The organism is Methylophaga sp. F-2 (genome assembly GCF_056859315.1).
Window position 1 is genome coordinate 1 of the sequence record NZ_JBSXOF010000013.1, and the last position, 57,671, is coordinate 57,671.

Sequence of the window (57,671 nt, forward strand, 5' to 3'; positions counted from 1 at the left end):
TGTAGTGGTTAACTGATCCCGGACACCATTTTAGGAGGTAATATGACCTCCAAAGAGGTGTTCAATGACAAAACAAAGAAGAAGTTTTACCCCTGAGTTCAAGCTGGAAGCAGCCAGTCTAGTTGTCGACCAGAACTACAGCGTTTCAGAAGCTTGCAAGGCGCTGGATGTTGGCGAGTCAGCCCTGCGGCGGTGGGTTAAACAATTAGAAGCAGAGCGTGGTGGAAGTACCCCAGTATCAAAGGCTCTGACACCAGAGCAGCAGCGTATTCAGGAGCTGGAAGCCCGAGTTAAGCGACTGGAGCAGGAAAAAACCATATTAAAAAAGGCTACAGCTCTCTTGATGTCGGACGAACTCGGCTCTACACGCTGATTGAGCAATTGAGAGAGCACGGTAAGCTGAGCCTGATTTGCTCATTGTTTGGTGTTGGCCTGAGTAGCTTTTATGACAGGCAAAAACGTAGGACACAGCTTGATGTGAAGCACCTGCAACTGCGTTCCAAGGTGAATGAGCTATTTACAAAAAGCCGGGGCAGCGCCGGTAGCCGAACTATTGTTGGCATGATGCGAGATGAGGCGATAGAGATTGGCCGCTACAAGGTCAGACGGCTGATGTCTGAGCTGGGGCTGATTTGCAAACAGCCTGGCCCCCATGCCTATAAGCAGGCGACGGTTGAACGGCCGGATATACCCAATGTGCTTAATCGGGAATTTGAGCCTGACCGGGCGAATCAAGTCTGGTGTGGAGATATTACCTATATCTGGACAGGCCACCGCTGGCATTATCTGGCCGCCGTACTGGATTTATATACTCGTCGTGTAGTGGGTTGGGCTATGTCGTCCAGGCCAGATGCAGGCCTGGCGGTTAAAGCACTGGACATGGCGTATGAGTCGCGTAGTAGGCCACAGAGTGTGTTATTCCACAGTGATCAGGGTAGCCAATACAGCTCACGAAAATACCGACAACGATTATGGCGCTATCGCATGACACAGAGCATGAGTCGTCGAGGTAATTGCTGGGATAACGCGCCAATGGAGCGGTTGTTTCGGAGTTTTAAGGCTGAATGGCTGCCGAGAATGGGCTATAGAAACTTAAGTGAAGCGATGCGTGATGTGAGCTATTACCTGATGGATTATTACAACTGGAAAAGGCCACATCAATTCAACGATGGACTTTCTCCTGCAAAGGCGGAAGATCTGTCTAAATCCGTGTCCGGAATTAGTTGACCACTACATCCGCATCCTCTGCTTGAACCGTGTAAGCCAAAATGAAAAAAACTAAGGCAAGGTATTTCAATTTTAGAACCTATTCATGCGATGAGGTTCAATCATGACACTAAGAGGGATTTTTTGATTTTGGAGGGCTTCTAGGTTTAGGTAACTAAGATAATCCTCTTCAACTCCCATGCTCAGCATTTTTTTTCTAGTCATGTCATATTTGTGGCAGACGATCATTTCTATTTGAGCTGTAGTGTATAGTTTCTCATTGTCTGATTGAGCTGCACGTTCTCGCAAAAGAGCTTCATTATGCATAGCTATATCACAATCAATGGACAAGCTCTTGAACTCATTCGAATACCTTATTTTGGCGTACTGAGGTATCAATATAGAATGGAAAACAATAATGATAAGGCAAACAGCTATTATAGTAAGTAATACAACTATTATTTTTGTCATTTGACTGATATGCCAAGAGCGTTGAGAGTTTCTGTAGACATAGTCCCTGAAGGCCTCAAGTTGTTAGCTTGCTGATATTTCATTAGAGAGGCTCTGCTTATCGGCCCCATAATGCCGTCAATTGAGCCTGAATAATATCCTCTGGTCATTAGTGCAATCTGTACTCGCATAATCTGTAATTTAAGTGGATCTTGAGGCTGAGAGTTCCTTGGTTGGCTAGGTGTTACCGCTGACGGTCGACCTAGATCAGTGGGCTGACTGTATCTTTGAGGTGGAGTTGGGCTACGAGGGGCTGAACTTGGGCTTGAATATGAGCCCCCACTACTTGACCTATGAGATCTATGTGATCTATGTGATGAGTGTGACCTATGCGCCGCATATTGATTCAATGAGTCAATATTTAGGGGCTTTAGACTGATTGGAGCGTTTACCCCCTTGATTTGCTCAACCTCCAGCCCTTTATTCAAATCACCTGCTCTAGTTGATAAAGCCGAAATGCTTCCAATGAAAAGTGAGAGGCTTTTTATGAATTTACTCATACGATTTCCTTCTGAATTATTTTGGTAAGTTTAGGCTTTTTCCATTTACTACTATTCCATTTAAAAACACCACAACATCGATCTATTAATTCACATTCTTCACATTCTTTTTCATATACTTGCTTCCAGTCAGAAATGCTTTGTACAGCATATTTATGGATTTCTCTTGGTAATTGACAGTGCGGGATATTCATTAATATGGGGTTTAATTCAGCATGTGCCAGTCTGGATAGAGTGTTCGATAGGCTAGTATTGAATTCAGAAATATCTACATTGCATTCCTGAGTATTTGATAAAGCAAAGCCGATGGGTTCACAGCCCATAATTGCAACCTCTTTTACGAAAGGCAGGTTTCTTATTATGAAATCACCCAATTGCTCTAAATTCTCCAATACGGTCTTTGTAAGAACTAAACGAAGCTGAATTGATTGACGATATTTTTTAAGATTCAAAAGTCCGTTAATGGTCTGATGGAAAGCTCCTTTTGATTGCACAATATAATCGTGTATCAAGTCGGCATGACCGTATAATGGAACCATCCAACTAACTGGTGCTTTTAACTCACTAAGTAATGATTGTGCATATGAACTATCTCCGATGCGTCTTGCGTTAGTAAGAATGTCAAATTGTGTGTTTGGCAATCGTTGATGGTATGACTCTATGAGAATTCTTAAATCATCTCCAAGCAGGGTAGGTTCGCCACCAGTGAAACCCAAAATATCTGGCTCGAATAACAAATGTTTGGCTATCTCAATTGCTTCTGATATTAGCCATGAATCGTCATTCTTCGTGGGTGGTTGCGAACACATCAAACAATAGCTGTTACAACGATTAGTGAGAAACACTGTGTGATGAATATCTTGTTTTCTTAAAAGGATTTGAGCTCTTTGACTGTATGGTCTTAAAGAAATGACATCAAATTCTTCAAGTCCATCCACTGAGCAGAAATATTCAGTTGCAAAATCTGGAAAATTGTCTATGCCTTGCAAATTAAAAAGAATGTTATTGATCTCGCTTTTACTAACGAGCATTTGACCTTGCTTGATGTTTTTAACATCAATATTAACCAAGAAATTTAGTCCAGGTTCCCAGTATTCCGGCAATGAGTCAAAATTCAGCACGGTAAAAGTTTTCCGGACAGGTAATTCTAAATAGTTAACATTGGTCTCTCTCATGCTTTAACCTCATTCAACTTTTCATACGAGGCTAAGCCATTTTCTAATTTTCTGGAGAAATAGTCGCTCAGCATTGTTTTTGAGATAACACAGTGAGTTGTATGTTCTGTTTTTCCTTTGAAATTTCCTGTTTCATTGTAAGTTGAGATTGGTTCTGGGCCGCAATAGAATTTGAACTCACACTTACGGCAAAACTTACTTCTGAATGGATTGCTTGATTCACGTATTTCTCGAACTACACTAGTGCTTCTGAGTTGGACTAGAGGTAAACCAATTGGCCCTAAGCGGTGTGATATATCGCCCGTTTCAGCCAGCATTCGTGATTCATCACTCGGATAAACATATCCGTCATAGTTATAAACGAACACAGCTGAACCAGCACCTGAAGGTGTTTGATTGTCAACATAGCCAGAGTCAAATGGTGATTCAACTTTATCCTGGATAAGGCTCTCGGTGAATTCACATATTTCTACACCTTTTTCTCTCCATTCTCTAATTCTATTTAGTGCAGTCCTATAAAACTCAATAAATTGCTGGCTTGAATGTTTTATGTGCTTAGAGTTTCTTTTAGCAAAACCATACGGGCTTAGAGGTCTCATGAAAATATCTTTGAAACCAAGTTTTACATATTCATCCACGATCTCTTTCGGATATGAAAGGGACCTCTGAGTGGTTGTCATCAGAGCTGAAATGTGATCCTCACCAAAGTACTCTCTGACTAGCTCTATACCTTTCAGAGTCCGTTGATAAGCGTCTTTTGTATTTAGGGGTCTATTTGCGTTATGGAGATGTTTTGGGCCATCAATACTGGTTGAGAAGTAAACATTGTAATTAGAAAGTTGCTTACAAAGGTCTGGGGTGAGTTGGTGAAGGCTTGAGGATATAATGAATCTGATGTTCCTTCCTTCTTCAGAATTTATTTGAAGTACCCTATTCATAGCACTAAAAATCAAATCTATACGAAGTAGAGGGTCACCACCTTGAAATTCAATAGTCAGGGTTTGGGACTTACTTTGAAAAATAGTCTCACATACAAGCATGAGGTTATCGTGAGACATAACGTACCGATCATCCTTGAGTTGCCTGCTGACCTGACAATACTGGCAGGTATGCTCACATTCAATCGTCGGAACTATAATGTGTAATGAAGGATCGTCGAGAACAGTTTCTTTTTTGGTTTTTATTCTAGATAAGAGTAGCCGAATTTGAGAATCATCTTGAAATGAGCCAAGAATGTGCTTGGATTTTAGTAACGCTATATCTTCTAGGCTAATTTTGGAGAAGTTGTTAGTAGTAAGTTTTTCTAAAAGCTTATTGTCACTATATAAATAATCTCCGGTGATACTCATCAAAACGACTAGTTTTGAGTTCACTCGATGAAACTCCACCGGAAGTAAACCCAGCTGATAGTCAAAATGATCAGTCATTATTTATCACACTAGTATAGATTTTGCTTGGTTCTAAAGAGCTAAGAGCTCTTAGTGAGTTAGATAAATATAGATCACTTATATTAAGATTGATTTTGCTTTTAATATTATTGACATCATAACCCTTCTCTAGAGTGATATGTAAGATTGTGCTCTGTATTGTATTTTCAGAAGTGATACTGAGTATTTCAGGTATTCGGAACTTGATATGAATAAAATCAAGTGCACTAACGTTCAGAATTGAGTGAAGCTCCATTTCAAAAGTAATAAATTTTTTTTCCATATTCTGCTCAGAATTTATTCATCAGGTCATTTAGCCATATTAGATGTTTGCAGAAAATGATTAAAGTTAATTATACAAAAGTCTTAATTATGTCAACGAGCAGGTTGGAGATGGAATTAATATTCATTCATTCATGAGGGTGGCAACTTTGCGGCGAATTCAGAGTGCTACTTGGTTATTTTGAAACAAGACACCGAACTTTCTAACATTTCAAGAAAAATAATTTGATGGTAACTCTGGTGGTATCAAATTTTTAAATTATTTTTAAGTTTAATTAAAACAATTTGTTACTGTAGTTATTCGATAGTGACCCCACTATCCGGTCACGATTAAGTCAGCCGACAGCATCCACCGACATCATTAGACTTTGCACCATAACGATAAGGATGGAGACAAAAAAAACTTTTTTAGCCCAGGCCGTATCTTCTTTTGTCTTCAATCCTGCCCAAGCTATATATAACCAATACAAGCCAAAGGTTGAGGTAATAATCAGGTACCAAACACCGGTATAGCCTGTCAGGTAAAGCAGGGGCGTTGCGAGGTTAAATGCAATCAGGTAGAGCAAAATCTGGTGTTTAGCACTCTGAATTGTTTTAGCTACCGGCAGTACTGGAATGGATGCGGCACGGTAATCGTTAAACCTGAAAATGGCGATCGCATAGGAGTGGGGCATTTGCCAAATGCTGAAAATCAGCAGCAAGATAGCCGCACCGAGGTCAAACTGGTTACTGACAGCACAATAACCCACCACGGGAGGCATGGCACCAGCAAGACTGCCAATCAAGGTGCCGTGAACGGAGTGACGTTTCATCGATAGGCTATACACGCCGACATAGATAATAAAACCCACCAGAACAACGGTTACGTCGATGATATTGGTACCGAACAACAGCACAAACGTCCCTAACAGGCCAAGTACTGAAGCATAGATCAACGCCACACGTGGTGAGATGAGTCCCTTTACCAATACCCGATCGCGGGTGCGTTCCATCAGGGTGTCGATATCCCGATCAATGAAGTTGTTAAACACACAGCCGGAAGCGACGATCAGTGACACACCAAAAGCGGTATAAAAAAACAGCATCAAATCGATGCTGCCTTTCGATGCGAGGAAAAAACCGCCCGCTAATGAAATGAGGTTGCCAATCACAATACCTGGCTTGGCAACCTGCCAATATTTTTTTAGCACTTATTACCTGTCTTAGTCGAGCATCATGTTGTAACCAAGATTATGCATAATCCAGAGAGAACCTACTACGATAAACAATATCAAGATGAAGGTATAAGCAAAGGCGACTAAATTCCAGCGTTGTTCTGACGAGGTATTCAGGTGCAAGAAAAAATACAGATGGACCAGCACCTGCACAACAGCAAAGCCGAGAATGCTGATGGCGATAGTGGACGGAGCCATCGTAGGATGCATCACCATCCAGAATGGAATGACAGTCAGTACGACTGACAGAATAAAACCAATCAGATAAGACTTATAGGTGCCGTGCGCAGCACCGGCGATATGGCTGTTATCCATTCAGAACCCCCAACAGATAAACAAAGGTAAATACGAAGATCCAGATGATATCGAGGAAATGCCAGAACAGGCTCAGACACATCAAACGTGATTTGTTCAGTTCAGTTAAGCCATAACGATAGACATGAATCATCATGAATATCATCCAAATCAAACCACAGCTTACGTGCAGACCGTGTGTGCTGACCAGGGCAAAAAATGAGGACAGAAATGCACTTTGCTGCCAGCTATGACCTTCAGCAATCAGATGACTGAACTCGTTTAATTCAAGGCCGACAAAACCGGCACCCAGTAAAAAGGTGATGGCCAGCCAAAGTATGACCAGTTGACGCTGACCGTTATTCATCACCACCATGGCAAAACCATAGGTGATGCTGCTAAATAACAGGCAGAAGGTTTCGATCAGTACACCATCTAACTCAAAAATCTCTTTACCAGTGGGCCCACCTGCATAATTGTGTCCGAGTACTGCAAATGTTGCGAACAACGCCGCAAACAAAATGCAGTCACTCATTATGTAGATCCAGAAGCCGAACACTCGCGTTGAGGAGGCATCGTGATGTGCATGCTCGTGAGTATTTGCGTTATCTAAAACATCAGTAGTCATAATTAATGCCTGATTACCTTATTAACAATGTATTAATTGACCTACGCCGTTTGCGTAGATGTTGAGTTAGCACTTGTCTTGCCATTTGATTCATGGTGATTTCGTACTTTCTCAAGCCATTCGCCTTCAATGCGCTCGATTTCTTCGACCGGCACGTAGTAATCGACGTCATTATCAAAGCTGCGCCAGATCATGCAGCCCAAAATGCCGACAACACCTGCAATCGCCATCCACCAGATGTACCAGATCATGGCAAAGCCGAAAATCAAACTGAACAGACCGATAAAGACACCCACACCAGTATTCCTTGGCATGTGAATTTCTTTGTATTGCTTAGGTTGTGGCGGGTAATCACCGCTTTCTTTCATCGCATGGAAAGCATCGAGTTCTGAGGCGACAGGTATCTCCGCGAAGTTATAGAAAGGCGGTGGTGATGAGGTTGACCATTCCAGTGTACGACCACCCCATGGATCACCAGTAACATCCATATTCGCGTGACGTTCACGAATACTGACGACCAGTTGCACGATGGTGAAGATGATGCCCAGCATGATAATTCCAGCCCCCACTGCAGCCAGGATTAACCAGGGTTGGAAGGCTGGGTTGTCATAATGATTGAGGCGACGAGTCATTCCGAGGAAACCCAGATAGTAGAGCGGCATAAAGGCCAGATAGAAGCCTACAAACCATGCCCAGAATGAATATTTGCCCCAGCGTTCATTGAGTCTGAAACCAAATGCTTTCGGGAACCAGTAGGCATAGCCAGCCATTGAGCCGAATACCACACCACCAATGATGACGTTATGGAAGTGAGCAATCAGAAACAGACTGTTATGCAATACAAAGTCGGCACCTGGCACAGATAGAAGCACACCGGTCATGCCACCAATACTGAAGGTAATCATGAAGCCAAGCGTCCATAGTAAAGGTGAGCTGAATTCGACACGACCACCGTACATCGTGAACAACCAGTTAAAGATTTTCACACCGGTCGGAATGGCAATAATCATCGTCATGATGCCAAAGAAGGCGTTAACGTTGGCCCCCGAGCCCATGGTGAAGAAGTGATGCAGCCATACTATAAACGAAAGTATGGTAATCGCAATCGTCGCATACACCATTGATGTATAGCCAAACAAAGGTTTTTTAGAATAGGTAGCAACGACTTCTGAGAAGACACCAAATACCGGTAGCACTAAGATATACACTTCCGGATGACCCCAAATCCAGATCAGGTTGATGTACATCATCATATCGCCGCCCATGGCATTGGTGAAAAAATGCATGCCGAGGTAGCGATCCAGAGTCAATAATGCCAGTGTGACTGTTAATACCGGGAAGGCACCGACGATCAGGGCATTAGTACATAGTGCCGTCCAGCTGAATATCGGCATTTTCATTAATGTCATACCCGGCGCACGCATCTTGATGATGGTGACAAAAAAGTTGATACCGGTCAGCAATGTCCCGAGCCCGGATATCTGTAAACTCCATATGTAATAGTCAACACCGACATCCGGACTGTATTGCATTTCAGACAACGGGGGATAGGCCAGCCAGCCTGTCTTGGCAAAATCACCGACGGCAAGTGACAGGTTAACCAATATGACACCGACCACGAACAACCAAAAGCTGACCGAGTTGAGGTATGGGAAAGCCACATCACGAGCACCAATTTGTAAGGGAACCACAATATTAATGAGACCAATGACAAATGGCATGGCCACAAAGAAAATCATAATCACGCCGTGTGCCGTGAATATTTGATCATAATGTTCAGGTGGCAGATAGCCATGATTGGCGCCCAGAGCCACGGCCTGTTGTGAGCGCATCATGATGGCATCGGAAAAACCGCGAAGCAGCATCACCAATGCCACTAAGAAATACATCACACCAATTTTCTTGTGATCAACCGATGTCAGCCATTCTTTCCATAGATAAGTCCACTTACCATAGCGCGTAATCAGGGCAAAAATAATCAGCCCAAAAAGGACCATAAAGCCGACCGCACTCATTACGATAGGGTTATCGTAGGGAATGTCTGCAAGCGTTAATTTACCTAACATCAGTTACTCCTGAGTCTGATTGCATTTCTTCTGAGGCCATATCCGAGTTCGTATTCATGTAATTCATAACAATTGATTTGAACAAGTCAGGCTTCACTGACGAATAGTAAGCAACGGGATTTTGCTCACTGGGTTTGGCTAAGGCATCGTAACTGTCTTGATCCAGCTCACGATGGGCCTGTTTTACTTTATTAATCCACTCATTAAATTGGGATGGTGTTTGGGAGAGGGCTTTAAAGTTCATGTGCGAGAAGCCATCACCGCTAAAGTGGGCTGACATGCCATCAAAAGTACCGGTTTCGTGGGCGAGCAAATTGACTTCCGTCTGCATACCCGCCATCGCATATATTTGACTACCCAGTTGAGGGATAAAGAACGAATTCATCACCGTATCTGAGGTGACCTTGAAACGAACGGGCACATTTTCAGGGAAGGCAACTTGGTTAACCGTGGCTATATGCTGTTCTGGATAGATAAATAGCCATTTCCAGTCGAGTGCAACGACTTCAATCGTGATTGGCTTCTGACTATCGGCTGTTTCAAGTGGTTTGAATGGATCGAGCGAATGCGTGGTTATCCAGGTCAGCGTGCCTAAAATGAGAATGATGATACAAGGCACCGTCCAGACAATGACTTCGATTTTGGTTGAATGAGCCCAGTTGGGTTTGTATTCGGCTTTTTTGTTGGAAGCACGGTATTTCCATGCAAAAACCAGCGTCATCACAATGACAGGAATGACCACGACCAGCATGAGTAATACGGCAGTAATGATAAGCGTTCGCTCATCATGACCTACCGGTCCTTTTGGATCTAAAACACCTGCTTTACAACCGCTCAGCAGAATTGCTGAAGCCATTGATAACCCTCTGACAAAAGCAGAACATTTAGTTTTTTTCATTCAGAATCCTCGGTTTAAGCGCCTTTTTTAAACAGTTTTCCTGCCACTTCTTCCCTGACTCTGAGCGCAAAAATGTTATACAGATATCGAGTAACGATACGAGATAATGCCTGTGTCAACCTGTATTGTTTGAATGTGACTTGAAGCGATGTCATACGTCTTAAAACATACGTTTCGCCAACCATCTCTTCTGTTAAAGACTATTTGTTTAGTCACTCAGACTATCTCGTCGTGTCATAAATACTGCTGGTAAGCAGTACGGTTACATCTAAAAACTCACCGCTTTAACCTCATGCAAAGAATGCCTTAATTAAAGAGCAGTCCAAGCGAAGGTAACTGCATAGGTATTAAGCTTGAGGACAATGATCTGTATGGAAAGACACGGGACAATCAAGTGTCGATAAGTAAAATTTATCTGCTAATCACAGACGAAATTTAAACCGCTTCCAGACCATTGAAATCACAGTTTGGTAGTGTACAACGTTTAATTAACGACGCTTTGGGAGATACTCACTGAGAGTTTGGGAGTTATTCCCTAATGTTGAAAATGGCAGATAGCGAAGATGTACTATTTGGAATGTGCTTTTAGCAAACTGAACTGAAACGACATCGCTAAAACATTAACTCCTGATTAAGTTATTGTATGTTAAGGACTTTTAAAGCCTATTGTTTTACATCCGCGTAGCCAGGGTTAGCCTGTCTCTGCCATTAGCTTTTGATTCATAGAGTGCTTTATCAGTGACGAAGAATAAGTCTCGGAGATTCGCTACCGGGAAAAGGTCAGTATGGTACAGCCCCATGCTAATGGTCACAGTGAATTGTTGACCTTCAAAATTAAACTGGTGAGACCGAGTTTTGTCGATCAATTCCAGCATCATTTCTTCAGTTCTCTCACAGGGAACACGGTTCAGTAATAAGACAAACTCTTCTCCGCCGACACGGTACACTTTATCGGTATTACGTCCTTGTGATTGTAATATTTCAGCAAATTCTTTCAGTACATGATCGCCGGCTAAGTGGCCGTATTCATCATTGATTCTTTTGAAAAAATCAATATCAATCAGGGCGATAGCAAATGGACACTGATGAGAATAGAAGCCTTTGATAAGGGTTTCTATATCGACTTCAAGTGTCAGTCGGTTATTAAGATTAGTGAGAGGATCTTTACTAGCCAGCTCTTGTAGTTTTTTGTTGGCGGCTTCAAGTTTATAGGTACGAAGTTCAACTTGATCTTCAAGGCTGTTAAGCAGCCGTTGTTCTGCATCGCGTGATTTGATGACTTCTTTTGCCATGGGTCTGAAGATAAAAATCACTTCCAGCATGAGTGTGAGCAGTGTGACTAACCAAACACCGACTTCGAGTCGTTGAATGATCTCCAGTCGCTCATCGCCTTCACGTTGATATTGATTAACGGCCTTATCTAAATCGATTAATAAGTTTTCAGAGGAGCTATCAATCTCGCTCATCAGTTGTAAAAATGGTTCCTCAGACGTTGTATCTAGGATTTGGGTAGCGATTTTTAAGTAAAAATTGACGCGATCATATAAGTCTATGTCACCAAAATAGATATCTCTGATAGTTGGGGAGAGTTCAATCTGATGTCCATTATTGAGTTGGCCAGAAGCGAGCTGATGATTAGCGGATTTCATCGTGTCTATGTGCTGAGTCAGCAGATTTTCAGTTTCTGTTTGTTCTGTATTCATCACGAAGCGTTGTTGATACAAACGATGAATATCCAGGGCAATATGTTGACTCAACATGCGTTGACTACCAGAAATATTGACAATATAGGCCGTATTATCAACATCAGAAAGAGCAGACTTTAGCGTATATGCAGCAAAGCTGGATAACAAAGCAATAAGTGTTACAGCCAGCATATAACGCTTGGTAATCAGCGTGTGTAAGGACGATCGTGTCTTATCTGCCATCATATCTATCCTTTAATAATGTCTAACAGCTAAAACTCATCCATCTGACTTTCATTAGTCTTTTGAAGAGTTATTGAGGTTTACCGGGATAATAACTCATAACCATAGATTTTCTAAGGATTTAAAATCCCAATCGGCGGGTTCTTCTGGTCCTTCAATGCTTTCTTTACAGTTTTTTGCAGAAAGATCGATGATTTGTATAGGAATGGGGGCATTTGAGCGTATTGAGAAGAACACTTTGACTTTAGGTTTTAGTAAGGAGTCTATAGCAGGCTCAATCACCACAGCTAAGCGTTGAGATGTTAAGCGAACCAGAGAGCCAATCGGGTAGATACCTACAGATTTAACAAAACTATTAAAAATTTGTTTATCAAAATGTCCATCCCATTTCGACATTTCACGAATGGTATTGGCGGGTTCCCAAGGTTTTTTGTAGGCACGTTCAGAGGTCACTGCATCATAGACATCGCAAATAGCAGCCATACGAGCCAGCTGAGAAATTTTTTCTGCAGGCAGTTGGTTGGGATAACCGGTGCCATTAATCTTCTCGTGATGATTTAATGCAATATCAATCACTTCTGCTTCTGCACCACTGTCCTGCAGAATTGTGGCGCCCACGATAGTGTGTTTTTTCATAATCAGATATTCAGCATCTGTGAGCTTGCCGGGTTTGTTTAAGATGTCGAGAGGCATAGCGGCTTTACCCAAGTCATGCATCAGACCGCCGATACCAGCCAGGCGAGTTTGTTCTTTATCTAACCCCATCTGATTGGCAAGTGACAACATAAGCGCACATACAGCAACAGAGTGCATGTATGTGTAATCATCATGCGTTTTTAATCGGGCGACACTGAGTATGGCAGCTGAGTTACGTTGAACCAGCGAGTCAATTTCACCAACAAGTGGTAGGGTGGTTTTTGGATCGATGGCTTTACCCAGACGAATATCGTTGAACATCGACATGATCTGAGGTTTGGCATCCTGGCATAGTTTTCTGGCTCGTTCGATTTCATTCTCAATCGAACTTGAAGCGTCTGAAGCTTTTATCTCAGAGTGAGTTTTATCTGTGGTCGTTTGTTGTGCGGTGGGCGAATCAGTCTTCTGCGATGAGTCGGAAGATTTGGCTGCTTCGGTTATTTCGCCTTTCTCGTCATCAATCCACAACTCTTTTATACCTGCTTCTTTGATGCGCTTAATGTCATTGGGTTCGGTGAGCAAGAAACTACTGCGGACAAACGGGTGCTGTATCCAGGACCCTCCTAGTTTCTGAATATACATACCGATTTGTAACTCACTTGTAGCAATGCGTTTTATCGCCATTCTCTCTCTCTATCAATTGAAGATATTTTTTATTATTTATAACAAACATATCGTGCTTACACGGTGCCATCAATAGCTATTTCAATTATTCGTCTGAGCCTTATATTATTATTTGTATAGCCTTGAAATTATTGTGAAAATTCAGAACTGAATTAACTGAAAATAGAGATATATTGTATCGATACAAAGAATACGAAAAAGGGCTGTTTTCAGCAGAGGATGGCGGTGTGTGGTCACGCATTCTTGTGTTATGCTCAGTGGCAAAATCCCTCCCTGACTATCATTTAGGAATCAAGTGTGACAAAAACACCCATACTGAAAGAAGGTAACAATTGCTGGCAAAAAACACATGCAGATCAAGTTGCTTTACTTATCGATGGGGAAAATTACTTTGGTGCTTTGCATGCTGCTATCCAGCGGGCGAAACACTCGGTATATATTCTTTCCTGGGATATTGATAGCCGAATGCAACTTGTTCGCAACAGTGATCAAGTTGAAGACCTACCCGTAGAGTTGGGTGCTTTTATCAGTGAAGTGCTTAACCGAAACCCTGATTTACATGTTTATATTCTGAACTGGGACTGGGCAATGGTTTATACGATGGAGCGTGAGTGGTTGCCCATGTATAAACCAGCGTGGAAATCTCAAAACAGATTGCATTTTAAACTCGATGGTGAGTGTCCAATGGGAGCATCTCAGCACCAGAAAGTGGTGGTGATAGACGATGAGATTGCCTTCTCCGGTGGTTTTGATATTGGCAAAAGTCGTTGGGATAGCTCGGAACATAAAGCGAAAGAATCAAGACGTATTGATCCTGATGGTCATCATTACCCGCCATTTCATGATGTACAAATGATGGTGCAAGGTGAAGCGGCAGCCGCCTTAGGTGACCTGGCTCGAGAACGCTGGTTAAAAGCGACCGGCGAAAAACTCAATAAACCGTCACAAAAATCAGGATCGGCATGGCCTGAATATATCGAGCCCTGGTTTAAAGACATCGAGATAGGCATCAGCAGGACAATGCCTCAGTACCGTGATCAGAAAGAAATTCGTGAAGTTGAACAACTCTATATTGATAGCCTGAAAGCGGCTGAAAATCTTATATATATGGAGAATCAATATTTTACCTCCTGGAAAGTAGCTGATTTATTAGCCGAACGCTTGCAGGAACGAGACGGGCCCGATGTTGTTTTAGTCTTGCCATTAATGACTGGTGGCTGGTTGGAACAGGCCACCATGGATGTTTTGCGTTATCGTGTGGCCTGTAAATTGAAAGAGGCTGACAAACATAATCGGTTACGTCTTTGTTATCCGCATCGTGATGAGCTTGGTGATTCTTATATCAGCGTGCATGCAAAAATCACGGTCATTGATGATTGTTTAATGCGAGTCGGTTCAGCAAATTTAAGCAACCGTTCCATGGGCTTCGACAGTGAATGTGATCTGGTGATTGAAGCGGAGACAGATGAACACAAAGCCACTGTCAGTCGGTTTCGCGAGCGTTTACTGACAGAACATTTTGGTATGACAGCAGATGAACTTCGCCAGAATTTATCTCAGGAAGGTTCGCTTATTCGCTTGATAGATGCTCGACAGGAAAACAGTCATACATTACGTGAACTTGATTGCTCGGTCTCTGACTATGCGAATCAGATGTTACCGGATTCTGCCATTGTCGATCCTGAAAGGCCGATTGAAACGGAAAAACTTACTAAGATGTTTATTCCGGTTGATGAACCAAAATCAGCCCAAAAACAGTGGTGGAAAATTGTTGCCGTTTTGATTGTGGTACTAGCGTTAACAGCTATTTGGCGATGGACACCATTAAGTGAATGGTTAAATCCGGAAACATTACAACATGCCGCTGAAGGTATTAAGTCACATCCATTAACACCATTAATAGTGATCGGTATTTTTGCCATTGCCGGATTGATTGCCTTTCCGGTGACCCTGCTGATTATCACAACGGCACTGACATTTGGCCCTTTATGGGGAACTGTTTATTCCATTATTGGCTCGCTGGTGAGTGGCTTGATGGGGTATGCCGTTGGACACTATATGGGGCGAAATACCATTCAGAAATTAGCCGGTTCCAGTATCAATAAATTAAGCAGGCGTCTGGCTAAACATGGTGTTTTGGCGATTATCACCGTACGCATTATTCCTGTAGCACCGTTTACAGTGATTAATCTTGTCGCCGGTGGCTCACATATTAATACGCGTGATTTTACCATTGGAACGCTGATCGGTATGTTACCGGGGATATTGGGTATTACGGTGTTTGCTGATTCATTGATGCGAACTGTGCAAAATCCAGACCCTGAACAAATCGCGATATTTGTGGGAGTCGTCATCGTCATTGTTGGCATTATGGTTGGGTTGAAGCGACTGATTAATCGTAAAGAAGACGAATAAGAGATTGAATGGAGCTTAAGTTAGCCAGTTATAACATTCATGCCTGTATCGGCACTGATGGACATTTTGATCCGTTTAGAATAGTGGATGTCATCCGTGAGATAGATGCTGACATCATTGCGCTACAAGAGGTCGAGCATCACATGGTCAATGATATCGACCTCCTGGATTTTATTGCCCAACAAACGGGGATGATCGGCATTGCCGGACCGACAATGTTTCGTGAAAGTCGTCATTATGGCAATGCGGTTTTAAGTAAATATCCATTAAGCTCTCATGAACTGATTGATTTGAGTCTGGCACCTCATGAGCCCAGAGGTGCCATTCAACTCAGGCTGGAAATAGAGCAGCATCAACTGGTGATAATGACCACTCATTTTGGTTTAAAACCTACGGAACGCCAGTATCAGGTAGAAAAACTCTTGAGCCGTCTAGGCGAGCATGAAGTTGATACGGCGGTGTTGATGGGGGATTTGAATGAATGGTTTTTGTGGGGACGAACATTACGCCGCTTAAAAGCCTATTTTGATACCACGCCATCAAGAAAGAGTTTCCCCAGTTTTTTTCCTGTATTTGCCTTGGATCGTATTTGGGTTCACCCTCGTCAGCATCTACTGTCTTTGGATATACACAAATCACCTCTGGCAAAAAAAGCCTCAGATCATCTCCCCGTAGTGGCCCGAATTCTGTTCTGATGATTTGAAGTCATGGCTTCAAATTGTTAGGGTAAACAATACGTGTTCTTAACACACCTCTTCGTTTTTCACCTAGTGAATAACGTTTTCCAAAAAGTTCATCAGTAATCTAAACGGATAATTACATGATAAGACGAAGAGCTATCTTGTCCACAAGAAGCTTGTTTTTAAGCCAATCAATTATTGCTCTATTAGCGATAGGCCCATCATCAATTGCAGTTGCTGACGCTGAACAAGAAACGGTTAAACAATTACAGACCCGTGTTAAAGCGCTACAACTGGAGTTGGAAAAAACACGTGCTGCGCTTGCTAAAGCAGAACAGGAAAAACAGCAATCAACGGCAAAACTTGAAGCATTAGCAGAATCCCAAGTCGATACTGAAGCTAAACCTGACGATAAAATCCGGTTTGGTCACCTCAAAGTAGGGGGAGCGATTAGGGCGAATTACGCGATTGGCGATTATCCTGAGACAGGTGGTGCCTCACGGTCATTTGATGATGATGGTAACTTTGCCCTGGATACGTTTCGCCTGAATCTGGACTATGAAAATGGCCCTTATCTGGGGAAATTAGAATACCGCTGGTATAATGGTTATAACTTTCTGCACACGGGCTGGTTAGGTTATCAATTTGACGAGCAGCGTCAGATACAAGTCGGTGTAAACAGAGTGCCTTTTGGTCCCGGACCTTATGGTGTCTCGCAGAGCTGGTTTTTTGATCAGCATTATTATCTCGGTCTATCTGATGATATGGATCTGGGGGTTAAATATCATCAGTCCACAGACCAATGGGATTGGGACATTGCCTATTATGTCTCTGATGAAGGCTCATATACGGGGTCATCACATCAAAGTGCTCGCTATTCCTACGATGTGGTCAATGAATCTGGTGATGGTTATGAAGAACGTAACCAGTTTAATTTACGGGGTATTACTCACCTTGGTTCCGGTGAAATCAAAACCGATCTTGGTTTCTCCTTACAGTATTCGCAATTAAAAAGCCGTGGTTCACAAGATGATGGGCACCATTATGCTGTCTCTGGTCATATGCTGAACAAATGGCGAGCATTTACACTGGCAACACAATTAACGTACTACCATTTTGACGTAGACAAAGATCAGCCTTTGGGAACAAGTAAGCTGGTGCAAATGGGGGCCTATGATTTTCCCAATACAGTCGCCGCAGAAGCCTGGTTACCGGCTGTTTCTCTCAGTTATCGCTATGACACAAATCAGTTGCCGTGGCTGGATTACGTTATGCCCTATGTCGAATACAGTGTTTTATTGAAAGAAGAGCGTGACTTTAACGATAGTGCACTGGCTACTTTGGGGGCGGCTTGGGCTAGTGGCAACTGGTATATCTACACCGATTTAAGCGCCTCAAATGGCAATGAATTCATTGGTGGTGATGATCCTTTTGGTGATCGCTTAGGCGCCAACCAGAATGATGATTGGCAGACGCGTTTTAATATCAATTTTGGCTATTACTTCTAAGTATTACCCGCATTAAACAAAATAATAATCAGAGAGTTCATATATATATGACGAGTCCGACGATAGAAAATAAAACAACACGTAAAGCAGAAATCAATCCACCCGTATTTTTTGGTTCAGCTATTTTAATTATCGCTTTTGTTATTTTTGCAGCGTTTTTTTCTGATACCGCCTCTTCAGTTTTTACCGCGACTCAATCCTGGATAGTGAATACTTTTGGCTGGTTTTATTTACTGGCCGTCGGATTTTTCCTTATCTTCAGTATTGGCCTGGCAATGAGCTCCTATGGTGCTATTAAACTTGGCCCTGATCATTCTGAGCCTGACTATGGTTATTTATCGTGGTTTGCCATGTTGTTTAGTGCTGGCATGGGCATAGGTTTATTATTTTTCGGCGTTGCCGAGCCAATTATGCACTTTTCTTCACCACCTGTAGGCCAAGGTGGTGATATTGAAGCTGCCAGGGAAGCGATGTCGATCACGTTTTTCCATTGGGGCTTACACGCCTGGGCAATTTATGCCGTGGTGGGTTTATCGCTCGCCTATTTTGGTTTCAGACATAATTTGCCATTAAGCATTCGCTCGTCACTTTATCCCTTAATTGGTGAAAGAATATATGGCCCCATCGGCCATACAGTAGATATTTTCGCCGTGCTAGGCACCATGTTTGGTGTGGCGACTTCACTGGGGCTCGGGGTTTTACAGGTGAATGCCGGGCTTACTTATATGTTTGGCTTACCAGCAGAATCGGTGGGCCTTCAAATCGGCTTGATTGCAGGAATTACACTGCTAGCAACTATTTCTGTTGTCGCTGGGCTGGACTCAGGCATCAAACGTCTGTCTGAAATTAATCTGGGGCTGGCTATTCTTTTATTGTTGTTTGTTTTATTTGCTGGTCCGACGCTGTTCTTATTGCAAACATTGGTACAAAACACCGGTAATTATTTAAGCGAAGTGGTTAATAAAACATTCAATCTATACGCTTATGATCCTAATGGCTGGATAGGTGGCTGGACATTATTCTATTGGGGCTGGTGGATTGCCTGGTCGCCCTTTGTCGGGATGTTTATTGCCCGAGTGTCGAGGGGGCGAACTATCCGTCAGTTTATTCTAGGTGTGTTATTTGTGCCTGTTGGTTTTACCTTTATGTGGATGACGTTTTTTGGCGGAACAGCCATTCATATGGAGCTGGGTAATCTTGCCGGGGTTATCTCTGGAGCCGTCAGTGAAAATAGTGCCATTGCCGTTTTCTCGATGTTTGAGCATATGCCGCTGAGTATGATTTCTTCTGGCTTAGCCACCATACTGGTCATCACATTTTTTGTAACATCATCAGATTCAGGTTCCTTGGTCATTGATATGATCACCTCCAATGGCCATCCCAAACCGCCGGTTTGGCAGCGCATTTTTTGGGCATTAACGGAAGGTTGTGTTGCTGCTGCGTTATTGCTGGCAGGTGGTCTAAAAGCCTTACAAACCGCTTCTATTGCTGGTGCTCTGCCATTTGTTGTCATCATGTTACTGATGTGTTTTGGCTTGATGAAAGGCTTAAGAATGGAAGGCATAAAACGCCTGATCATTGGTGTGCCACAGACTCCTGTGAGTACAGGCAGACAAGTTGGCTGGAAGCAACGCCTGAAAAATTTGAGTGAATATCCTGACAAAGCGACAATGCAAACATTTTTGAACGATGTGGTGAAACCCGCGTTGAAAAAAGTGGCGGCGGAATTACGTAATACTGGGGTTGAATCTGAGATTGTTAGCAAAAAAGATTCGATTGAATTAAACGTCAGCTATGGTGGTGAGAAAGACTTTGTTTACGGGGTTCACAGCGTCAGGCACGTAATGCCAAGTTTTGCCCTCGATGCATTAGACGATGATGATGAGACAAAGCGTTATTATCGGGGTGAAGTGTATCTTGCTGAAGGTAGTCAACATTACGATATGTACGGATATAATCAAGAGCAAGTCATTGATGACATTCTGATTCAATACGAAAAACATATGCACTTCCTGCATATTGTTGGCGACGGTTAAATTTGATAACAAAATCTGGCAAGATTATTCAACACAGTTCATGATATTGTCCTGAAAAAATGAACGGAGAGAGATATGCGTTTTTTTTACTTGGCTTCGATAGCCTTAGGTTTGAGTTTTACTGGTTTAGCTCATGCGGGAAGTAGTCAGTATTTAGATCATTATTCCTGTGGCAAAAGTGCCATAGAGGTAGGTATGGATGTTGACCAAATCATGCATGTTTGTGGCGAGAACTGGCAGCCCAGCAACGTGGTCAAGTCTGTCAGACCGGCTTTGAAAGTGGGTAAAGATGGTGAGCGCCTTCAGGATAATTTTGAAAAATGGATGTTTAAAACAATGAGTAAAGGCAGTACGCATGTTTTACTTAAAAACGGTAAAGTTATCCGAATTTTTACCACTCAATAAAACATCGTTATTCAGTTTGGTTTAAGTTTGAATTTCTACACTTAAGCTCACTTAGACATCTAAATAATGTATCCGATGAAACGCACTCTATTCACATGCTTATCCATTTCAGTGAGCGCTGTGCTTGCGGTATCGCAAGCACAAGCTGATGAAAGTGCCAGTGTGGCCAGACAATTGCTGAAAGAGGGCAAGATTATGCCTCTTCAGGAAATTCTGACGAAGGCAAAAGTAATAAAACCCGGTCAGGTCATTGAAACAGATTTGGAAAAAGACGATGGCCGTTATATATACGAACTCGAGATTCTGGATGAACAAGGTCAAGTATGGGAGCTTGAGTTAGATGCTCAAACAGGTGAGTTTATTGAGCTGGAAAATGAGGATAATTAATGCGGCTGTTATTGGTTGAAGATGATCCCTTATTAGGACCTAACCTTCAGCAAGCATTGAATAAAGCCGGATTTGCCACAGATTTATCTGCTGATGGTATTGATGGCGAAGCAATGGGCGAAATCGAGCCTTATGATCTGATTGTATTGGATCTAGGGTTACCGGGGAAACCGGGACTAGAAGTCTTAGAAAATTGGCGACGCAATGAAAATGCCGTGCCCGTAATTATTCTGACTGCACGTGATGCCTGGGAAGATAAAGTACTGGGCTTTAAAGCTGGTGCAGATGATTATCTTGCTAAACCTTTTCAAACTGAAGAGCTCATCGTTCGGATTAATGCTGTTTTACGCCGTTGCTCTGGGCAGCATCCTGGAGAGTTGAGTTATGAAGGTTTAGCTCTGGATGAAGCAGAGCAGACCGTGATATTGAAGACGGGTGAGAAGCATAGCCTGACAGGCACAGAATTTAAGCTGTTAAGGTACTTTATGTTGCACCCCCAGCAGTTACTTTCTAAAACCACACTTACTGAGCATGTCTATCAACTGGATAGTGATAAAGACAGCAATGTGATGGAAGTCTATGTGAATCGCTTACGTCAGAAAATTGGGGCTGATTGGATAGTAACAAGGCGCGGCCAAGGTTATATTTTTGGTCAGCAAGACTAATGCGATCGGTTCGTAGCCGTTTATCCATTGGCTTAGCAATTTTTTTAGCTGTCTTGTTGATTGGACAATGGCTGTGGCTAACTTTCACCATTGATCGTTTAATTGAAAAGCAAGTTATCACCCGCCTGCAAGAAGAAACACAAACCTTAGTTGCTCATATCCATATTAATGCTGAAGGAGAAATCCTGCATGATGATCGTCGTTTGAGCAGCAGCTATCAGCGGGCCTTCTCAGGTCTGTACTTTTCTATTCAAACACCACAACAACAACTCTTCTCACGCTCTTTATGGGACTTTGATTTATCTACACCAGCCTTAAATGTCGGTGAAAAAGCCACGCTTTATCTGGAAGGACCAGGACAGCAACCGTTGATGGCTGTGTCGGCGGGGTATCTGAAGCAGGGACAGCAGGTCACGATTACCGTAGCAGAAGATATTGCCTGGATGTTGGATGATAAAACCCATTTTCAGTGGACATTTACTACCTTATCACTGTTAGGCGTTTTAGCTTTGTTGGGGCTGCAGTTTTGGATTGTCAGACGTGCATTGAGACCACTGAATAAAGCTAAGAATGAATTAAAACTATTGGGGCAAGGCGATATTGAAAAAATTGATGAACAGGCGCCTGATGAAATCCGGCCCTTACTGGTTGAACTCAATCGTTTAATGGCCAGTATGGTCACAAAAACACGCCGCTCCAGGCAATCGCTTGGTAATTTAGCGCATCGTCTTAAAACCCAATTGACCCTGTTAAACCAGATCGCCGACAGTGAGGAATTGAAAAACGATGCTGTGACTAAAGCAGCAATCTATCAGCAGACTCAGGAAATCAAGCAAATTATTGATCGTGAATTAAAACGTGCTCGTGTGTCGGGTTTAACATTGCCTGGAAGAGGTGTTGATATTCATGAATTAGTGGTAAGTCTGGCTGATACATTAAAACGTATCTATCAGGATAAACAACTGATTATTACCTGTCAGGTTGATAAACAACTGCGTTTTCATGGTGATCGAGAAGACTTGCTGGAGCTGCTGGGAAATATCATGGATAACGCATGCAAATGGTGCCAAAGCCGGGTAGAACTAGAGATCAAGAATGAAAAGGGTATTGCTATTCGGGTGATGGATGATGGACCTGGATGTCATGATGATGACTTGTCAGCTTTGACTCAACGGGGTTTTCGGGCTGATGAATCAACGCCGGGAAGTGGTTTAGGTTTGGCAATTGTATTTGATATTGTTGAAAGCTATGACGGTACTATGCAGTTTGCTCAATCCCAGAAATGGGGAGGCCTGCAGGTGGATATCCACCTGCAGGCCTCAGTAGCTGATTAGAACCAGTCTTTAGTTGTTTTACGAACTTCACCGGTTTTGGCGTCAATTAGGACTTCCCATTCGCCACCATCAGCATCAACAATTTCAAACTCATAATCCCAGCCTTTATCAAAGGCACGGTCTTCCAGATCGGCATCTTCTACAATACCAGGTTTGGCTTCAAGCGCTTTAGCTTGTGCTTGTTCTAATGAAATTAAGCCAAAACCTTCAGAGATTTTTCTGATTTCACGCATGTCATCAGCATCTAAATCCGCATGAGCAACACCCATCTGCATCATCATTGTTGCCGCACCAATTAAGCCAATTGTTTTTACGTTTTTCATTTTGTGCTCCTTTTGTTGAGGTACGGGTCACATACTAGGTGGCGTAGCTTAAACGAAGCTGAATTTATTTAAGATAAAGGTTTACTAAAAATTAGGAAGCTAACTATAATGGGGTATGCTTCAACTTAAAGACTTGCCAGATAAGGCAATATTAGAAAAATTTGCTTCGCGCTACCCAGAAGTCGATATCAATGCAGTGATGCAGTTTCTCCATCTTCTCGGGGTAGCCTCAGAGCTTTCTGTCGGCTTAGATAACTTTTTACGACGCTATGATTTACTCCAGGGACGCTGGTGGGTATTAATTTTATTGATGCGTGAAGATAGCTTTATATCTTCACCCTCAAAGTTGGCAGAACAATCTGGGGTCAGCCGGGCGACAATGACAATGACAGGCCTGTTAGATGGTTTAGCGCGAGAGGGACTAATACAGCGTATTGTTGATGAGAAAGATAAACGGCAAACACAAATCAAACTTACCAAGAAGGGTCAGCAAAAATTAGACGAAGTCATGCCTGATTATTATCAGCGTTTGGGACAATTGATGTCCGTGATTGATAAAGAGCAAGGTCAGGTATTAATGGATGTGCTGGCAAAGTTAAAGCGAAATTTAACGATTTTTGATTGAACGTTAAATTAAGCCAAACAATAGATAACACTAAATTTAACCAGGAGTGAGTAATGAAAAAGTTTTTAGTTTTTATGTTCAGTATGTTTTCTGTGCAATTTTCTGTGATGGCTGAAGAGCTATCGGTAAAAAATCAGATAGATTTTGCTAATGCCCAATGGAACAAAGCGTTTAATGCTGGCGATGTCGATAGTTTGAAACAGTTATATAAAAATGATGCGACCTTATCACCGGGTAATGGCGCTATCTTAAAAGGTAAAGATGCTATCGCACAGTTATTTCAAAGTTTTGTTGATAACGGTGTGACCAATCATCAAATTGAAACAGATGCTATTTATTCAACTGACGATCAGATAACCCAAATTGGTTACTGGCACGCAGATGGAAAAAACAGCGATGGTGAGAAGATAAGTTTCGGCGGTGTTTTATCGTTGGTTCTGGTAAAAACTGAAGATGGTTCATGGTTAATTCAGTCACATATCTGGAATATGCAACCTTAAAAAAGCATAGCCACCGAGAAAAAAAGCCCTTCACAGTGAAGGGCTTTTTTTTGCGCCGTATTTAAATGGTGCAAGGTTAATCATAATGGTGCATAAATAAGCATCTAAACTACTTATTAAAAAGCTTTTAATAAACTCTTTCTTTTAAATCAATAGTTTACTTTTTTGGCACAGTGTTTGCCAAAGTAAGCAGACAATGATTGACGGAGAGATCCATGAGAGAGAAGTTAGTTTTAATCGGTAATGGCATGGCAGGAGTGCGTACGCTGGAAGAGTTACTTAAACTCGCACCAGAGAAATATGACATTACTGTATTTGGTGAAGAACCCTACGGTAACTATAACCGGATTATGCTCTCACCTGTATTGGCTGGTGAGAAAACCATTGATGAGATCATGATTAATGATTTGCAGTGGTATCAAGATAACAACATCACCTTGTTATCAGGTAAAAAGGTGACCACCATAGATCGTCTAAACCGTGTGGTAATAGCGGACGATGGCACCACCGAAAAATATGACCGTCTTTTACTGGCCACTGGCTCGCGTCCATTCATGTTGCCAATAGCTGGTGCAGATCTCCCCGGTGTCATTAGTTTTCGTGATATCGCTGATGTTGACACCATGCTGGAAACGGCAAAGACACATAAAAAAGCCGTGGTGATTGGTGGTGGATTGTTAGGACTGGAAGCCGCAAATGGTCTGATGATTCAGGGGATGGATGTCAGTGTTGTTCACATCAGTGATGTGTTGATGAATCAACAGTTAGACAAACCCGCGTCCGATCTGATGCTGGACGAACTGCGGGGGAAAGGGCTGAAGTTTTTGATGGAACATCAAACGGAAGCCATTATCGGTCGTGACCGAGTTGAAAAACTTCGCTTTAAAGATGGCTCAGAAATAGAAGCGGATTTGGTAGTGATGGCTGTGGGTATCCGCCCCAATATCGAATTAGCCAGTTCAGCCGGTATCCATTGTGATCGTGGCATTGTGGTGGATGACACCATGCAAACCTTTGACCCACGTATTTATGCAGTCGGTGAGTGTGTGCAGCACCGGAGCCAAACCTTTGGCCTAGTTGCCCCATTATTTGAGCAAGCAAAAGTGTGTTCAAACCATCTGGCTCAAATGGGGATTGCCCGTTATATCAGTTCAGTCACATCAACCAAATTAAAGGTAACAGGCATCGATTTGTTTTCTGCCGGTGACTTTCTCGGTGATGACGATACTGAAGATCTGGTATTTAAGGATGCCGCAAGAAAAGTCTATAAAAAGCTGGTGATTAAAGAAAACCAATTGGTTGGCGCCGTTCTCTATGGGGACACCGTAGACGGTGCCTGGTACTTCCAATTGATGCGCGATGGTACCGATATCTCAGATATTCGTGAAAACATGCTGTTTGGACAACATCACCTGGGGGATTCAGGGCATGGTCCATCCAATTCTGTTGACGGTTTAGCCGATGATGCCGAGATTTGTGGCTGTAATGGTGTTTGTAAGGGCGATATTGTTCAGGCTATTTCGAAGCATGGCCTGTTTACTCTGGATGAAGTCAAAGCACATACCAAGGCATCAGCCTCTTGTGGCTCATGTACAGGCTTAGTTGAACAGTTACTGGCTTCAACGCTAGGCAGCGATTTTAATGATACGCCGAGTAAAAAACCGCTTTGTGCCTGTACCGATTTATCGCATGCTGAAGTTAAGGCTGCCATTATTGATAAATCCCTGAAAACCATTCCTGATTTGATGTCAGCACTTGAGTGGAAAACAGCAGATGGCTGCCACTCCTGTCGTCCGGCTCTGAACTATTACATGTTAAGCAGTTGGCCAAATGAGTATCAGGATGATCCTCAGTCACGTTTCATTAACGAACGTGTCCATGCCAATATTCAGAAAGACGGTACCTATTCAGTTGTCCCCAGAATTTGGGGCGGGGTCACCAATCCTAGAGAGTTGCGCGCCATTGCGGATATCTCCGAAAAATACAATGTGCCCACCGTTAAAATAACTGGTGGTCAGCGGATAGATTTACTCGGAATCAAAAAAGAAGACTTGCCTAAAATGTGGGCAGATCTGAGCGAGGCAGGCTTTGTATCGGGTCATGCTTATGGCAAATCGTTAAGAACAGTCAAAACCTGCGTCGGTTCTGAATGGTGTCGGTTCGGCACTCAAGACTCTACTGGCTTAGGTATCAAAGCGGAAAAAATGACCTGGGGAAGCTGGACACCCCATAAATTCAAGATTGCTGTTTCTGGTTGTCCAAGAAACTGTGCCGAAGCGACCATCAAAGATTTTGGCATTGTGTGTGTGGATTCAGGCTACGAGCTTCATGTCGGTGGTAATGGCGGTATCAAAGTCAGGGCAACTGACTTTCTTACCAAAGTCGCGACTGAGGAAGAGGCGCTGGAATATTGTGCCGCCTTTATGCAGCTGTATCGCGAAGAAGCTCATTATCTGGAACGTACTGCACCATGGATTGAACGCGTCGGTTTAAAACATGTGACCTCAGCTGTGGTCGACGATGAAATGAATCGTAAACGGTTGGCTGAGCGTTTCCATGATTCACAAAAAAATGCACAGGTAGATCCTTGGGCTGAACAAGCGGCCAAATATAAAGAAAACTATATTCCTATTAAACAAATGGTGTAGAGGTAGATATGAGTTGGACTGAAGTTGGCCCTCTGGTCGATATTCCAAAAAAAGGATCACGTGTACTCGTGACAGCAGAAGGTGATGTTGCGGTATTTCGCACCTCAAGTGATCAGGTCTTTGCCTTATTTGATCAATGTCCTCATAAAAAAGGACCGTTATCTCAAGGACTTGTTTACGATAACCGTGTGGCTTGTCCTTTGCATAACTGGGTTATTGATATGAACAGTGGCGAAGCCACTGGACCCGATGAAGGCTGTACCCGTACATTTGAGACAAAAATAGACAACGGTACCGTTTTTATTTCTCTGTAACCTGATAAAGAGTCTCTAATTTTGGCTGAACAACATACGACGACCACAAAAACGACTTGTCCATACTGCGGTGTTGGCTGCGGCGTGTTAGCAACCCCACTTCAGAATGGCACTGTACAAATTGAAGGTGATGAAACGCATCCTGCCAATCTGGGACGCCTGTGCTCAAAAGGTTCGGCACTGGGAGAAACCGTGGATTTGGGAAATCGTTTGCTCCATCCCAAAGTGCATGGAAAACGGGTGTCGTGGGATGAGGCAATCATGTCAGTGGCTCGTGGATTTAGTGACATTATTGCTAAACACGGTCCTGAGTCGGTGGCGTTTTATGTGTCAGGCCAAGTATTGACGGAAGATTACTACACCGCCAATAAATTAATGAAAGGCTTTATTGGCGGTGCCAATATCGATACCAACTCGCGTTTGTGTATGTCATCCGCTGTGGCGGCGTATAAACGGGCATTTGGTAGTGATACGGTGCCGTGTAGTTATGAAGATATTGAACTTGCCGATTTGGTGATCCTGGCAGGCTCGAATCTGGCCTGGTGTCATCCAGTCATTTTTCAGCGGCTGAGACAGGCTAAAGAAGATCGGCCTGAGATGAAAATTGTGGTGATTGATCCACGTAAAACCTCGACCTGTGATATTGCTGATTTACATTTGTCGGTGAAACCCGGCACGGATGCTACTTTATTTAACGGCCTATTGCATTATCTGAAAAAAGAAGATTATCTGGATCTTGAATTTCTGGAAGCACACACTGAAGGCTTTGCTGCTGCAATGACTGCAGCCAAAACCTCAGCTGGGTCGATTCCTCAAGTAGCGGCTGTGACTGAGTTGCAAGAGCAGGACATAGTGAAGTTCTACCAGCTATTTGCTTCAACGGAAAAAGTCGTTACGGTTTATTCTCAGGGCATTAACCAATCTACTTCCGGAACAGATAAATGTAACAGCATTATTAACTGCCATCTCGCTACCGGACGGATTGGTAAACCAGGCATGGGGCCTTTTTCGTTTACCGGCCAGCCTAATGCCATGGGCGGTCGGGAAGTGGGCGGTTTAAGTAACCAGCTTGCTGCGCATATGGAAATCACCAATCCAGAGCATCATGACCGGGTATCACGCTTCTGGAAGGCCGATAATTTAGCCACAGAAAATGGTGCCAAAGCCATTGATATGTTTAATGAGGTCGCTAGTGGCAAAATCAAAGCCATCTGGATCATGGCGACCAATCCCGTGGTCAGCTTGCCTGATGCTGATAAGGTGAAAACTGCACTGGAAAAATGTGAACTGGTGGTGGTGTCTGAATGTGAACAATTTACCGATACTACTGAACTTGCAGATATTTTACTGCCGGCAGCAGCCTGGGGTGAAAAAGACGGCATGGTGACCAACTCTGAGCGTCGTATCAGTCATCAACGGGCATTTTTACCTTTGCCTGGAGAAGCCAGACCTGACTGGTGGATTATTACTCAGGTTGCCAGAAAAATGGGATTTGAGGCCGCTTTTTCCTTTGAGAAACCAGCCGATGTCTTTAGAGAGCATGCCCAACTGTCCGCGTTTGAAAATGACGGTGAGCGCGACTTTAATATTGGTGGTCTGGCCGATATCAGTGATGAAGACTATGACAATCTGGTGCCAGTGCAATGGCCTGTCATGGCGAATACCGAGATGGGCACTGCACGTCTGTTTACCGACAAACGATTTTTTACGCCGTCTGGTAAAGCCAGAATGATCAGTGTTGAACCTAAATTACCCTTTCATCAAACAACAGAGGCATATCCACTCGTATTAAATACCGGCCGTATTCGTGATCAGTGGCACACCATGACACGAACAGGCAGAGCCGTCAGATTGAATGCCCATATTCCTGAACCGATGGTTCAGATTCATCCATTGGATGCAGCGACTTTTGAGTTGGTAGATGGTGCCTTGGCTGAAGTCAGCAGTCAGTGGGGCGAGATGATTGTTCGGGTGGTGGTAACAGATGAACAACGACCAGGCAGTATTTTTGTGCCGATTCACTGGAGCAGCCAATATGCCTCAATGGCGCGAGTCGATGCCTTGGTGGCCTCTGTTTATGATCCCGTTTCTGGTCAGCCAGAGTCTAAACATACGCCAGTGACGATTCGGGCATACCAGCCTGTCTGGCATGGCTTTATTCTGTCGCGTCATCCCATTACGGTCAAAGATGCCAACTACTGGGTGAAGGTGCGTGGTGCCCAATTCTGGCGCTATGAAATTGCCGGGCAGCAATCATTAGATGACCCAGCCAAATGGGCCCAACAACACTTAGGTGAAGAGGGGGAATGGCTGGATTTCACTGATGCTAAAGCGGGTCGTTATCGCGCTGGTCAAATAAAACGTAATCGATTAGAGGGTGTTGTATTTATTGCCCCTAGTCATGATTTGCCGGCACGTTCCTGGTTATCACAATTATTTAGTTTAAACAGTCTTTCGGATGCTGAGCGATACAGCTTATTGGTCGGTCAGCCCAGTCAGGGGCAAAAAGATGCTGGTCAAATTGTCTGCTCTTGCTTCGGGGTGGGGCAAAACACGCTGAATGAGGCGATTCAATCCGGACATGTCAATTCTATTGATGAGATTGGTCAGAAATTAAAAGCTGGGACCAATTGTGGTTCCTGTGTCCCCGAGTTGAAAAAATTACTTGCTCATTAAAGGTGAGCAGCGTCGTTACTACTAATAGAGGTCTATCTGCAACGAAGCAGTTTGATTTGAGTATTTGATGTTAAAGCCCATTATTCACGAAGAGCGGCTTATTTGCAGAGGAAAAAAAGAATGCCAAAATTAAAAAAGCTAACCCTTATGTCATTACTTAGTACAGGGCTTGGAAGTGTTGCCCTGTTACCTGGTACGGTAATGGCTGATGACAGCTTTTATGATGCGTTGACTGGTGGAAAGGTGAGTTTTTCTGCCAGACTGCGCTATGAGTCAGTAGAGCAGGATAATGCCCTAAAAGATGCCGATGCCGTAACTTTGCGGACAACCTTAGGTTATAAAACCGGTGACTTTCATGGTTTTGGTGCCTTTTTGGAACTGGAAGATGTGTCGGATTTGGGGGGCGATTATGAAGAGTACCCACAAACAGCAGTCAAGAAGTACTCCGTTATTGCTGATCCGAATGGCACGGAAGTGAATCAGGCTTACTTGAGTTATAACGGCTATGGCACGGAAGTCAAACTGGGCCGTCAGGAATTGACCTACCGTGACGCACCGTTTCACCGGTTTATCGGTAATGTACTCTGGCGTCAAAATCATCAATCATTTGATGCTGTTAGTCTGAGTAATAGCTCAATTAAAGATCTTAAATTGAGCTATGCCTATATCAATAAAGTGAACACGATTTTTGGTGATGATCTCACCGCAGGCCTGATTGACGATGGCGTGATTGATATGGACAGTCACTTATTTAATGTTCAATACAGCGGCTGGTCTGTGGGCAAATTAGAAGCGTATAGCTATTTACTCGATTATGAGGATGCTGCTGATAACAACGCTAACTCAACAGCGACTTATGGTTTGAGATTATCTGGTGCGAAGCCGGTTAATGAAAATTTATCGGCAGTCTATACCGCCGAGTATGCGACACAAGATGAATATGCTGATGGCAAAATGGATCCACAGGATTATTACTTGCTGGAGTTGGGCGGTAAATATCAAGGTTGGTTGGCAAAGTTATCATATGAAGTACAAGAAGGTGACGGCACCTTTAGTTTTAAAACACCGCTGGGCACTAACCATGCTTTCCAGGGCTGGGCTGATGTGTTTCTGACCACACCCAATCAAGGGTTGAAAGATACCTATTTCACAGTAGTTGGCAATGTGGCTGGCGCCAAGCTGATCGCGGTCTATCACGACTTTGAAACAGATAAAGACAGCCTTGATGCCGGAAATGAATTCGATGTGATGCTGCAAAAAACCTTTATGCAACATTACACGCTGGGTATTTCCTATGCTGACTACAATGCAGATAAAGAATTCGGCGGTGCTGATACCGATAAGTTCTGGTTATATGGTCAGCTTAAGTTCTAAATCATACTCCTCATCTAGCCGGGCACTGCCCGGCTTTTTTTTATCTGTTAAATCTGCACCACAATTGTTCAATAGCCATCCCCATAACACCATTTTGAAGCAGACGAAAAGTATCTTAATAGTTTAAGTTGCTGTATTTAAATAAATATTTTTTTGGCATAGCTTATGCAAAATTGAGATTGTCATCCACTACTGCAAGGAGCATGTCATGGGATATTTCGTTGACTTAATGATGGTAGTAAAAGAATTAGTGAAATTAATTTTTATGGTAATGATTTCGCCTCTAGGGATTATGGCTGGTTATTTAGCGACCTGGGAATGACTCAGTTCTGAGCTAATTTCACTGGAGAACAAAGATGTATCCATTGATCATTGGTGGTGTAGTTGCCACTTGCATGCTTTTGATTATTTACAATCTGATATCTGAGCGTCGTCAGCTCAATCTGAGAATAAAAAAAGGCATATTACTGACCAGCCATTTACGGTCGGTGGTTGACCATTGCCAAAAACATCGTGGCACAAGCAATGCAGTCGTAAGTGGGAATGAGAAGTTATTACCACAAATGATTCAGCTACAGAATGATATCGACAATCTGATTGACAGTGAGATGAGTCAAACACTATCAGATTTTCCTCAATGGCAATCTTTTATAGAGCACTGGCCTCGACTAAAACAACATGCTCTGGCCAAAGAGCTTTCTCCACAAAATATCGTCAGACAACATAGCTTGATGATAGATGGCCAACTAATGCTATTAGATGATGTGATGAGAGCATATGACTTACATCGCTTGATGCTCGATTCCTGCACACGCGTTTCAGAAATTTGTATTGATACGCTTCGTGTTGCAGAAACGCTCGGATATACACGAGCTATAGGTTCGGGCGTTTGTGCCAGAGGGTCGTGTTTGGCCGCTGATAGAATTCTGCTTGAGTTTTTACGTATCTCAGTAAAAACCACCTCAGAGAGGTTACTGTCTGAAGTCAAATTAATTAATAACAACGATTTGAATTCTTCGTTGGAAACTTCCTCTAAAGCGGTTCGTCAGCAAATTGATGCCTTATTGAATATGGTTGATAAACGTGTGCTTCAACGGGGTCAGTTGAAGCTTGATAGTCATGAATATTTTAATCTTTCCACACGGGCTATTGATGAAGTGCTGAATATTTTCAGTATCGTTATTCAATATGCCTCCCAAAAACATACACGAATGATATGAGCAATGCTGCTATGAAAACAGTCACTAAAACGATTAACACGGTTGTTATCAGTGAATTTACGGAGTTTATGAATACGCTGCAAAAGGTGTTTGAAAATACCGACTATAACGTCATTTTCGAAGCCACTAATTTACAGCAATTACTTAATCTGAAATGGACCATTGAGCCCGACTTGATTATTGCCATTATGAATACCAGCGATAGTCAGCTGTTAAGTAAATTTAAGATAATTAATGAACGCTTTCCATTACCGATTGTGATTTTCACACATGATGACCGAGATGAAGCCATTGAAGAGGCCATTGAGGCTGGTGTCAGTGCCTATATTGTTGATGGTTTTCATGAGAACCGGATTCACGCGATTCTCCGTACTGCCATAGCCCGGTTTAAACAAGTACAGAGTATGCAAAAACAGCTGAAAGATTTAAAAACGTCTTTGGCTGACAGGAAAATTATTGATAGAGCTAAAGGACTTATTATGGAACAACGGAAGTGCACGGAAAATGAAGCATACAGCCTGATGCGAACATCGGCCATGAATCAGAATATGCGACTCGGCCAACTTGCTCAAAATATTCTGGCTGCAGCTAATTTACTTGAACCGCAAAAAAATATTTAATAATTAACAATATAAACAAAGCATGGAGCCACTTTTATATAAGTGGCTTCTTATCTTCTATGGAAGATAGTGTCCTGAACATCATCCAGCTCAATCCCAATATTATTGGCTTAAATCCTGCTTGTACTATTTGCCCTGTAGTAGCTGAAGGTGTCTTTGAGATGTTTAATTTTAACTATTGTGGTAATTAATAAACGGACGCATTAAGATTTAAGGTAAATAATGTTAAAACAACATTGCCCACAGATATCAAAGGTACGAGTAGGGATGACTGAACTGTCACTGAATGAACATCATTATGAAACCACATATAAGTCGTTCTGCCTGACATCGGTTTTTCAACCCATTTTCAGTATCGCTCACCGAAAAGCGGTTGGGTATGAAGGTTTATTACGTGCTAATGATATTGATGGCAGAGCGGTATCGCCGGTTGAGATTATGTCCCAGCCAACCAGTCAGCGTGAACATCTGGAGTTAGACCGGACCTGTCGTTTTCTGCATGCCTCTAACTTTTCTCATCAGCCTGATAATAATGCCTGGTTATTTCTCAACCTCAATTCTCAGTGTCTGGTGGCTGAGCGTCCTGATGCCGGGTTTATGCATGAATTGATGCAGCAAACCAAACTGCCTGCCAGACGTATTGTGATTGAAATTTTAGAGAGTGAAATTGATGACCGTGAGTACCTTTTGGAACTCATTCAACATTTTCGCCGTTTGGGATGTTTGATTGCGATTGATGATTTTGGGGCTGGCCATTCTAATTTTGATCGCATCTGGAATCTACAGCCTGATATTGTGAAGATTGATCGTAGCTTGGTTAAGAAAGCTGGCCAGTCGATGAAGGTGGAAAGAATCCTCACCGGTATCGTGTCACTCATACACGAGGCAGGTAGTTTAGTTGTTATTGAAGGTGTTGAATCCGAAAAAGAAGCGCTAGTCGCTATTTCCAGTAATGCCGATATGATCCAGGGGTTTTATTTTGCTACGCCTGAATCCGATCTGCAGCAGGACGTAGATTTTGGTGAAGCGATGGACCAGCTTTTACAACAACATCAGAATGTCCGTAGTCAATATAATCGTAAGCTTCAACAACATTTCCGCGCTTTCCAGTTGGTTTTTGAGAAAGAGGTTAGTGCGTTTAAGCATGGGCGTGCTTTCGAAGCATGTGGGAGCGAACTGTTTGACGATGAGCGGGCTGTACGTTGTTATTTACTTGACGAATCGGGCTATCAGATAGGTCGAAGCCTGTATTCAAACAAATACACGGCAAAACTGGATATCCGCTTTTCGCCATTACTTTCCGGAGATAATGCGAATTGGTCACATAGACACTATCACTTCAGGGCAATACAAAATCCGGATACAACACAAATTAGTCGCCCATATCTGTCTGTTGCCGGCTCTCATATGTGTATTACTGTGTCACAAGCTGTAGAAGTGAATGGAAAGATGTTTGTGTTCTGTTGTGACCTCGACTGGCCTGATGAAGATCTGGCTATAGACTGACTTTAGTGCACTAGTAGCGTGCAAGATGCACCATTTTAGCTTTAATATGTATTTGGTATGCTTATTTAAATATTAAAATAATATATAAATCAAGTTGTTATAGATTGGCATGATTCCCGCTATTCGAACATAACCATTCTGGTATGTTTAAAAGAGAGCTGAATTAATGTCTAATAACAAACTCAATTTATTATCTTTTAAAGATAATATCCGTACCCTTCATTTAACCTGGATAGCCTTTTTTATCAGTTTTGTGGTGTGGTTTAATCACGCCCCTTTATTAATGGCTATTCGCGATACCTTAGGTCTCGACAGCCAGCAAATAAAAACGTTACTGATACTGAATGTGGCGTTAACCATTCCTGCACGAATTGTTATCGGTATGCTGGTGGATAAATATGGTCCTAAGATCATGTATTCACTGCTGCTCGGTATTTCCAGCATTATCTGTTTTTTCTTCGCTGTGGCCGATAGTTTTGAGCAATTAGCACTTGCTCGCTTTATGTTGGGTTTTGTTGGTGCTGGCTTTGTTATCGGCATTCGTATGATTTCCGAGTGGTTTCCAGCAAAGCAAGTCGGTTTGGCTGAGGGTATTTATGGTGGCTGGGGTAATTTTGGTTCAGCAGCAGCAGCGATGTCATTACCTACGATTGCCTTGATGTTTGGGGGTGAGGATGGCTGGCGTTATGCCATTGGTCTGACTGGTGCTATTGCACTTGTGTATGCCTTCATTTACTACAATAGTGTTTCTGATACGCCACAAGGCTCTACTTACTTTAAACCAAAAAAATCAGGTGCAATGGAAGTGACCAGTAAGGGAGATTTCTTTCTTTATATCGTAATGAATATTCCTATGTATGCAGCACTAGCTTTATTAGCATGGAAGTTATCACCCAGTGGTGTCAGCTTGCTGTCAATGAATGTCAGCTATGCGATTTATGTCGGTCTGGTTGTTTTATTTTTCTATCAGGTTTACCACATTTATCAAGTAAACAAAGAGGTCTTCGTAAAAGAAACCCCTGAAATTCACCGTTACAAATTTAAACAAGTCGCCGTGTTGGATTTAGCTTACTTAGCTACATTTGGATCTGAATTAGCGGTGGTATCGATGTTGCCGTTATTTTTCAGTGAAACGTTTGATATCAGTGCTGTACAAGCCGGGTTACTGGCATCAGGATTTGCTTTTATGAATCTGGTCTCGAGACCTATTGGTGGTTTATTCAGCGATCGTTTAGGTAGAAAGAGAACACTGACGATTTGCATCAGTGGACTGGCAGTAGGGTATTTTGTGATGGGCATGATCACACCTGAATGGTTCATTGTGTTGGCCGTGTTGGCGACGATGGCTTGCTCATTCTTTGTGCAAGCAGGCGAGGGAGCAGTGTTTGCAGTCGTACCACTGGTGCAACGTCGTTTAACTGGGCAGGTGGCAGGTATGGCCGGTGCCTATGGTAATGTCGGTGCTGTGACTTTCTTAACTATCTTATCTTTAGTTTCTGCACAAACCTTCTTCTTCGTTATCTGTGGGACGGCCATTGTTACCCTGATTGCGGTACAGTTTATGGATGAGCCGCGAGGACAAATGGCAGAAGTGCTGCCTGATGGCACAGTACAAATGATAGACGTTCATTAATTGAAGGATCGTTATGGTCGCGAGATTGAAAGTCTCGGTTGGGCAGTATTCCAGCCGAGGCATCAAAGCAGATAATCAGGATGCCGTGGGGTTTTATATCCCTGCCAATCTCGCTCTGTTAGAAACAAAAGGTATCGCGTGTGCCATTGCCGATGGCTTGAGTTCAAGTAACGAAGGCAAACAAGCCAGCCAGGCCTGTGTAACTGGGTTTATGAGTGATTATTTCAGTACGCCTGATTCATGGTCTGTTAAACAGTCTGGCAGCAAGGTGCTGACAGCGATTAACACTTGGTTACACGGTCAAAGCCATCAGTTTAAGCAGGCTGACCGTGGTATGGCATCTACTTTTAGTGCGGTTGTTGTGAAATCAACGACCGCACATATTTTCCATGTGGGCGATTCGAGAATCTATTTGTTTCGTGATGGCGAACTTGAACCCATCACCACCGATCACCGTATACGTATCGATGTTAATAAAGAATATTTAGGGCGGGCTTTTGGCGTTGATTACTGTTTGGACATTGATTACAAGTCTTTCGCTGTTCAGGAAAACGATGTTTTTTTATTAACCACTGATGGCGTGCATGATGTTTTGCCAGACAAAGCACTGAAACAATTTTTGTTGGCAGGTGCTGGAGCTGAGCCAGAGCAATATGCACAACAAATTTGTGATGAAGCTTTTGCGGCGGGCAGTAAGGACAATATAAGCTGTCAGATTCTCACTATTGAGCAATTACCAACACAAGATCCTGATGAAGTCTTTGCTCAATTAACCGCTTTGCCATTTCCGCCGGACTTGTATGAAGGCGTGATTATTGATGGTTACCGAATTAGTCGTGAATTACATGCAAGTTCGACCAGCCAACTGTATTTAGCCGTTGATACTGAAAGCGGTGATAAGGTGGTGATCAAGACACCATCGGTAAATTTTGAAGATGATCCCGCCTATCTGGAAAGATTCTTATTAGAAGAGTGGGTGGGGCGAAGAATCAATAACGCTCATGTGGTAAGAACCATTGAACAAAAGCGGCCACGGCGGTTTCTCTATTACATCATGGAGTATGTGGATGGCAAAACGCTTGAACAGTGGCTGAATGATGTCGGTCGCCTAGATTTAAAAACAGTACGGGAAATTGTGTCTCAACTTGTTTCTGCGGTCAGAGCCTTTCATCGGCTGGATATGCTGCATCAGGACTTAAAGCCCGGCAATATTATGATTTCCAGAGATGGCGTAGTTAAACTTATCGATTTCGGTTCGACTAAGATTGCCGGTATCGCTGATATCTCAACACCGGTGGAGCGTAGCGAGTTATTGGGTACAAAACATTACACTGCACCAGAGTATTTATTAGGTCGTGCTGGACAAGCGGCGTCTGATCAGTTTTCTCTCGCTTGTATTGTTTATGAAATGTTAACGGGCCAACTTCCTTATGCAGAAAAACTGGCGAAGGTGCGTGCCAGACAAGATCTTCATCGTATTGAATATCAATCCATCAACACATTAATTCACGATATTCCTAGCTGGGTAGATAAAACTCTTCAGAAAGCATTACAGCTTTATCCTGAGCGACGATACCAGGCATTATCTGAATTTGCGACTGATTTGATCAAGCCGAATCCGGCGTATTTGCGTGATGAAAAATTACCGCTGATGTACCGTTATCCGGTTAAATTCTGGCAAATATCTTCTTTGGTTTTACTTCTGCTCAACTGCCTGTGTTTATATTTCTTGCTGAAATAATCTGGCACAGCTGGTTTTCACTATGAGCCAATCAATATAATAATTCGCTTATCCAAATCATGATCGTTCATATATTTACAGTATAGCCGTACAAAGAGTATGGTTGTTTATGATGATAGTGACTTTAAATCATGATTGAGACAAAAATGGAACTGAACTCGCAGTTAAAAGAAAAGAATCCAACGGATTTACTCAGTCTGGAGCAAATTGATTCTGCGTGGCCCCTGCTGGATGTTTTACCTTTCCCTGTTACCGTTATTGATATTAACTACATGGTGGTGCGTGCGAATCAAGAAGCTGTTCATGAGTACAGTCATATTGATCAGCCTTGCTACAAAATGAGCCATGGTTATGACAGTCCTTGCAATGAAAATGGTGAAACTTGTCCAAAACTTGATGCTCAGACCCTGAAAACAACGATCAGTCATTTACACATTCATCAAACGAACAGCGGACCACAGAAATTTAAAGTGATGGCTATGCCAATGGATAATGGCGGAGCAATGGAAATGCATATTCCGCTAGATGATGTAACCTCACTCGATGGGGTGACCGGGCTGACAAATCGGGCGGAAGGTGAGCAGGGGGCACGTCGTTTAGTCGCCTTGATGCAGCGTTTGGGAACTCCCTATAGCGTCATCATGCTGGATTTGGACTATTTCAAGAAGATTAATGACCAACATGGTCACCACGTCGGAGATATCGTTTTGAGACGTACTGCTGAAGTCATGGCCGAAAGTATTCGTGCTTCGGATATTCTTGTGCGCTGGGGCGGTGAAGAATTTCTTATGATTTTGTCAGGAGCCCAATCAGAGCACGCTGCCAAGTTCACAAAAACATTATTAGACGCGATTCGTCATATCCGTATTGAGTTACGTGACGAGACACTTTCTGTTTCGGCCAGTGCGGGTATTCGTGCCGTCTCATCTGAGGAGCTATCACACACGAATTTCGATTCTGCTTTAAAACATGCCGACCTGATGCTCTATGCCGCTAAAAATGCTGGCAGGGATCAACTGGTGGTTTATAAAGAGTGTTGTACTTAGCCTGATTGATGGCGGATAGAAAATGAACACCGTGAAATAAAAAAAGCCTTGTCAGAAACTGACAAGGCTTTTTATATTCTGGAGCCGGAGATAGGACTTGAACCTACGACCCGCTGATTACAAATCAGCTGCTCTACCAACTGAGCTACACCGGCAATGAAGAAGCGCATTATACGGAGGCATTTTCGAGCTTGCAAGCCAAAATCGAGATTAATTTTGAGTTTTCATGCAAGTCATTGTTTCAAAATGATGAAAATTTTTTAATAAAAATTTGGATGCTGTGACAAACGCGACATAGATAAACGTTACGTTATTTATCGGCTATTTATTTGGAGTTTGGGGGGAAGGTGGGGTGAGTGATGGGGCTCGAACCCACGACAACCGGAATCACAATCCGGGACTCTACCAACTGAGCTACACTCACCATTATTCTTGTTTGAGGTGTGGATGACTTAGGATGCCGACCTCAAGAAAGACGATAATTCTACTGTGATTATTTTTCTGGTCAAGGAAAATCTCTGTTTAGATGCAAAATAACACGATGTCTTACTCGTCTGATATCGAAACAAATGGCTGTTATTGTTTCTCATAACAGCCATTTATATTATTTCGTCTCAACTAATTCCAAATCAATTTTTTTCTCATCAAGATCGACGCGAACCACTTTAACTTTTAATGTATCTCCTAATCGATACACTTTGCGCGTTCGCTCACCGGTAAGGCGGTGACCTGTCGGGTCAAACTGGTAATAATCATTTTTCAGCGAGGTGACATGGACCAAACCTTCTATATAAATATCACTCAGCTCGACAAATAAGCCAAAGCCGGTGACGCCACTTATTACGCCGTCATGAACTTCACCAACACGATCACGCATGTATTCGCATTTAAGCCAGTCACTGACATCTCTGGTGGCTTCATCAGCACGACGACTGGTCATTGAGCAATGTTCACCGAGTTGAGCCATTTCCTCATAGGAATAACGCCATTTTTTATCTTTTCTCTGGCTGAGAACGTGGCGAATTGCCCGATGCACTAAGAGATCAGGATAACGACGAATAGGTGAAGTGAAGTGGGCGTATGCCTCAAGCGCTAAGCCAAAGTGTCCCACATTATCCGGGCTATAAACGGCTTGCTTCATGCTTCGGAGCATCACGGTCTGTAACAAGTGACCGTCAGGGCGTTTACTCGCGGTAGCTAATAAGGAGGCATAGTGACGCGGTTCTGGTTCTTCACCACCCCCTAAAAATAAACCGAGTTCACCTAAAAAGTCTCTCAGACCAGAGAGTTTTTCTTCTGAAGGTGTTTCGTGAATGCGATATAAAACAGGCAGTTTACTTTCCAGCAGGAATAATGCCGCACTGACATTGGCTGCAATCATAAACTCTTCAATAAGACGGTGAGCATCATTACGCTCGCGTGGTTCTATTGACTTGATCTTTCTGTTTTCATCAAAAATGAATTGGGTTTCTGTCATCTCAAAGTCAATAGCACCACGTTCATGACGGGCTTCTAGCATGACTTTATATAAGTCATACATTGTTTCGATGGCAGGTAATACATGTTGGTATTGTTCGCGTAATGCTGTGTCATTATCAACCAGCATCGCCGCCACTTTGTCATACGTTAACCGGGCTTTGGAGTGCATCACGGCTTCATGGAAATGGTAAGAGACAGTTTTCCCTGTCTGATCAATTTCCATTTCACAGACCATACAGAGTCTATCGACTTCTGGATTCAGTGAGCACAAACCATTAGATAGTGCTTCAGGCAGCATGGGGATAACTTGACTTGGGAAATAGACGGAAGTGCCTCTTTCCTGTGCGTCCTGATCCAGCGGGCTGTTCGGCAGAACGTAATGTGAGACATCGGCGATAGCCACCCATAAACGCCAGTTGCCTGACTCGAGTTTTTCAGCGTACACAGCATCGTCAAAATCTCTGGCATCCGCGCCATCAATAGTGACAAGTGGCATATCACGAAGGTCAAGTCTGCCATCGATGGCAGCTTCAGGAATTGTTTCACCTAGATTGTTCGCTTGTTCCTCAGCCTGAGGTGACCATTCATGTGGTAATTCAAAGGCACGGAGAGCAATATCAATTTCCATGCCCGGTGCCATATGGTCACCCAGTACATTAACTATCTTTCCTAATGGAGAACGATGCTTGTTGGGCTGTTCAGTAATTTCAGCCTCAACAATTTGATTGACTTGTGCATTCATTAAATCGCTGGGTGGAATTAGAATGTCTTGGCTGATTCTGCGATTATTGGGGATAAGATAAAAAATTCCGGCATCCTGAACCAGGCGGCCGACAATGCGCTCGTTACTGCGTTTTACTACCTCAACAATAGCGCCTTCTTTACGGCCTTTTCTATCGGTTCCGGTGATACGAGCCAAAGCTCGGTCACCATGAAGCACCATTCGCATTTCACGTTCGGTCAGGAAGAGGTCATCGCCGCCTTCATCAGGAATAAGAAAGCCATAGCCTTCAGGGTGGCCCATAACGCGACCACTGATAAGGTTCATCTTGGATACGACGCCATAGGCGCCTTTTCTGTTGCGAAGAAGTTGGCCGTCACGTTCCATTGCGCGCAGACGACGGCGTAATGCTTCGTTTGCATCTTCACCTTTAACATCAATCAGTTTAGCGATGTTTTTGCGCGATAATGGGGTGTTGTTTTGTTTGAGAATGTCTAAGATAAATTCACGACTGGGGATGGGGTTGTCGTATTTTTCGGCTTCTCTATCGAAAAAGGGATCGTTTTCGTTATTATTGGTCATTGACAGTTTTTGTTTCACTCTGTATCTTTGCGCGTCTGTTGCCCAGGTGGCGGAATTGGTAGACGCGCTAGCTTCAGGTGCTAGTGTACTTATGTACGTGGGAGTTCGAGTCTCCCCCTGGGCACCATTCCGACAGCATTCTGTTGCTGTATATATCTCGATTTTCAATTGTATTCTATTTCTAAAGTCATTATTGAACAATCTTTAAACGACTTTAGTGCCCTACTCTAACAATCATCTAATTTTACTGCCAGTCAATTCTGTTCGTGCATCTTATATCTGCAGCTCCGTGTATTGCTTCCAGCAAAAACGTCTTCTTGATAGATGAATAATTTTTCTCTGGTAGCTAACATAACTTCATGATTTAATTGCTGCTTGTTAGCACACCCGATAAATTTTCAGATAATGTGGCTAACTCTGCTCAAGCTTTCGTGCTAATGTCCGCTATTAATTTTAGACATATTCACGTTAATTTATCTGAAGTTTTGCGAGAATTCATATGGCCACATTTATTGACTCCATCGACGAGCGCACCAAACTAGCTGGTACAAATCACCTTGAGGTTTTGTTGTTCAGTTTAGGTACAAGTGATGAAACAGGAAGAAATGAACTGTTTGGAATCAATGTTTTTAAAGTCAGGGAAGTATTGAATATTCCTGAGATAACAACAGCGCCGGAAATGCCCGATGGAGTTGAGGGCTTTGTCAGTCTTCGTGGTGATATGGTGCCTATCATCAACCTGCAAAAGTTTTGCAAACTAAGATCTAAAGATAAGCCACGGATTTTAATGATCACTGAATATAACACGCATGTTCAGGGATTCTTGGTCAGCTCTGTTGATACGATTCAACGCTTGAATTGGGAACAAGTTAAAGAACCACCACAACTCATTTCTCAACGCATGGGTGGTTTAGTCACAGCTGTTGCAGAATTGAACGATAAGCGACTGGTCATGATCATGGATGTCGAAAAAGTGCTGGCTGATGCTGGTGACTTTTACGACGAAACGGTGTTTGATGGTATTAGACAAGTCGACAAAAAAGGTCATTATCGATTGCTTTTTGCTGATGATTCAAACATTGCACGCAAGCAGATTACTAAAACTCTAGATGTTATGGGTGTAGAACATATTGGTACAGTAAATGGTGCTGAAGCATGGAAAATGCTGAATAAGATTGCTGCACAATGTGAACAGGAAGGGCGGGATATTACATCTGAAATCCAAATGGTCCTGACAGATGTTGAAATGCCTGAAATGGATGGTTATGTGCTAACACAAAAAATAAAATCAGACCCTAGAATGTCAAATTTACCTGTAATAATGCACTCTTCCCTGACGGCAAAAGCAAACAAAGCAATGGGGGTTGGTGCTGGTGCTGATGACTATGTCTCGAAATTCCAGCCACGTGACTTAGCGGATACACTCTTTAGGTATCTAGAGAGATAAACCAAGGCCCAAGGCGCCAAAATCAAGCTCTAAGCATTGATTTAAATACGGAAAAAGTATATTTTGTCTGATTGAGTATGGATATTTCATACTGGACATTAAGTGAGCGTGCTCAACGTTACCTTAATCTGTGAGCATACAAGGCATGTGGCAATGAATCATAAGAGTATAAGGATCATAGATAATCTTGCAGAAATTACCAGCTATCATGACCGGCATGTACTTGAAAAAAGCCTCCTAAAAACCCTCAATGAACTTTTCCCATCTCAGGACCTGAGATTATTTCGTGTTAGAGAAAACAGTGGTGCTCATGAGTTAAGCTTGTTAGCTTTCTGTGTGAATGGTGTTATTGTTTCAAGCGATGAAAACCCGCGATTAATGACTGAGCAATCTGACCTCAGTGAGACTATTTTCAAAGCCATCAAAAATGCGGATGTGGAACTGACCTCCACAGAAAATGGTAAGTGGAATGTGGTCTATCCTGCTTTCGATGCAAATGGTGTTATTTTCGCTGTACTACTCATCTCAACTGATCTCGTCCCTTCAAATGGTGATCAGAGATTAATTTACGGAATACTCAGAGTCTATTCTAATTATCTAGCATTGATTGAAAAAACACAGAAAGACAAACTTACTGGTTTGTTCAACCGTGAAACTCTTGATAATGAAATTACCAAAATACTGGTGCGACAAGGCTCACACTTCAGTGAGCAGCTGACATCTCCAAACGATTCACGTCGTCGAACTTTTGCTGTGAAGTATTGGCTGGGTGTTATTGATATCGATAATTTTAAAACTATCAATGATAATTTCGGTCATCTATATGGCGATGAAGTCATTATTCTGGTAGCGCGGTTGATGAAATCTGGTGTTATCAGAGACGATGACCTTGTGTATCGCTATGGTGGTGAAGAGTTTGTAGTCGTCCTAAAAGCGCCAGATGAAGAAGATGCTATGCGTACATTTGAGCGTATCAGGGAAATGGTAGCAGCCCATGACTTTCCTCAAATAAATCAAGTGACCATTAGTATTGGTTTTGTTGAGGTTTTTGCTCAACCTTCACCGTCAGACGTCATTGGTGAAGCTGATGAAGCTCTCTACTATGCTAAAGGTAATGGCAGAAACCAGGTTCATAGCTACAGCCGCTTACTGAGAGAAGGTAAAGTCAAACCAGTATCACAAGTCGTGCACGGTGATATCGAGCTATTTTAATATCAGGTAGAGTTATGTTGAATTTGAGACAGTTAAGTATTGTTGACCGTGTCATTATCGAAGTAGATAAAGCCATCACAACAGTATTCGGTCAACCAGAGACCACTCAGCGTGATGTGCCCGGCAGCCATCTCAATGAAACTACCTCGCTGACGTCTTCAGAAAAAAAACATTCAGCGGGATTGATGAGAGTAAATCATTCTGGTGAAGTATCTGCACAAGCTCTATATCAAGGCCAAGCTTTAACAGCTAAATTACCTGAAATACGCCAGGCAATGGAACAGGCTGCATTAGAAGAGAATGACCATCTGGTTTGGTGTGAACAACGCTTAATCACTCTTTCTTCACATCGTAGTGTTCTAAACCCGATATGGTACGCAGGCTCTTTCGCTATTGGAGCTGTTGCAGGAAAGATTGGCGATAAATGGAGCTTGGGTTTTGTTGCTGAAACTGAAAAACAAGTGGTTAAGCATCTTGATGAACATCTACAACAACTCAGCCCAAGTGATATTAAAAGTCGCGCTGTTTTGGAACAAATGCGAGAGGATGAAGGCCATCACAGAAGCATGGCATTGGATGCCGGCGGTGCCGAATTGCCGATACCAGTGAAAATACTCATGTCAATTACCTCAAAAGTGATGACCAAAACAAGCTATTGGATATGAGTTTACTGACTCTGTTCTATTGAAATTGATATCAGATATTGCTCTGCGGCCTCAATATCTGCTTCTACTCTCAACACACGCCCCTGAATAATGAATGGTGAAAATCGGTCATTACCCGTATCCATTACAACCTCTATTTTATCATTTTGAGCAGGTGCAAACTCTGACTGGATAAGTAAACCGCTCGCACTAAGATTTTTACTGATGGCTTGATGTGTTACTTGTGCTTGGCCATTAAGGGAAAATGTAATTGGCGTATCCACTTTCATTCGATGATATGCACGTTTTTCATCATAATCATTTGGTGACATCTGATTCTCCCTTCCTATATTGTCTGTATTATTCAGTCGACCTAAGCTTAAAGTAACTTATTCAAATTGAGAAAACTATGCCTGAGAGCACAAAATTACAAGTCAGTGATTTATATCATCATTGTACGCCAGAGCAATGGACTTTTTCTTCAACTGCAGACCTCAAGGCGACAAATGAAGTCATTGGTCAGCAGCGCGCATTAAACGCTATTGAGTTTGGCAGTCACATTGATGCTGATGGTTATAATTTGTTTGTTATGGGGCCGGCAGGAGTAGGGAAATATACGTTAACTCGGCGCTATCTGGAACAGCATGTTGAACATCTTCCAACCGCGAAAGATTGGGCTTATCTTAATAATTTTAGTGATTCACAAAGACCTTATGCTGTGAGTTTACCAGCAGGACAAGGCAAACAATTACGTCAGGATATTGAAGATGTGATTGATGATTTGAAAGATGAGCTGCCGCAAGCGTTTGATGATGAATATTACCGGGGGCGATTAAGAAGCCTTGATGAGGCAACTCGAAAGCACCGAGTTAGATTGTTTGGTGTGCTACAAAAAGAGGCTGATCGTAAAGGTGTTGTTTTACTGAGGTTACAAGATGGTCATTATGCCTTTGCCGCTCAACATAATGGCGAGGCCATGACCTCAGAAGAGTTTGAGCAGTTACCTGCAGCTCGACAGGAAGAGACAGAGAATGCGATTGCAGACTTGCACGAAGAATTGCAACACACTCTATTAGAGCTGAGAGAGTGGGAAAGAAACAATGCTAAACAGCTTCAGGCGCTGAATGATGAGGTCGCTCTTGAAGTTATCAGTAAGCAAGTCAATAAACTGAAGCACGCTTACCCCAACTCAAGCAAATTACAGCATTATTTTGATGACATGCTAAAAGACATCTGCAGTAATCTGGATGCGTTTTTGAAAGATGAACAATCAGCAGAAGAAGGCATCACAGACATCAATATCCATAAACGCTACCAAATCAACTTAGTCGTTGATAATAGCCAGAATCATGGTGCCCCTATTGTTTATGAAAATTTGCCTAACCATCAAAGTTTGCTTGGATGTATTGAAAACATGGCAATGATGGGAGCACTGGTAACCGACTTTACTCTGATTAAGGCTGGCGCCCTTCACAAGGCCAATGGTGGTTTTTTGATCATAGATGCAGAACAACTCCTTATGCAGCCTTATGGCTGGGAAGGGCTGAAACGAGCATTAAAATCGCGTGAGGTCAGATTTGATGCCTTAGAGCAAATTTATAGTCTTGTGGCGACAGTGTCATTGGATCCAGAGCCTATCCCTTTAGAACTGAAGGTCGTTTTACTGGGGGATAGAGAACTGTATTACCTCTTATACGATATGGACCCGGAATTTGCTGGTTTGTTTAAAGTCGTGGCCGATTTTGAAGATGAAATGCCACGCAGTATTGAGAATGACGTCTTATTTGCCCAAATGATGGCAAGCACAATTGAAAAGTACAAATTAATTGATTTTGATAAACATGCTGTTGCCAGGGTGATAGAGCATAGTGCCAGAACTATTGAGGATAGCCAGAAAATATCTTTACACATGGGGAGTATGGCTGATTTATTACGGGAAGCTTCTTTTATGGCGAAGCAGGAAAAGAGCCAACTCGTTAGCAGAGATAATGTCCAAAGTGCCATCAAGTTAAGAGAGCAAAGGCTGGATCGCTTACGGAGCCAGATTTATCAGCAAATAGAACGAAATATTATCGATATCTCAACATCAGGAGCAGTGATTGGGCAGATAAACGCATTATCTGTGTTGGGGATCGGTGGGTTCAGCTTTGGCCAACCTTCTCGAGTGACTGTTTCAGCACGTTATGGTGATGACAATATCATTGATATTGAACGAGAAGTCGATTTAGGCGGAGATATTCACTCTAAAGGTGTATTGATTCTTAGTGGTTACCTCGGACGGACCTATGCTTCTGATAATCCATTGTCCATGTCAGCGAGTATTGTGTTTGAACAAAACTATGGTGAAGTAGATGGTGACAGTGCTACTGTGGTAGAACTCTGTGCTTTGTTATCCTCTATAGCCAATATTCCTATGAAGCAGTCTATTGCTATCACCGGCTCCATGAATCAGATGGGGCAAGTGCAAGCCATTGGTGGTGTGAACGAAAAAATTGAAGGTTTCTATGATATTTGTCGTCTGACTGAATTAACAGGAGAACAGGGCGTTATTATTCCGGCTACAAATGTGCAGCATTTAATGCTGCGTGATGATGTTATCCAAGCAGTTGAGGATGGCAAGTTTCATATTTACGGTATAAGCCATGTCAATCAAGCATTAGCCTTATTATCAGGAATAGACGCAGGGGAATATGATGAAGAATCTGGATTTCCTGAAAAAACATTCAATGCTCAGGTGATGGCTCAAATCCAGAAGTGGGGGGATCATAACCGTAATGACAAAGACGCATCTGCAGAATAAATTGTTATTGAAGACTTTGTCATCGATGACGATAACCCGAACATGAACTAGATTTTTACGGAGTAGGTACATGCAAAGGTTGAGTATTTTTTTATGTCTTGTCTTAATATTTTCATCGAAAACTAATGCCTTGACACTACCTCCTGTACCCTCAGAACCGATTTATTTCGAGCCGCCAGTTGTGACGGCTGATCAGAAAATGCAGGACATGAGTTGTTATCAGGTAGATAAAGCCATCAATCAGTTGCATCCATACCGATATACGTACAAACCGACTTTTTATAAGGATGATGCCAATAAAGCGGCGACCGCTTTGGTGATGATTGATACCATACCGATTGTACAAGGCTGGTTGGGATTGGGGTATTTAGGGTATTCTGCGCTTGTGGAAGAGAAAGAAGATAGACGACAGTTACAAGTAGAGCAACAGATTTCAGCTTTGCAACGCATAAAAGCTGAAAAACATTGTTATGAATAAAACTGATCTTAATCAAATATCATACTGATTTTGTTGTGAACTTGAGTAAAAGTCATGTACTATCAAATTACTTAAATGCCCAGCAGAGGTAAGAAATATGACTAGCACGTTTGAAATCAAAGCAAAGTGGTACGAAGCTAATCTTAAGACAGCGAGAGAGTCCAGAAGCAAATGGTATGAGGCTAACCTGAAACCTTCTATCAATATTGCAAAACCTTGGTACAACGCCAATAAACGTCCAGCAAAGGATGTTGAGATTCCTTGGTATAAAGCGAATCTGGTTGAGCATATTGAAACAAAAAATAAATGGTATGCTGCTAATCTCCAACAGGCGGTTCAATCTGTACGTGCCACACGTAAATGGTACGAAGCAAACAAAAGCCAATCTGAGGTTGAAAAACGTTGGCAACATTTCAGTGAAGAAATGTACAGTGATGTAAAAAAAGCTTGGATGCGCGTAAACCTGGATCAGGCTCGTCAAAAACGTATCAAGTGGTACGAAGCCAATCTCGATAACACACCAACTGAAAAACATTGGTATGAGTTTAGTGATGAAAAATATTCAGACACTAAAAAGAAATGGTATGAAGCCAATCTACAAACTGCTCGTGTTAATCATAGTAAGTGGTATGAGGCGAATATTCATCCTGATCCACATGCTGAAATTAAACAACGCTGGTATGAGTCAAATCTGAGTTTAATTCGTACTCGTCAAATTAAATCAAAATGGTTTGCAGACAATGCAGCTATCGCAAGAGAAAACCAGAAGTGGTATGAAGCAAATCAGCGACCAGCAAAAGTAACTGATACTCCCTGGTATGAAGCGAATATCGCCGCCCACATTCATACTAAAAATAAATGGTATGAAGCTAATCTGAAATCAGCAGTGGCTGCTGTTCGTGCTGAGCGCAGTAAATGGTATGAAGCTAATGATAATCAACCCACACAGGCTCATTGGTATGACTTTAAAGAAGCCAACGATACTGAGTGGAAGTTAGCATTCCGTGAAGCAAACCTAAAACAAGCTCGCGAGAAACGTATCAAGTGGTACGAAGCGAATCTTGATAACACACCAACTGAAAAACATTGGTATGAAATCAGTGATGACTTAACGACTGAAACACACAAGAAATGGTATGAGGCTAATCTGCAGAAAGCGCGGATCAGCCATAACAAGTGGTATGAAGCGAATATGCATCCGGATCCACATGCGGATATTAAGAAAAAATGGTACGAGGCTAACCTCGACTTGGCGAGAACTCAGAAAGTGAAAAGTGATTGGTTCAAGCAGAATATGATTACTGCTCGTGAATCAAGCAAAAAGTGGGACAAATAATACGTAGAGACAACTCTAACGTAAGGCGTCAACGGTGATGGATTTTAGATGTTAAAAATCGAATGTATCACCGTTGGCGCCTTTTTTGTGAATACCTATTTGATCATTGATGAAGCAACAAATGAAGCTGCGATCATTGATACCGGTGAGACAAATGAGCTTGCCGAGTATCTTGAGGAAAAGCGTGGGCAGTTTAAGCTAACAAAAATTTTACTCACTCATGGGCATCTCGACCACGCCGGTTCTTTAGTCCAAATTCAGAATTGTTTTGATGCTGAAACATATCTCCCCAGACTAGAAAAAATCCTGTTTGATACCTTACCGCAACAAGGTGACTGGTTTGGTGCCCCTCATATGAATCGTCCATGCGGTAGAATAGACCGTTTAGTTGATGATGGTGATGTTATAAACTTAGGTGAAACACAGTTAAGATTTATATCTACTCCAGGGCATACACCAGGACAAGGTTGTTACTATACGAGCAGTGATATTTTTGTGGGTGATACCTTGTTTGCTGGGAGTGTTGGGAGAACAGATCTACCAATGGGCAATGCAGCATTGATGCAACAGAGCTTGAGAAAACTGCTTGCTTTACCAGATGACTTAGTTGTGCATTCAGGCCACGGACCAACCACCACCTTAGCTAATGAAAAACGCCACAACCCATTTTTACAATTTTGAGATAACAAAAATAAGATGCCTACTACGTATAAATTATTAGAGGGTTTTTCTCGATTCAAGAAAACGTATTTTGGTGATGATAAAGCGCTCTATGACAGCATGAAAACAGGGCAGCCAACTAAAATACTTATGATTGCATGTTGTGATTCACGTGTAGATCCGGCTATTTTGACTGACTGTGATCCCGGCGATATTTTTACAGTGAGAAACGTTGCAAACTTAGTACCACCATGTGAAACAGACAATAATCATCATGGTACCAGTTCGGCTTTGGAGTTTGCCGTTAATGCGCTGAAAGTCGAAAGCATTGTGGTGATGGGGCATGGGAATTGTGGCGGGATCCGCGCTTTGTGGCAAAGTGAAGGTGTGGAAGATTCAAAATTTATTCACCGTTGGGTATCGATTGCACAAAATGCGAAAGATTGGGTAAAAGTGAATCATAAACAAGAACATGAGAGTGTTCAGCTAAAATTGTGTGAACAGCGAGCTGTCCTTGTTTCTTTGCAAAACCTGATGACATTTGAGTGCATCAAAGAACGGGTTGAAGCAGGTACGCTCAGATTACACGGGTGGTATTTCGATCTCGATAAAGGTGAGCTAATGTGCTACAACCCCACGACTGATGAGTTTGAAAAACCAGTATAAACAAAGGCGCCAAAGGCGCCTTTTTTTATTGAATATCTGTATCGGGAACCTGTTGTTGATCAATTTCTGGCTTCGCAGGATTTGTACCTTCGATAACTTCTACATCTTCATCATCGTCGCCCAGACCTACCAAGCTTTTCATTTTAGAGAAAAGTCCTGATTTTTTCTCAGTGAGAGGAACAATAACATTTTTATCCTGACGTTCTACTTGAGGTAAATCGGCTTTCGCCACAGTCCGAGTATCACCATCAATACGTATCAGCTTATCTGCCTCATCAAAGTGAAGTGTAATTCTGCGCTGCTCACGATCTTCACCGCCAGGTTGGTAGCTGTAGAGGTAGTCCCAACGATTAGGATGAAAAGTGTCAATTAGTAGTGGTGTTCCCATGACATAAGCAACTTGATTTTTGGTCATACCAGGTTCAAGTTGATTGAGCATTTCTTGAGTAACATCATTACCTTGCTGAATGTCGATGCGGTAAACACCGGGGATTTTATCAGTGCTACAAGCTGACAACGATAAAAGAACTGCCAAGGAAAGGCTGTAAACAACGGAGCTTTTCATTTAGTATTAATTTCTGTAGTTAATTACCAATCTGCGATGATACTCTATTCGCAGCATTTCTACGAGGCAACAATAATAATGGAAAGACAAGATTTACGAAAAGCTGGATTAAAAGTGACGCTGCCAAGACTAAAAGTTTTGGAGATTCTGGAAACCTCTGAATTACGTCACATGAGTGCGGAAGATGTCTATAAGGCATTACTGGATATGGGAGAAGAAATTGGTTTAGCAACGGTTTATCGTGTGCTGACACAATTTGAAGGTGCAGGCTTAGTTTCAAGACTGAGCATTGAAGGCGGACATGCTGTATTCGAACTACAAGATGGCAGTCATCATGACCATCTTTTATGTGTTCGCTGTAATCGCATTGAAGAATTCGTTGATGAAGTGATTGAACAACGTCAACGTGCTATTGCTAAAGAAAAAGGGTTTGAGATGACTGACCATAGCTTGTATATCTATGGCATTTGTCGTCTGTGTCAAAAAGAACAATAGCTTTGGGTTATTTTTATTGTTGAGCCTGATCCAACATTTCTTCTGCGTGAGAGCGTGTTTTTTGGGTCAGGTTCACGCCACCTAACATTCTGGCAATTTCTTCAATTCGTTGTTGTCTGTCGAGCTTATCAACAACAATGTGCGTGCTGTCATCTAAATGTTTCTTGTTCACTTGTAGCTGATGATGCGCTTGCGCAGCGACTTGAGGTAAATGAGTAATACAGATGACTTGCTGCGTAGTTGCCAGTTTTCTTAGGTGTTGCCCAACGACTTCCGCAACGCTTCCACCTATGCCTACATCAACTTCATCAAAAATTAAGGTTGGAACAGTGCGTTTTCCTGCTGTGACAACTTGAATTGCCAGACTAATCCGTGCCAGCTCACCACCGGAAGCTACTTTTGCCAGCTCACCTGATGGTTGTCCTGGGTTCGTTCTAACTAGGATACGAACGCTGTCCATACCATGTTCTGAGAATTTTTCATCACTATTAGCAACGACTTCGATGTCTATTTCGCCGGAAGGAATTGCCAGCTGTTTGATTGATGCTGAAATCTGTTTAGCTAGTGGTTTGGCTGATTTGACTCTTTTTTCGTGTATTTCACGGCTTAATGCAAGGCAATTTGCCTCTTTGTTTGATAAGGCTTTCTGCAGTTCGGCAAGATGGACTTCACTATTGGAAAGCCTTTCCAGCTCTGTACTTAATTCTTCATATAGTGCGGGGAGTTGTTCAACCTCGACATGATGCTTACGCGCAATATCGTGAAGTTGTGACAATTCATCTTCGATCGCGTTCAAACGAGCCGGATCAAGATCGATATGATCCAGATAATGCCGCAAGTCATTTGCTGTTTCATCGAGGTTGATAATGGCGGCGTTAAGCGTTTCAACGGCGCTGGCAAAGCGTGGTTCAAGATCTTGTAGTTTCTCGAGCTCACTTAATGTGTGATTGATAATATCGTAGGCCGCTGCTTGTTCTTCATCAAAAATGCGATGTAAACCGGCTTCGGCCACACTAATGAGCTGGGAGGCATTGGCAAGTTGACTCTGTTGCTGAAGAAGGTCTTGAATATGCGTTTGTGTTAACTGAAAGCTTTCCAGCTCTGATACCTGATACTGCAGTAATTCTTGTTTTGCCTTTTGCTCTTCAGCCTGGCTTTGCAGTAGCTCAAGTTCTTGCTGAGATGCTGACCAGTCGCGATAGGCTGTTTTTAAGTTATTCAGTAAGGCTTTATTGTCTGCGACAATGTCTAAAATTTCTCGTTGTGTTTGTGGCCGAATTAATGATTGATGTGCATGTTGACCATGAATATCAATACTGCGTTCACTGACTTCTTTCAACAAGGCTAGCGGGACCGCACGACCGTTAATATACCCCTTAGAGCGGCCGTCACGGCTTATCGTACGGCGTAAATGACATTGTTCATCTTCGTCTAGCTCATTTTCTTGTAACCATTTAGCCAGGGTCGTGTTGTTGTCTAAATTAAAATCAGCTTCAATTTCAGCACGTTCGGCACCATGGCGAATCATGTTTGAATCTGCGCGGTCACCAAGTACCAGACTAAGTGCATCAACCAGCATTGATTTACCCGCACCAGTCTCACCGGTTAGCGATGTCATACCAGGTTCAAATGTCAGAGCGAGATCTTCTACAACGGCTAAATTCCTAACAGTCAGACTGATTAGCATGTTAACTTTCTTCCCCATTCCAGTTTGGCGCGGAGAATAGAATAATGGTCGTGATCTTCAAGATGCAATAGTCTGATTCGACTTTCGTGTTTTTCTATGCGAACAGTCTGGCCTGGTTGTAAAACCAGCCCAGGACGTCCGTCACACGTCACCATGGCTGTAGTGATGTTGTTTTCACTTAATGTAATTTCAATCACATTATTGGCAGAAATGACTAAAGGACGGTTACTTAATGTGTGGGGACAGACTGAAGCTAAAACGACAACATCCAGATCAACATCAAGAATAGGCCCACCTGCTGACATGGCGTAGGCTGTTGAGCCTGTTGGGGTAGAGACAACAATCCCATCGGCACGCTGACTATTCAGAAAACGGCCGTTGATATGAGTTTCAAACTCAATCATATGTAAATTCTGATGAGAATGAATGACGACATCATTCATGGCAATGCTGGGTGTTTTTGTCGAATTTTTTATGGTTGCGTTGAGTAAAAAACGTCTATCATCACGGTAGTGGCCACAAAGAATAGCATCAAGTTGGTGTGCTAAATTCGTTAATGTGACATCAGCCAGAAAACCGAGTCTACCCACATTGATACCTACCACTGGCATATTTGTGCCAGCCAGTGCCCGTGATGCAGAAAGCAGGGTACCATCACCACCAATCGCAATTGTCAGGTCACAATGGGTTTTGAATTCTTTAATTGAAATAACATCCAGTGACGGTAAAAATGACAGTGGCTCATTACACACCACGGTTAAATCCCGTGTTGCCAGAAATTCGTTTACCTGCTCAACCGCATTTTCCATAACAGGGTCGTCTTTACGAATAAAAAGTCCGATGCGCTTAAATGCAGATTGGGTAGTCAAAATGGCTTCCTATGGTTACTAAATAGTCATCTGATAGTAATGCTTTTGCCATAAAATCCAAAGTAAAAACAGATTTAACGTGATTTGTTTCACAACATTGATATTAGATGGCTGAGAAATGCTAGAATATCAGGATTTTCTTGACTCAAATTAAATATAGAGGAATAACATGGCGATTGAACGCACTCTTTCTATCATCAAACCTGATGCTGTTGCAAAAAATGTCATTGGTGAAATTTACACGCGCTTTGAAAAAGCAGGCTTAAAAATTGTGGCTGCAAAAATGATGCACCTGTCACAAGAAAAAGCGGAAGGCTTTTACGCGGAACACAAAGAACGTCCTTTTTTCAAAGACCTCGTCAGCTTTATGACTTCTGGACCCGTTATCGTTCAAGTACTGGAAGGTGAAAATGCGGTTTTAACTCACCGTGATCTGATGGGTGCAACAAACCCAGCTGAAGCCGCTGCAGGTACAATTCGTGCTGATTTCGCTCAAAGCATTGATGAAAATGCGGTACATGGTTCTGACTCAGTTGAAAGTGCTGCACGTGAAGTGTCTTACTTCTTCGCTGATGATGAAGTTTGCGCCCGTACACGCTAAGAGTAATTTATGACTGAACGCACGAATCTTCTGGGATTAGACCTGCATGGTCTGGAAGCGTTTTTCGTCGAATTAGACGAAAAACCTTTCCGTGCTCGTCAGCTTTTACAGTGGATCCATAAATATCGGATCACTGACTTTGCTGAGATGAGTAATCTGAGCAAAGCACTAAGAGAAAAATTGCAGGCGGTTGCTGAAATTAAATTGCCTGAAGTGATGCACGAACATATCTCTCAGGATGGCACACGTAAATGGATTATTAAACTCTCCTGTGGCAATGCTATCGAGACGGTTTTTATTCCCGAAAGTGGGAGAGGAACCTTATGTGTATCTTCTCAAGTCGGCTGCGCGTTGACCTGTACATTTTGCTCAACAGCCCAACAAGGTTTTAATCGCAATCTGGATGCTGCAGAAATCATTGCGCAGTTATGGATTGCCAATGAAGCTTTAGGTAAAGATCCCAAAGGTAACCGAGTTGTCACCAATGTGGTGATGATGGGAATGGGGGAGCCGTTGGCTAACTATAGTAATGTTGTCACCGCTATGAACTTGATGCGTGATGATTTTGGTTATGGTATTTCATGGCGGCGATTGACATTGAGTACCTCTGGAATAGTACCGATGATTGATAAACTTCGCGAAGATTGTCATGTGAGTTTGGCCATTTCATTACACGCGGCTAATGATGAGTTAAGAAATCAAATTGTTCCGATTAACCAGAAGTACCCGATTGCAGAGTTATTAGCGGCTTGCAAGCGTTATGTCGTCGGTCAGCAGCGACGTCATATTACTGTCGAATATGTGATGTTGGATGGTATTAATGATTCCATCCAGGATGCAAAAGACTTGGTTCGACTTTTAAAAGGTTTACCAAACAAAATTAATTTGATCCCTTTTAATCCGTTTCCTGGAACACATTACAAATGTTCTTCGCGTAATCAGATTGTCAGGTTTCAGCAATATTTGATCGATCAAGGTCTCGTTGCTACGGTTAGAAAAACTCGAGGTGATGATATTGTCGCTGCCTGTGGTCAGCTTGCTGGCGAAGTACAGGATAAGTCACGTCGAAGTGAACGTATGCGAGCTCAGGAGGTTGTGTTTCATCGATGAGTAATCGCGTCAGTTTTGCTTTAATTTTGATAGCGTTTTTTGTTCTCACTGCGTGTAATAGTACCGGTGGTACGAGAAGCGAATATGTTGCAAAGGATGCAAAAGCTGCTGACATTAACATGCGTCTTGGCTTGAATTACATGCAGCGTGGTGATTACAAAATTGCCTTGGAAAAATTAGAAAAAGCGTTAAAGCAAAATCCTAATTTATCCAGTGCGCATAACACGATTGCACTTCTCTATCAGTACTTAGGTGAGAACGATAAAGCAGAAGAACATTTCGAAAGGGCTGTTCAACTAGAACCCGATTATTCAGAAGCACAAAATAACTACGGTGTTTTTTTATGTCAGCAGTCTAGATATGATGAAGCTGAGAAACGCTTTCTTAAGGCATTAGAAAATCCACTGTACTCCAGTGCTGCTCTGGCTTATGAAAATGCCGGGCTTTGTACGGAAAAAGCAGGGGCTACAGATCGAGCGGAAGGTTATTTCCGTAAAGCATTACAAATGGCGCCAAGATTACCTAAGTCCTTATTAAAAATGGCTTCTATCAGTTATCAACAACAAAATTATTTACAGGCCAGAGGCTATATTCAACGCTTTCAGCAAGCGGCTAGTTGGACGCCACAAGCCCTTTTGTTGGGGATCAAAATTGAAACTAAATTAGCTGATAAAAACGCTGTATCCAGCTATAAACTTATTTTGCGTTCTCGTTTTCCTGATTCGGATGAGATGCGTATTGTTAACCAAGGGCTTGTTGAGTGATGAGTGATTTGAATGACGATTTTGTAGTGACTTCGAATACCCCGAGTCTTGGAGCACGTCTTCAGCAGGCACGTGAAAATAAAAAATTATCCGTAGCAGAAGTGGCAACACAGCTCCGTTTAACCAGAGATATTATTATTTATCTCGAAAATCAGCAGTGGGATAAACTGCATGGACGGACATATGCTCGTGGCTATTTTGCCAGCTATGTGAAATTTTTGGGTTTACCTCAGGAAGAAATGCTAGCTGTCTTTAATGACGAGTATTTACTGGTTGATGATGAGCCAAGACTGGTTAAGACTCTCGGCGCTGTAGAACAAAAACCATTCCCCTGGTTGATGATTATTTTTCTACTTGCCGGCACCTTTATTATTTGGTCAGCTTACCAACAGTGGCAAACCAATCAAACGTCAACCTCTAGCGAAGCGGATGAGGTTGGTTCAGTAGTTCC

At 42.6% G+C, this 57,671-nt stretch carries 51 protein-coding genes and 3 tRNA genes (1 of these 54 running past the window's edge); 35 read left to right on the plus strand and 19 right to left on the minus strand.

Going from position 1 to position 57,671, the window contains the following annotated elements:
• The first annotated feature begins 64 nt into the window (after positions 1-64).
• Positions 65-1,227, plus strand: a protein-coding gene (locus AC13DA_RS01880; protein ID WP_482945834.1) for an IS3 family transposase whose coding sequence is annotated in 2 segments (ribosomal slippage) — positions 65-320 and positions 320-1,227 — 1,164 coding nt in all. Because the reading frame shifts where the segments join, the coding sequence is not laid out codon by codon here.
• Between the two features lie 72 nt (positions 1,228-1,299).
• Here AC13DA_RS01880 and AC13DA_RS01885 read toward each other — a convergent pair.
• The 11 genes from AC13DA_RS01885 to AC13DA_RS01935 form a co-directional block, all read right to left on the minus strand.
• A complete protein-coding gene (locus tag AC13DA_RS01885) occupies positions 1,300-1,677 on the minus strand; it encodes a TIGR03982 family His-Xaa-Ser system protein (RefSeq protein ID WP_284450633.1) in 378 nt (125 codons plus the stop codon).
• Positions 1,674-2,216: a His-Xaa-Ser repeat protein HxsA gene (gene hxsA, locus AC13DA_RS01890; protein WP_431522802.1), complete on the minus strand. Its 543-nt coding sequence runs from the start codon at positions 2,214-2,216 to the stop codon at positions 1,674-1,676. The genes AC13DA_RS01885 and hxsA overlap by 4 nt, the downstream gene beginning before the upstream one ends.
• The gene (gene hxsC, locus AC13DA_RS01895; RefSeq protein WP_284450632.1) at positions 2,213-3,391 is read right to left on the minus strand and encodes a His-Xaa-Ser system radical SAM maturase HxsC; all 1,179 of its coding nucleotides are present in this window, start codon (positions 3,389-3,391) and stop codon (positions 2,213-2,215) included. Before hxsC ends, hxsA begins: the two co-directional genes overlap by 4 nt.
• Positions 3,388-4,818, minus strand: a complete 1,431-nt coding sequence (gene hxsB, locus AC13DA_RS01900) for a His-Xaa-Ser system radical SAM maturase HxsB (RefSeq protein ID WP_284450631.1) — start codon at positions 4,816-4,818, stop codon at positions 3,388-3,390. The genes hxsC and hxsB overlap by 4 nt, the downstream gene beginning before the upstream one ends.
• A gap of 617 nt (positions 4,819-5,435) precedes the next feature.
• Complete coding sequence (cyoE, locus tag AC13DA_RS01905; protein WP_284450630.1) at positions 5,436-6,290, minus strand: heme o synthase; 855 nt, start codon at positions 6,288-6,290, stop codon at positions 5,436-5,438.
• Positions 6,291-6,302: 12 nt separating this feature from the next.
• On the minus strand, positions 6,303-6,629 hold the full coding sequence (locus tag AC13DA_RS01910) for a cytochrome o ubiquinol oxidase subunit IV (RefSeq protein WP_284450629.1): 327 nt from the start codon (positions 6,627-6,629) through the stop codon (positions 6,303-6,305).
• Positions 6,622-7,236 (minus strand): cytochrome o ubiquinol oxidase subunit III, encoded by a 615-nt coding sequence (cyoC, locus tag AC13DA_RS01915; protein ID WP_284450628.1) that lies wholly within the window; start codon positions 7,234-7,236, stop codon positions 6,622-6,624. The genes AC13DA_RS01910 and cyoC overlap by 8 nt, the downstream gene beginning before the upstream one ends.
• 41 nt (positions 7,237-7,277) lie before the next feature.
• Positions 7,278-9,302, minus strand: coding sequence for a cytochrome o ubiquinol oxidase subunit I (gene cyoB, locus AC13DA_RS01920; protein ID WP_482945835.1), 2,025 nt, complete (start codon positions 9,300-9,302; stop codon positions 7,278-7,280).
• Complete coding sequence (gene cyoA / locus AC13DA_RS01925) at positions 9,292-10,200, minus strand: ubiquinol oxidase subunit II (protein WP_273181164.1); 909 nt, start codon at positions 10,198-10,200, stop codon at positions 9,292-9,294. The genes cyoB and cyoA overlap by 11 nt, the downstream gene beginning before the upstream one ends.
• A gap of 671 nt (positions 10,201-10,871) precedes the next feature.
• Positions 10,872-12,128 (minus strand): diguanylate cyclase, encoded by a 1,257-nt coding sequence (locus AC13DA_RS01930; protein WP_284450626.1) that lies wholly within the window; start codon positions 12,126-12,128, stop codon positions 10,872-10,874.
• A gap of 96 nt (positions 12,129-12,224) precedes the next feature.
• The gene (locus tag AC13DA_RS01935) at positions 12,225-13,448 is read right to left on the minus strand and encodes a cyclic di-GMP phosphodiesterase (protein WP_007146312.1); all 1,224 of its coding nucleotides are present in this window, start codon (positions 13,446-13,448) and stop codon (positions 12,225-12,227) included.
• A gap of 297 nt (positions 13,449-13,745) precedes the next feature.
• Here AC13DA_RS01935 and AC13DA_RS01940 point away from each other — a divergent pair, with 297 nt between their 5' ends.
• The 8 genes from AC13DA_RS01940 to AC13DA_RS01975 all read left to right on the plus strand — a co-directional run bounded on the left by AC13DA_RS01940 (position 13,746) and on the right by AC13DA_RS01975 (position 22,878).
• The gene (locus tag AC13DA_RS01940) at positions 13,746-15,863 is read left to right on the plus strand and encodes a VTT domain-containing protein (protein WP_007146311.1); all 2,118 of its coding nucleotides are present in this window, start codon (positions 13,746-13,748) and stop codon (positions 15,861-15,863) included.
• An 8-nt stretch (positions 15,864-15,871) separates the two neighbouring features.
• A complete protein-coding gene (locus AC13DA_RS01945) occupies positions 15,872-16,558 on the plus strand; it encodes an endonuclease/exonuclease/phosphatase family protein (protein WP_284450625.1) in 687 nt (228 codons plus the stop codon).
• 125 nt (positions 16,559-16,683) lie between these two features.
• Complete coding sequence (locus AC13DA_RS01950) at positions 16,684-18,051, plus strand: coiled-coil domain-containing protein (RefSeq protein ID WP_284450624.1); 1,368 nt, start codon at positions 16,684-16,686, stop codon at positions 18,049-18,051.
• Between the two features lie 47 nt (positions 18,052-18,098).
• Positions 18,099-20,087, plus strand: coding sequence for a BCCT family transporter (locus AC13DA_RS01955; RefSeq protein ID WP_284450623.1), 1,989 nt, complete (start codon positions 18,099-18,101; stop codon positions 20,085-20,087).
• A gap of 75 nt (positions 20,088-20,162) precedes the next feature.
• On the plus strand, positions 20,163-20,492 hold the full coding sequence (locus AC13DA_RS01960) for a DUF2845 domain-containing protein (RefSeq protein WP_007146307.1): 330 nt from the start codon (positions 20,163-20,165) through the stop codon (positions 20,490-20,492).
• A 75-nt stretch (positions 20,493-20,567) separates the two neighbouring features.
• Positions 20,568-20,879 (plus strand): PepSY domain-containing protein, encoded by a 312-nt coding sequence (locus tag AC13DA_RS01965; protein ID WP_284450622.1) that lies wholly within the window; start codon positions 20,568-20,570, stop codon positions 20,877-20,879.
• Positions 20,879-21,544 (plus strand): response regulator transcription factor, encoded by a 666-nt coding sequence (locus AC13DA_RS01970; RefSeq protein WP_007146305.1) that lies wholly within the window; start codon positions 20,879-20,881, stop codon positions 21,542-21,544. The genes AC13DA_RS01965 and AC13DA_RS01970 overlap by 1 nt, the downstream gene beginning before the upstream one ends.
• Complete coding sequence (locus AC13DA_RS01975; RefSeq protein ID WP_284450621.1) at positions 21,544-22,878, plus strand: ATP-binding protein; 1,335 nt, start codon at positions 21,544-21,546, stop codon at positions 22,876-22,878. The genes AC13DA_RS01970 and AC13DA_RS01975 overlap by 1 nt, the downstream gene beginning before the upstream one ends.
• On the opposite strand, the gene AC13DA_RS01980 is transcribed toward AC13DA_RS01975, so the two are convergent.
• Entirely contained in the window at positions 22,875-23,201 is a 327-nt protein-coding gene (locus tag AC13DA_RS01980; protein ID WP_007146303.1) for a PepSY domain-containing protein, read from the minus strand. The genes AC13DA_RS01975 and AC13DA_RS01980 overlap by 4 nt on opposite strands.
• Positions 23,202-23,316: 115 nt before the next feature.
• Between AC13DA_RS01980 and AC13DA_RS01985 the strand changes: the two genes are divergently transcribed.
• The 12 genes from AC13DA_RS01985 (at position 23,317) to AC13DA_RS02040 (ending at position 39,104) form a co-directional block, all read left to right on the plus strand.
• On the plus strand, positions 23,317-23,826 hold the full coding sequence (locus tag AC13DA_RS01985) for a MarR family winged helix-turn-helix transcriptional regulator (RefSeq protein WP_284450620.1): 510 nt from the start codon (positions 23,317-23,319) through the stop codon (positions 23,824-23,826).
• A gap of 53 nt (positions 23,827-23,879) precedes the next feature.
• The gene (locus AC13DA_RS01990) at positions 23,880-24,326 is read left to right on the plus strand and encodes a YybH family protein (RefSeq protein ID WP_273181143.1); all 447 of its coding nucleotides are present in this window, start codon (positions 23,880-23,882) and stop codon (positions 24,324-24,326) included.
• Between the two features lie 215 nt (positions 24,327-24,541).
• A complete protein-coding gene (nirB, locus tag AC13DA_RS01995) occupies positions 24,542-26,974 on the plus strand; it encodes a nitrite reductase large subunit NirB (protein WP_284450619.1) in 2,433 nt (810 codons plus the stop codon).
• 8 nt (positions 26,975-26,982) lie between these two features.
• Positions 26,983-27,288, plus strand: a complete 306-nt coding sequence (gene nirD, locus AC13DA_RS02000; RefSeq protein WP_007146299.1) for a nitrite reductase small subunit NirD — start codon at positions 26,983-26,985, stop codon at positions 27,286-27,288.
• A 21-nt stretch (positions 27,289-27,309) separates the two neighbouring features.
• Positions 27,310-29,964: a nitrate reductase gene (locus AC13DA_RS02005; RefSeq protein WP_284450618.1), complete on the plus strand. Its 2,655-nt coding sequence runs from the start codon at positions 27,310-27,312 to the stop codon at positions 29,962-29,964.
• Between the two features lie 120 nt (positions 29,965-30,084).
• Positions 30,085-31,338, plus strand: coding sequence for an alginate export family protein (locus AC13DA_RS02010; protein WP_284450617.1), 1,254 nt, complete (start codon positions 30,085-30,087; stop codon positions 31,336-31,338).
• A 356-nt stretch (positions 31,339-31,694) separates the two neighbouring features.
• Positions 31,695-32,558, plus strand: coding sequence for a nitrate- and nitrite sensing domain-containing protein (locus AC13DA_RS02015; protein WP_284450616.1), 864 nt, complete (start codon positions 31,695-31,697; stop codon positions 32,556-32,558).
• Between the two features lie 11 nt (positions 32,559-32,569).
• Entirely contained in the window at positions 32,570-33,178 is a 609-nt protein-coding gene (locus tag AC13DA_RS02020) for an ANTAR domain-containing response regulator (protein ID WP_007146293.1), read from the plus strand.
• Between the two features lie 267 nt (positions 33,179-33,445).
• Entirely contained in the window at positions 33,446-34,684 is a 1,239-nt protein-coding gene (locus AC13DA_RS02025; protein ID WP_007146291.1) for an EAL domain-containing protein, read from the plus strand.
• Positions 34,685-34,850: 166 nt separating this feature from the next.
• Positions 34,851-36,317: a NarK family nitrate/nitrite MFS transporter gene (locus tag AC13DA_RS02030; protein ID WP_284450615.1), complete on the plus strand. Its 1,467-nt coding sequence runs from the start codon at positions 34,851-34,853 to the stop codon at positions 36,315-36,317.
• A 13-nt stretch (positions 36,318-36,330) separates the two neighbouring features.
• Entirely contained in the window at positions 36,331-38,058 is a 1,728-nt protein-coding gene (locus tag AC13DA_RS02035; RefSeq protein ID WP_284450614.1) for a bifunctional protein-serine/threonine kinase/phosphatase, read from the plus strand.
• A gap of 131 nt (positions 38,059-38,189) precedes the next feature.
• Positions 38,190-39,104, plus strand: a complete 915-nt coding sequence (locus AC13DA_RS02040; protein WP_284450613.1) for a GGDEF domain-containing protein — start codon at positions 38,190-38,192, stop codon at positions 39,102-39,104.
• 79 nt (positions 39,105-39,183) lie between these two features.
• On the opposite strand, the gene AC13DA_RS02045 is transcribed toward AC13DA_RS02040, so the two are convergent.
• The 3 genes from AC13DA_RS02045 to rnr all read right to left on the minus strand — a co-directional run bounded on the left by AC13DA_RS02045 (position 39,184) and on the right by rnr (position 41,886).
• Positions 39,184-39,259, minus strand: a tRNA-Thr gene (locus tag AC13DA_RS02045).
• 193 nt (positions 39,260-39,452) lie between these two features.
• Positions 39,453-39,528 (minus strand) — tRNA-His (locus tag AC13DA_RS02050).
• Positions 39,529-39,708: 180 nt separating this feature from the next.
• Positions 39,709-41,886, minus strand: a complete 2,178-nt coding sequence (gene rnr / locus AC13DA_RS02055) for a ribonuclease R (protein WP_284450634.1) — start codon at positions 41,884-41,886, stop codon at positions 39,709-39,711.
• Positions 41,887-41,926: 40 nt separating this feature from the next.
• Here rnr and AC13DA_RS02060 point away from each other — a divergent pair.
• From AC13DA_RS02060 to coq7, 4 genes are all read left to right on the plus strand, one after another.
• A tRNA-Leu gene (locus AC13DA_RS02060) sits at positions 41,927-42,013 on the plus strand.
• Positions 42,014-42,385: 372 nt separating this feature from the next.
• Complete coding sequence (locus tag AC13DA_RS02065; RefSeq protein ID WP_007146284.1) at positions 42,386-43,333, plus strand: chemotaxis protein; 948 nt, start codon at positions 42,386-42,388, stop codon at positions 43,331-43,333.
• 153 nt (positions 43,334-43,486) lie between these two features.
• Positions 43,487-44,545, plus strand: a complete 1,059-nt coding sequence (locus AC13DA_RS02070) for a GGDEF domain-containing protein (protein ID WP_284450612.1) — start codon at positions 43,487-43,489, stop codon at positions 44,543-44,545.
• 14 nt (positions 44,546-44,559) lie between these two features.
• The gene (gene coq7 / locus AC13DA_RS02075; RefSeq protein WP_273181118.1) at positions 44,560-45,210 is read left to right on the plus strand and encodes a 2-polyprenyl-3-methyl-6-methoxy-1,4-benzoquinone monooxygenase; all 651 of its coding nucleotides are present in this window, start codon (positions 44,560-44,562) and stop codon (positions 45,208-45,210) included.
• A gap of 2 nt (positions 45,211-45,212) precedes the next feature.
• Here the strand turns inward: coq7 and AC13DA_RS02080 are convergent, their stop codons facing one another.
• The gene (locus AC13DA_RS02080; protein ID WP_284450611.1) at positions 45,213-45,521 is read right to left on the minus strand and encodes a PilZ domain-containing protein; all 309 of its coding nucleotides are present in this window, start codon (positions 45,519-45,521) and stop codon (positions 45,213-45,215) included.
• Positions 45,522-45,598: 77 nt separating this feature from the next.
• Between AC13DA_RS02080 and AC13DA_RS02085 the strand changes: the two genes are divergently transcribed.
• From AC13DA_RS02085 to AC13DA_RS02105, 5 genes are all read left to right on the plus strand, one after another.
• Positions 45,599-47,989, plus strand: a complete 2,391-nt coding sequence (locus AC13DA_RS02085) for a Lon protease family protein (protein ID WP_482945836.1) — start codon at positions 45,599-45,601, stop codon at positions 47,987-47,989.
• A gap of 70 nt (positions 47,990-48,059) precedes the next feature.
• Entirely contained in the window at positions 48,060-48,467 is a 408-nt protein-coding gene (locus AC13DA_RS02090; RefSeq protein WP_007146279.1) for a hypothetical protein, read from the plus strand.
• A 97-nt stretch (positions 48,468-48,564) separates the two neighbouring features.
• Positions 48,565-49,803 carry a hypothetical protein gene (locus AC13DA_RS02095; RefSeq protein ID WP_284450608.1) on the plus strand — a complete coding sequence of 413 codons (1,239 nt, stop codon included), beginning with the start codon at positions 48,565-48,567 and terminating at the stop codon, positions 49,801-49,803.
• Between the two features lie 48 nt (positions 49,804-49,851).
• The gene (locus AC13DA_RS02100; RefSeq protein ID WP_482945837.1) at positions 49,852-50,484 is read left to right on the plus strand and encodes an MBL fold metallo-hydrolase; all 633 of its coding nucleotides are present in this window, start codon (positions 49,852-49,854) and stop codon (positions 50,482-50,484) included.
• A gap of 15 nt (positions 50,485-50,499) precedes the next feature.
• Positions 50,500-51,129, plus strand: a complete 630-nt coding sequence (locus AC13DA_RS02105) for a carbonic anhydrase (RefSeq protein ID WP_007146276.1) — start codon at positions 50,500-50,502, stop codon at positions 51,127-51,129.
• A gap of 25 nt (positions 51,130-51,154) precedes the next feature.
• On the opposite strand, the gene AC13DA_RS02110 is transcribed toward AC13DA_RS02105, so the two are convergent.
• The gene (locus AC13DA_RS02110; protein ID WP_284450607.1) at positions 51,155-51,694 is read right to left on the minus strand and encodes an outer membrane protein assembly factor BamE; all 540 of its coding nucleotides are present in this window, start codon (positions 51,692-51,694) and stop codon (positions 51,155-51,157) included.
• Between the two features lie 78 nt (positions 51,695-51,772).
• Here AC13DA_RS02110 and fur point away from each other — a divergent pair, with 78 nt between their 5' ends.
• Entirely contained in the window at positions 51,773-52,189 is a 417-nt protein-coding gene (fur, locus tag AC13DA_RS02115; RefSeq protein ID WP_007146274.1) for a ferric iron uptake transcriptional regulator, read from the plus strand.
• A gap of 13 nt (positions 52,190-52,202) precedes the next feature.
• On the opposite strand, the gene recN is transcribed toward fur, so the two are convergent.
• On the minus strand, positions 52,203-53,876 hold the full coding sequence (recN, locus tag AC13DA_RS02120) for a DNA repair protein RecN (protein ID WP_284450606.1): 1,674 nt from the start codon (positions 53,874-53,876) through the stop codon (positions 52,203-52,205).
• Complete coding sequence (locus AC13DA_RS02125; RefSeq protein ID WP_007146272.1) at positions 53,870-54,745, minus strand: NAD(+) kinase; 876 nt, start codon at positions 54,743-54,745, stop codon at positions 53,870-53,872. The genes recN and AC13DA_RS02125 overlap by 7 nt, the downstream gene beginning before the upstream one ends.
• A gap of 169 nt (positions 54,746-54,914) precedes the next feature.
• Here AC13DA_RS02125 and ndk point away from each other — a divergent pair, with 169 nt between their 5' ends.
• The 4 genes in view from ndk to AC13DA_RS02145 are tightly spaced (at most 9 nt apart) and all read left to right on the plus strand, a layout consistent with a single transcriptional unit that may run on beyond the window.
• Positions 54,915-55,346 carry a nucleoside-diphosphate kinase gene (ndk, locus tag AC13DA_RS02130; protein WP_273181108.1) on the plus strand — a complete coding sequence of 144 codons (432 nt, stop codon included), beginning with the start codon at positions 54,915-54,917 and terminating at the stop codon, positions 55,344-55,346.
• A gap of 9 nt (positions 55,347-55,355) precedes the next feature.
• Positions 55,356-56,456, plus strand: coding sequence for a dual-specificity RNA methyltransferase RlmN (gene rlmN / locus AC13DA_RS02135; protein ID WP_273181106.1), 1,101 nt, complete (start codon positions 55,356-55,358; stop codon positions 56,454-56,456).
• Positions 56,453-57,220: a type IV pilus biogenesis/stability protein PilW gene (gene pilW, locus AC13DA_RS02140; protein WP_007146269.1), complete on the plus strand. Its 768-nt coding sequence runs from the start codon at positions 56,453-56,455 to the stop codon at positions 57,218-57,220. The genes rlmN and pilW overlap by 4 nt, the downstream gene beginning before the upstream one ends.
• A protein-coding gene (locus AC13DA_RS02145) for a RodZ domain-containing protein (RefSeq protein ID WP_284450605.1) crosses the window boundary here: on the plus strand, positions 57,220-57,671 show its 5' portion. The gene runs 445 nt beyond the window's last position; 452 of the gene's 897 nt are visible here — the first part of the coding sequence; the start codon lies at positions 57,220-57,222; its stop codon lies off the right edge, out of view. The genes pilW and AC13DA_RS02145 overlap by 1 nt, the downstream gene beginning before the upstream one ends.

Bases quoted from the DNA above. Each gene is read 5' to 3' on its own strand.
- AC13DA_RS02105 (WP_007146276.1), top strand. From the start codon at position 50,500: ATGCCTACTACGTATAAATTATTAGAGGGTTTTTCTCGATTCAAGAAA.
- AC13DA_RS02035 (WP_284450614.1), top strand. From the start codon at position 36,331: ATGGTCGCGAGATTGAAAGTCTCGGTTGGGCAGTATTCCAGCCGAGGC.
- AC13DA_RS01945 (WP_284450625.1), top strand. From the start codon at position 15,872: ATGGAGCTTAAGTTAGCCAGTTATAACATTCATGCCTGTATCGGCACT.
- AC13DA_RS01935 (WP_007146312.1), bottom strand. From the start codon at position 13,448: ATGGCGATAAAACGCATTGCTACAAGTGAGTTACAAATCGGTATGTAT.
- ndk (WP_273181108.1), top strand. From the start codon at position 54,915: ATGGCGATTGAACGCACTCTTTCTATCATCAAACCTGATGCTGTTGCA.
- AC13DA_RS02010 (WP_284450617.1), top strand. From the start codon at position 30,085: ATGCCAAAATTAAAAAAGCTAACCCTTATGTCATTACTTAGTACAGGG.
- AC13DA_RS02110 (WP_284450607.1), bottom strand. From the start codon at position 51,694: ATGAAAAGCTCCGTTGTTTACAGCCTTTCCTTGGCAGTTCTTTTATCG.
- hxsB (WP_284450631.1), bottom strand. From the start codon at position 4,818: ATGACTGATCATTTTGACTATCAGCTGGGTTTACTTCCGGTGGAGTTT.
- AC13DA_RS01930 (WP_284450626.1), bottom strand. From the start codon at position 12,128: ATGGCAGATAAGACACGATCGTCCTTACACACGCTGATTACCAAGCGT.
- rnr (WP_284450634.1), bottom strand. From the start codon at position 41,886: ATGACCAATAATAACGAAAACGATCCCTTTTTCGATAGAGAAGCCGAA.
- cyoC (WP_284450628.1), bottom strand. From the start codon at position 7,236: ATGACTACTGATGTTTTAGATAACGCAAATACTCACGAGCATGCACAT.
- AC13DA_RS01955 (WP_284450623.1), top strand. From the start codon at position 18,099: ATGACGAGTCCGACGATAGAAAATAAAACAACACGTAAAGCAGAAATC.
- hxsC (WP_284450632.1), bottom strand. From the start codon at position 3,391: ATGAGAGAGACCAATGTTAACTATTTAGAATTACCTGTCCGGAAAACT.
- AC13DA_RS01985 (WP_284450620.1), top strand. From the start codon at position 23,317: ATGCTTCAACTTAAAGACTTGCCAGATAAGGCAATATTAGAAAAATTT.
- AC13DA_RS02020 (WP_007146293.1), top strand. From the start codon at position 32,570: ATGAAAACAGTCACTAAAACGATTAACACGGTTGTTATCAGTGAATTT.
- AC13DA_RS02065 (WP_007146284.1), top strand. From the start codon at position 42,386: ATGGCCACATTTATTGACTCCATCGACGAGCGCACCAAACTAGCTGGT.
- AC13DA_RS02025 (WP_007146291.1), top strand. From the start codon at position 33,446: ATGACTGAACTGTCACTGAATGAACATCATTATGAAACCACATATAAG.
- cyoA (WP_273181164.1), bottom strand. From the start codon at position 10,200: ATGAAAAAAACTAAATGTTCTGCTTTTGTCAGAGGGTTATCAATGGCT.
- AC13DA_RS01990 (WP_273181143.1), top strand. From the start codon at position 23,880: ATGAAAAAGTTTTTAGTTTTTATGTTCAGTATGTTTTCTGTGCAATTT.
- AC13DA_RS01975 (WP_284450621.1), top strand. From the start codon at position 21,544: ATGCGATCGGTTCGTAGCCGTTTATCCATTGGCTTAGCAATTTTTTTA.
- AC13DA_RS02040 (WP_284450613.1), top strand. From the start codon at position 38,190: ATGATTGAGACAAAAATGGAACTGAACTCGCAGTTAAAAGAAAAGAAT.
- fur (WP_007146274.1), top strand. From the start codon at position 51,773: ATGGAAAGACAAGATTTACGAAAAGCTGGATTAAAAGTGACGCTGCCA.
- recN (WP_284450606.1), bottom strand. From the start codon at position 53,876: ATGCTAATCAGTCTGACTGTTAGGAATTTAGCCGTTGTAGAAGATCTC.
- AC13DA_RS02030 (WP_284450615.1), top strand. From the start codon at position 34,851: ATGTCTAATAACAAACTCAATTTATTATCTTTTAAAGATAATATCCGT.
- rlmN (WP_273181106.1), top strand. From the start codon at position 55,356: ATGACTGAACGCACGAATCTTCTGGGATTAGACCTGCATGGTCTGGAA.
- AC13DA_RS02090 (WP_007146279.1), top strand. From the start codon at position 48,060: ATGCAAAGGTTGAGTATTTTTTTATGTCTTGTCTTAATATTTTCATCG.
- AC13DA_RS01980 (WP_007146303.1), bottom strand. From the start codon at position 23,201: ATGAAAAACGTAAAAACAATTGGCTTAATTGGTGCGGCAACAATGATG.
- AC13DA_RS02095 (WP_284450608.1), top strand. From the start codon at position 48,565: ATGACTAGCACGTTTGAAATCAAAGCAAAGTGGTACGAAGCTAATCTT.
- AC13DA_RS02070 (WP_284450612.1), top strand. From the start codon at position 43,487: ATGAATCATAAGAGTATAAGGATCATAGATAATCTTGCAGAAATTACC.
- AC13DA_RS01960 (WP_007146307.1), top strand. From the start codon at position 20,163: ATGCGTTTTTTTTACTTGGCTTCGATAGCCTTAGGTTTGAGTTTTACT.
- nirD (WP_007146299.1), top strand. From the start codon at position 26,983: ATGAGTTGGACTGAAGTTGGCCCTCTGGTCGATATTCCAAAAAAAGGA.
- AC13DA_RS02015 (WP_284450616.1), top strand. From the start codon at position 31,695: ATGTATCCATTGATCATTGGTGGTGTAGTTGCCACTTGCATGCTTTTG.
- pilW (WP_007146269.1), top strand. From the start codon at position 56,453: ATGAGTAATCGCGTCAGTTTTGCTTTAATTTTGATAGCGTTTTTTGTT.
- AC13DA_RS01970 (WP_007146305.1), top strand. From the start codon at position 20,879: ATGCGGCTGTTATTGGTTGAAGATGATCCCTTATTAGGACCTAACCTT.
- AC13DA_RS01910 (WP_284450629.1), bottom strand. From the start codon at position 6,629: ATGGATAACAGCCATATCGCCGGTGCTGCGCACGGCACCTATAAGTCT.
- coq7 (WP_273181118.1), top strand. From the start codon at position 44,560: ATGTTGAATTTGAGACAGTTAAGTATTGTTGACCGTGTCATTATCGAA.
- cyoB (WP_482945835.1), bottom strand. From the start codon at position 9,302: ATGTTAGGTAAATTAACGCTTGCAGACATTCCCTACGATAACCCTATC.
- AC13DA_RS02085 (WP_482945836.1), top strand. From the start codon at position 45,599: ATGCCTGAGAGCACAAAATTACAAGTCAGTGATTTATATCATCATTGT.
- AC13DA_RS01965 (WP_284450622.1), top strand. From the start codon at position 20,568: ATGAAACGCACTCTATTCACATGCTTATCCATTTCAGTGAGCGCTGTG.
- AC13DA_RS02080 (WP_284450611.1), bottom strand. From the start codon at position 45,521: ATGTCACCAAATGATTATGATGAAAAACGTGCATATCATCGAATGAAA.
- nirB (WP_284450619.1), top strand. From the start codon at position 24,542: ATGAGAGAGAAGTTAGTTTTAATCGGTAATGGCATGGCAGGAGTGCGT.
- AC13DA_RS01950 (WP_284450624.1), top strand. From the start codon at position 16,684: ATGATAAGACGAAGAGCTATCTTGTCCACAAGAAGCTTGTTTTTAAGC.
- hxsA (WP_431522802.1), bottom strand. From the start codon at position 2,216: ATGAGTAAATTCATAAAAAGCCTCTCACTTTTCATTGGAAGCATTTCG.
- AC13DA_RS01885 (WP_284450633.1), bottom strand. From the start codon at position 1,677: ATGACAAAAATAATAGTTGTATTACTTACTATAATAGCTGTTTGCCTT.
- AC13DA_RS02100 (WP_482945837.1), top strand. From the start codon at position 49,852: ATGTTAAAAATCGAATGTATCACCGTTGGCGCCTTTTTTGTGAATACC.